Raw genomic sequence first — 56,440 nt, 5'->3', positions numbered from 1 at the left:
TGCCAAAATTTCCTTTCCGTCGAAATTTTGAAAAAACTTCGCGTACTTGTCCCACTCTAAAACAAATCCAATAATGACTGTACTAACCCCACCAAGAAACAACGTCGTAAAAAATAGTCGAACCCACTTGCGGCTATTCACAACACATCCCCCATTATCCTTATATTTCTAATTAAATTGTATCAATGACAATTTCAAAAAGCTAGCCATGTTCATGTATAAATTCCTTAAAGATATTTATATTAAAAAGAGAGAACTGTGCTGAAAGGAGTTCCAACTTATGAAACGGATGCTGCTCGTTTTGACTTCTTCTTTTCTATTTCTTGTACTTGTAGCATGTGCACAAGAAAAAGAAGCAAAGTCCGAACTTGATTATGATCAAACGAAGAAAATGATTGTTGATATTTTAAAAACCGATCAAGGTAAGAAAGCCATTCAAGATGTGTTAACTGATGAAAAAATGAAACAAGCACTCATACTAGATGAAACAGTAGTAAAGAAAACGATTGAAGATGCAATGGTATCCGATAAAGGGCAACAATTCTGGGAAAAGCTCTTTAAAGACCCTGAGTTCTCATCGAAATTCGCTAAAAGTATGGGAAAAGAACAAACAGCCTTAATGAAAACATTACTAAAAGACCCTGAATACCAAGCAGGCGTTATAGAAATTATGAAAAACCCTGAAGTAGAAAAAATGATGTTACAAACAATGAAGAGCAAAGAATACCGTCAATATTTACAACAAGTATTAACAGAAACTGCTGAAAGCCCACTCTTCCAAGCTAAGATGATTGATATTATTAGTAAAGGTGTCCAAAAAGCCGAAAAAAGTGGTTCTGATAAAAAGGAAGCCGGCGGTGAAGGTGGTTCCCAAGAAGGTAAAAAGGAACAGCAGTAAAAATAATAACGATAATAATGAGTGGACAATACATGTATCATCCACTCATTATTATTTTATTTTTGCGCAACAGTTGTTTTATCAATTACCGCTTCAGCTATTGTGCGATAAATAAGACCTGTCGTATGCGTATCTTCATATACTGACGGCGCAAAATCTTCTTTATTCCAATCAGGTTGTTGAAGCGGGATTCGGCCAAGTACTTCTGTTTGAAGTTCTGTAGCTAATTTATCTCCACCACCTCTTCCAAACACATATTCTTTTTCGCCAGTTGTTTTACTTTCAAAATAAGCCATATTTTCAACAACACCAAGAATGCTATGTTCTGTACGTAAAGCCATTGCTCCAGCACGTGCTGCTACAAATGCCGCTGTTGGATGCGGTGTTGTGACAATAATCTCTTTACAAGCCGGCAACATCGAATGTAAGTCTAGCGCAACATCACCTGTACCTGGTGGTAAATCTAAAACTAAATAATCTAAATCGCCCCATTCTACTTCTGTAAAGAAATGATTTAACATTTTCCCAAGCATAGGCCCTCTCCAAATAACCGGTGCATTATCTTCTACAAAGAATCCCATTGAGATTACCTTTACACCTAGACGCTCCACTGGAATGATTTTATCTCCTCTTACTACAGGGCGTTTTTCTATCCCCATCATATCAGGTACGCTAAAACCATAAATATCAGCATCAATGATACCAACTTTTTTCCCTAGACGAGCTAAAGCAATAGCAAGGTTAACAGAAACTGTTGATTTCCCTACTCCACCTTTTCCACTCGCCACTGCTAAAAATGTCGTTTTCGAATTTGGTGACAATAAAGATTCAGTTTGCTCTTCTTCTTGTTCTGGTGCAAACTGAGCTAATTCCTCTTCTGTAAATTCTGCAAAGCGAAGCCCTACTGTTGCTGCTCCTAGTTCTTTTACTAACTTTACAATTCCAGATTGCAATTGCATTTGTTCCGCGGTACCAGTTTTTACGATTGCAATTTTAACACTTACATGTTCCTTCTCAGGCTTGACTGTTACCTCTTTAATTGCCCCTGTTTCTTTTAACGTTTTATGTAAAAACGGATCTACAATCCCTTCTAACGCTTCCACTACTTGCTCTTTCGTTACCATAATTAGCCCAGCCCCCTGTATGAAAAATAACATAATGTTTTAATTAAATATATCTCTCTTTACTTTTGAAATAAATGCGTTTACATTTCCAGTATAACATATTTTCGGAAAACTTCGTTAACGAGAGAAACGCAAAAAAATCCTCCTTATTCTGGAGGATTTCCTTTTTCCGTGAAATAACGTAATATACCACGATATACTGCAGCTGCTACCTTTTGCTGATATTTCTCCGAATTTAACATATACCTTTCATTTACATTCGATAAAAAGCCAGCTTCAATTAAAGCACCTGGGGTTTTCGCATACTTTAATAAATACACATGAGAAATTGTTTTAGCAGAACGATTTGTATTCTCTAAACTCGTTCTCAACTCAGCTTGTATAAATTTCGCAGCACGTTCATTTTCAATTGAAGAACGGTAATAGAACGTTTGTGCGCCTTTCGATCCACTACTAGTTAAAGCATTTAAATGGATACTTGCAAAAAAATCTACATCGGGTTTATTAATAATCTCTACACGTTTTTTTAAATCTTCTGCTTTACGTCTACTATATGACTTTGTATCTTTCTGGGCTAAATCATAATCTCCCTCACGCGTTAAAATCACTAGTGCACCTTGCTCTTGTAAATAATCTTGCACCTTCTTTGTAATCTCAAGCGTAATATCTTTTTCTACAATATCCTTGCCACCAACAGCCCCTCCGTCTGGTCCACCATGCCCAGCATCTAATACAATTACTTTCCCTGATAAGGGTAAATTCCAAGCTCGCCACGATTTTGTAATTTGAAATTCTTGTTTGACTAAAAAAAACAAAATAACCGCAGCGAGTGCAAAAGAGATAATTCGAATTCTCTTCATACCTTTCCTCCTCCAGCTAGTCCCTCTAATTACTTATATGGGACAAGAGGAAAGTTTATGCTTGTCTTAATGAAGCTTTAATCGATATCTTCTTTCACCTTTTTCATATCCTTCCTGCCACCATAAGCCGATAAACTGCTGGCAAGATTCAAAAAGTAATTCCTCATCTTGTAACTTAATCTCCCGCATAGTCATGCTCGTTAAAAATTGAAATAGTGTTTCCGTTAATTGTTGCTCTTCTTCTAAGGCCCTATATTTCACATCAAAGAACGATTCGCCATAATAACCAAATTTGCTATATCTCGCTCCTAATAAATACGATTCTATCCCTAATTCAATGCAGTAATCTTCATACTGACGATGAAGTTCCTGCATCTGAAAGGCATCTCTAATATTTGAACGTAATGTTTTTAATGATAATTCCCGCAGCATCTTCCGCTCATATTTCAACTGCTTTTCTTTTTGTTTTTCTTGTAAGCTGACAATGACATTCATAGTACTTATAAACCTCCCTAATACGTATTAGTCTAAACTTCTAAAGAAGAAGCATACGCGAGAGGATAGCACTAAAATATTCCAAACTACAAAAATTTCAAAAGCGGAATGAAACATAAAAAACCCCAACCAAAATGGTTGGGGTTTGTAGTTCGCAAAAATTAACGTTTTGAGAACTGAGGTGCACGACGTGCGCCTTTAAGACCGTATTTTTTACGCTCTTTCATACGTGCGTCACGAGTTAATAGACCTGCACGTTTTAGTGTTAGACGGTATTCTGGATCAGCTTTTAATAAAGCGCGAGAAATACCGTGACGAATAGCACCAGCTTGACCAGTGTATCCACCACCATTTACGTTTACAAGTACATCGTAGTTACCTAAAGTTTCTGTTGCAACTAGAGGTTGTTTCACTACTTCACGTAATGCAGCAAATGGGATATAGTTTTCAAAATCACGACCGTTAATGATAACGCGTCCTTCGCCTGGAACTAGGCGTACGCGCGCTACTGAACTCTTACGACGTCCAGTGCCATAGTATTGAACCTGTGCCAAAGTAAGCCCTCCTTTAATTGATTATCCGCGAAGTTCGTAAACTTCTGGTTTTTGTGCTTGGTGTGGATGCTCTGCTCCAGCATACACGTTTAGTTTCTTAGAAACTTGACGGCCTAAGCGTCCTTTTGGAAGCATGCCTTTAATTGCAAGCTCTAACATTTGTACAGGGTAGTTTGTACGCATTTCAAGAGCTGTTCTTTGTTTAAGTCCACCTGGGTGGTTAGTGTGACGGTAGTAAATTTTATCGTTTAATTTATTACCTGTTAAATGAATTTTCTCAGCGTTAATAATAATTACATGATCACCCGTGTCAACGTGTGGTGTAAATGTAGGTTTGTTTTTACCACGTAAAATGGATGCTACTTCACTAGCAAGGCGACCTAAAGTTTGACCTTCAGCATCAACCACATACCATTTACGCTCAACTTCGTTAGCTTTTGCCATAAAAGTCGTACGCATGTGTTTCCCTCCTCGTTATCTTTTCCATAGAAAAAATCTATTGTTTATCTTAAACACGATTTCCTTCCGGGGCTAATCGTGGTTTTAGAAACAATACCATATGTTATGATATACTTTTGAGTTTCTAATGTCAAGCAAATGTTACACCAGGATTAGTTGTTATAGTTTACCTGCCATAAATAAAGCCCATGACCAGGAGCCATCTTTCCAGCAAACTGACGATTTTGTTTCGCTAAAATCTCTGGAATGCTATCCGGATCAAGCTTTCCTTGCCCTACGCTCAGTAACGTACCAACAATAATCCTGACCATATTATATAAAAATCCATTACCTACAAAACGAAAAATTAATTCGTCGTCCTGCTCAATTAGCTCGATTTCATAAATTGTTCTCACTTTATCTTTTTTGTCAGTTTTTGCCGAACAAAAAGAAGTGAAATCATGCGTTCCAATAAAATAAGGGATCGCTTTTCTTATAGCATTTATTTCGAGCGGATATGGATATTGATATACGTAATTTCTACGGAATACATCCGCAGTCTTTGATAATAATACACGATAACGATATTCTTTTCTCTCGACACCGTAACGTGCGTGAAATTCTTCTGTTTTTTTCTCTACCTGTGTGATAACAATATCATCTGGTAACATAGTGTTTAATGCATTGCTCCATTGCCACTCTTCAAGAGACAACGGTGTATCAAAGTGTATCACTTGTCCTTTAGCATGAACAGTAGAATCTGTTCTGCCCGATGCCTGAACACGAACAAGTTCCCCTTTATGCAATTTCTGTAAAGCTTTCTCTATTTCTTGTTGAACAGTACGATGCTGCGGTTGAATTTGATAACCACAAAAATGCATGCCATCATATGCAACCGTACATTTTATTCTATCCATTTCTTTATTCTCCATTACGATCGCACCCATGCCAAAATACAAGCTAAACAAAGTAAGCTTATAATCGTTACAGTATCGCTTGTTTTCCAGCGTAGTTGCCTAAATTTAGTACGTCCTTCGCCACTTTGATATCCACGGGCTTCCATAGCAATTGCTAAGTCTTCTGCACGCTTAAAAGCACTGATAAATAGAGGAACGAGTAGTGAAATGATAGCTTTCATCCTATCTTTTATCGGTCCCCCTGCAAAATCAATACCACGTGACGATTGTGCCTTCATTATTTTACTCGTTTCATCCATTAATGTCGGGATAAAACGAAGAGAAATTGACATCATTAATGCGATTTCATGAACAGGAACTTTTATACGCTTCAACGGCTTTAATAACGTCTCCAAACCATCTGTAATCTCAATGGGTGTCGTCGTTAACGTTAATAATGTCGTCATTAAAATAATAACGAAGAATCGTATAGAAATGTATATTCCTTGCTCTAATCCTTTTTCATGTATCGAAAACCAACCAAGCTGGAATAGTACTTCCCCTTCTTTATTTGTTAAAATATGCAGGAAAAATGTAAAAAGAAAAATCCATAGAATTGGTTTTAAGCCCGAAAGTACATAACGAATCGGCACTTTTGCAAAAAATAAAGCAATGAGTGCATATAAAAATAAAAATCCATATGAAATCGCATTATTTGCTAAGAAAACAACAAATACATATAAAAAGACAATCAGCAGCTTCGTACGTGGATCAAGTTGATGAATAAGAGAATTCCCTGGAATATATCTTCCAATAATCAACTGCTGCATGATTCATGACCACCTTTTCGTAACACCTGCACAACTTCATGAGTAAGATCCTCTAAAGATAAGGTAGCCTTTGGGATTGAAATGCCAAACTTCTCTTCAATTGCACGTTTATACTTTAAAGACATAGGAAGATCCACACCAATTTTCTCTAGTTCATCAGCATGTGAAAATACTTCCTCTGCACTTCCTTGCAAAAAGACCGTTCCTTTATGCATGACTACAATCTGCTCGGCATATTTAGCAGCATCCTCCATATTATGCGTTACAAGGATAACTGTAAGGCCTTTCTCCTTATGTAGCTTATAAAACATCTCCATAAGTTCATTTTGCCCTTTTGGATCTAGTCCTGCTGTAGGTTCATCTAATACAAGCACTTCGGGTTCCATCGCTAATACGCCTGCTATCGCAACACGCCTCATTTGCCCACCACTTAACTCAAATGGTGAACGCGCTAACAGGTCTGGTTCTAACCCTACAATTTCAATTGCTTCTCTTGCCTTTTGCTTCGCTTCTTCTTCCGATACCCCAAAATTAGTAGGGCCGAAACAAATATCTTTCTCCACAGTCTCTTCAAATAACTGATGTTCTGGGAATTGAAAGACAACCCCAACCTTTTTACGTAGCGGCTTTAGCTTTTTTTCTTTCTTTCCTGCCGAAATGAAATGTTCACCAATTTGAACTGTGCCATTTGTCGGCTGCAATAAACCATTTAAATGTTGAATCATCGTCGACTTACCTGAACCAGTATGACCGATAATGGCATAATAGCCCCCACTTGGAAACGACACGTCTACATCATAAAGTGCGCGTCTTTCAAATGGAGTTTTATATTGATAACGATGTTCTACTTTTTGGAATGTAATCTCCAAAGTTCGTTCACCAAGCTTTCCATTGTAAGATGCGTATTTTGCAAGAGAATTTCATTTCTTTTTAATAATTCTGCTATTTTCACTGAAAATGGTACATCTAATCCAATTTCTTGGAGCATATGAGAGGACTTGAAAATTTGTTCTGGAGTCCCTTCCTCTAATATCTCTCCCTTATTTAAAATAATGACACGGTCTGACTGTGCCGCTTCTTCTAAATCGTGCGTAATTGATAACACGGTAATACCTTTTTCATTAACAAGTTGTCTAACCGTTTCTACCACTTCACGTCTCCCTTGAGGGTCTAGCATTGACGTTGCTTCATCTAATATCAAAATAGACGGCTGAAGTGCTAAAACGCCCGCTATTGCTACTCGCTGCTTTTGCCCACCAGATAACGAATGTGGCTCATCATTAAGAAAATCTTCCATACGGACTAGTCGTAAGGCCTGATCTAATCTTTCTACCATTTGCTCTCTTGGCATTCCGATATTCTCTAAACCAAAGACAACGTCATCTTGCACTGTTGTTCCAACAAATTGATTATCTGGATTTTGAAATACCATCCCAATTTGTTTTCGAACATCCCATACCGTTTCCTCTGACAAAACCATTGTATCATTTACTGTAATTGTCCCTGCTTCCGGCAAAAACAAACCATTCAATAATTTTGCAAGTGTAGACTTCCCAGAACCGTTTTGTCCAATAACAGATACCCATTCTCCTTCATATAAGGAGAATGAAACATCTTTTAATGCATAAGTGGCTGCACCAGGATATTGAAATGATATATTTTCTGTCCGAAGTTTCTCTTTTTTCAATACAAGGCACCCTTTCCTTCGCCAAGTAAGCCTATTTTTATATTTAAAAAAAAGGGCCATGACCAGTTTCTTGAAAAGAACTGTCCTGCCCTTTTAATTATCATTATACTAACTCGATAATTACCATTGGTGCTGCGTCTCCGCGACGTGGACCAATTTTTGCAATACGAGTGTATCCGCCTTGGCGCTCAGCATAGCGTGGAGCTACATCAGCGAATAGTTTTTGAAGTGCATCTTGACCAGTCTCAGCGTTAGCTACTTCATTGCGAATGAAAGCTGCTGCTTGACGACGAGCATGAAGATCTCCGCGTTTACCTAAAGTGATCATTTTTTCCACTACAGAACGAAGTTCTTTTGCACGAGTTTCTGTCGTTTGGATGCGCTCGTTGATAATTAAATCAGTAGCTAAGTCACGTAACATAGCTTTACGTTGCGCACTTGTACGGCCTAATTTTCTGTATGCCATTCGTAGTTCCCTCCTTTGTTGATGGGTTTAAATCCTCAGTCGTCTTTACGTAAACCTAAACCTAATTCCTCAAGTTTATGTTTAACTTCTTCTAAGGATTTACGTCCTAAGTTACGAACTTTCATCATATCTTCTTCTGTTTTGTTCGCAAGCTCTTGTACAGTATTAATTCCTGCACGTTTTAGGCAATTATAAGAACGAACAGAAAGGTCTAGTTCTTCGATAGTCATCTCAAGAACTTTCTCTTTTTGATCTTCTTCCTTCTCGACCATAATCTCAGCATTTTGTGCTTCATCAGTTAAACCAACAAAGATATTTAAATGCTCAGTTAAGATTTTGGCACCTAAAGAGATAGCTTCTTTTGGCCCGATGCTTCCATCCGTCCATACATCAAGCGTAAGCTTATCATAATTAGCCACTTGTCCGACACGTGTCTTTTCCACTTGGTAAGTCACACGTGATACTGGAGTATAAATAGAATCAATAGGAATTACTCCTATTGGTTGATCTTCGCTTTTATTTGCATCAGCTGGCGTATACCCACGGCCACGCTTTGCAGTTAAACGCACGCGGAAATGCGCATCTTTTGCTAACGTTGCAATGTGTAAATCTGGATTTAAGATTTCTACATCACTATCGTGAGTAATATCAGCAGCTGTGACAATACCTTCGCCCTGCACATCAATTTCCAACGTCTTCTCTTCTTCAGAGTAGATTTTAAGAGCTAACTTTTTCAAGTTTAAGATGATCGTTGTAACGTCTTCTACTACGCCCTCAACTGTTGAAAATTCATGTAATACGCCATCGATTTGGATAGCAGTAACAGCGGCACCAGGGAGTGAAGATAAAAGAATACGACGTAAGGAGTTACCCAACGTAGTACCATATCCACGCTCAAGCGGTTCAATTACGAATTTACCATATTTAGCATCTTCGTTAAGTTCAACCGTTTCGATTTTCGGCTTTTCGATTTCAATCATTAACTAAACCCTCCTTCAAAACGTCGAAACCCCGGTTAAACAAAGGTATAACCTCTGTCTAACCGAAAGTCCCCCTTAGGCAGTTCCCGATTGTGCACAACAAGCGATGTTTCTGTACGAAATTTCTCGATAATGCATCATATCCATTATAGACAAAAGGGAAAATTCTATACAGAAAAATTACACACGACGACGTTTTGGTGGACGACATCCATTATGAGGAACTGGAGTAACATCTCTAATTGCTGTTACTTCTAGACCTGCAGCTTGAAGAGCACGAATTGCAGCTTCACGACCAGCACCAGGACCTTTAACAGTAACCTCTAAAGTTTTTAAACCGTGCTCCATTGCAGCTTTAGCAGCAGTTTCAGCAGCCATTTGCGCAGCGAATGGAGTAGATTTACGAGATCCACGGAAACCAAGTGCACCAGCACTAGACCAAGAAAGCGCGTTACCGTGAGTATCTGTAAGTGTTACGATTGTGTTGTTGAAAGTAGAACGAATATGAGCTACACCAGCTTCAATATTCTTTTTCACACGTTTTTTACGAGTGTTTGTTTTACGTGCCATTGTTAGTTCAACCTCCTTTACTTATTATTTCTTTTTATTTGCTACTGTACGACGTGGACCTTTACGTGTACGAGCATTGTTTTTAGAGTTTTGACCACGAACTGGTAAACCACGACGGTGACGAAGACCACGGTAAGAACCGATCTCCATTAGACGTTTGATGTTAAGAGATACTTCACGACGAAGGTCTCCCTCAACTTTAATACGATCGATGATATCACGGATACGTCCTAATTCGTCTTCCGTTAAATCACGAACTCGTGTTTCTTCAGAAACACCAGCTTCAGCAAGAATTTTTTCAGCAGTTGTGCGACCAATGCCGAATACGTAAGTTAAAGAAATAACAACGCGTTTGTCACGAGGAATATCTACACCTGCGATACGTGCCATTCTGAATGCACCTCCTTCTGATTAACCTTGTTTTTGTTTATGTTTAGGGTTTTCACAAATAACCATTACTTTTCCACGTCTACGAATAACTTTACATTTTTCGCAGATTGGTTTAACTGACGGTCTTACTTTCATGTCTCGAACCTCCTTAAAGATTACGGAGTGCTATATTATTTAAAACGGTACGTAATACGACCACGATTTAAATCGTACGGAGATAATTCTACCGTAACTTTGTCTCCTGGTAAAATACGAATGAAGTTCATACGGATTTTACCAGAAACGTGAGCCAATACGACATGCCCATTCTCTAATTCTACTTTGAACATAGCATTTGGCAACGTTTCAAGAACGGTACCTTCGACTTCAATTACATCATCTTTAGCCATTCAATAGTTCTCCCTTCTTCAAATCAGTAACATTTTACACTGCTCTGAAATCCCGGAGAGCCAGCTACTTATAAAGTGGTAAGGATTTCGTATCCTGCTTCTGTAAGAGCAATCGTGTGCTCAAAATGGGCACACCATTTACCATCTACCGTTACCACTGTCCAGTCATCAGATAGTGTTTTTACATATCGTCTTCCTTGATTCACCATCGGCTCAACACAGATGACCATTCCCGGCTTTAATCTAGGGCCTCTATTTGGTGGACCATAGTGCGGGATTTGAGGGTCCTCATGTAAGTCTTGCCCGATTCCGTGACCAACATACTCCCTAACGATCGAGAATCCATTCTCTTCAGCATGGGTTTGAACCGCATGTGAGATATTTGATAATCTCTCGCCTGGTTTTACTTGTTCTAGACCAAGATACAACGATTTTTCTGTGACATCAAGTAGCTTTTGAACAGATTCAGAAATGTTTCCAACTGGATACGTCCATGCAGAATCTCCATGGTACCCATTGTATTTCGCACCAATATCGATACTGATGATATCGCCCTCTTTGAGCTTGCGCTTCCCTGGAATTCCGTGTACAAGCTCTTCATTTACAGAAGCACATATGCTCCCCGGAAATCCGTTGTATCCTTTAAAAGATGGCGTAGCACCATATTTTTGAATCGTCTTTTCCGCTATTTGATCGAGCTCTTTCGTTGTAATTCCTGGAGTAATGTGCTGTTTTAACTCTTGATGAGTCAAAGCAACGATCCTGCCCGCTTCTCGCATGATTTCTATCTCGCGAGGAGTTTTGCAGATTATCATTACGCTAAGCCTCCGATGAGAACATCGATATCAGCAAATACTTTATTGATATCTTGCTCACCATTAATGCTTTGTAAGTAACCAAGCTCCTCGTAGAAATCAAGCAAAGGTTTAGTTTGCTTAATATTTACATCTAAGCGATTTGCTACAGTTTCTTCATTGTCATCAGAGCGTTGATATAACTCGCCACCACATTTATCGCACACGTCAGCTTTTGCTGGCGGATTGAATTCTAAGTGGTAAGTCGCACCGCACTCTTTACAAATGCGACGGCCTGTAAGGCGTTTTAATAACAATCCTGAATCCACATTAATGTTTAAAACATAGTCGATTTTTTTGCCAAGATCTTTCATAATCTCTTCAAGAGCTGATGCTTGTGCAACAGTTCGTGGGAAACCGTCTAATAAGAAGCCTCTTACGCAGTCTTCTTGACTTAAACGTTCACGAACGATTCCGATTGTAACTTCATCTGGAACAAGTGCCCCTTTATCAATAAAGGATTTTGCTTGTAAACCCATTTCAGTTTCAGCCTTCATAGCTGCACGGAACATATCTCCTGTTGAGATGTGAGGGATGTTATACTTGGCAACAATCTGTTCGGCTTGTGTACCTTTACCAGCACCAGGAAGCCCCATTAAAATTAAGTTCATCCTTGTTCCCCCTCAGAGTACATGAGCATGTAGGGAAGACAATACTTCCCACTTACTCACTGCTTGATAAACCCTTTGTAATGGCGTTTTACCAGTTGGCTTTCTAGTTGCTTCATTGTTTCTAAAGCAACGCCGACAACGATTAACATACTCGTTCCACCGATCTGTGCAGATGGAGGAAGATTTCCCAGCTTCGTAAAGATAACTGGTAAGATTGCAATCGCTGCTAGGAAAATTGATCCTACAAAGGTCAAACGATACAAGATTTTTGTTAGATATTGTTCTGTATTCTTACCCGGACGAATACCTGGAACATATCCACCTTGTTTGTTTAGATTCTCTGACATTTGCTCTGGATTAACCTGAACAAACGCATAGAAATATGTGAAGGCTACAATGAGCGCAACATATATGATCATTCCCACTGGGTGAGAATAGTTAAAGTTTGCAATAATCCACTGCGATACATCATGTTTCGGGAAGAACTGTGCAATAGTCGGAGGAGTAATTAAGAATGAAACAGCAAAAATTACTGGAATAACACCAGCACTATTTACCTTAAGCGGTAAATGTGTGTTTTGTGCTCCAGCATAACCACCATTTCCTCCTGTTACACGCTTCGCATATTGAATTGGGATCTTCCTAACAGCCTGTTGAATGAAAATAACACCCACAATAACTGCTAGCACAGCTAGTAAAATCAATGCAACTTTAACGATACTCATGAACAATTGATCTCCGATATTTTGAAACTGTTGCTGATACACTTGAGATATAACACTTGGGATCGCTGCGGCAATACCACCAAAGATAAGAATGGAAATACCATTACCTACACCTTTAGCTGTAATCTGTTCACCTAACCACATTAAAAATGCAGTACCAGCAGTCAGTACCGTAGCAATGTATAAATAAGTGCTCCAACCAGGATTCAAAATTAATTGTCCACCTACCATACCGTTAAAACCGATTGACATACCAAACCCCTGAATAAACGCAAGAACAATTGTAAAATAACGCGTGAATTGCGTTAGTTTACGACGGCCCATTTCACCTTGCTTCGCCCATTCCGAAAATTTAGGAACAACATCCATCTGCAATAATTGCACGATGATGGATGCTGTAATATACGGCATGATTCCCATCGCAAAGATGGAGAAGTTTTTCAAGGCTCCACCGCCAAATGTATTTAGAATACCTAAGGCATTTAATTGATCTTGTGCCTTCAGTACGTCTCCATTTGTAAATGGCACGGGGATAAACGTGCCAATCCTGAATACGATTAACATCGCTAAAGTGAATAATATTTTACGTCTTATCTCAGCAACGCGCATAAAGTTGGAGATTGTACGAAACATTAGATCACCTCAACTGATCCGCCAGCTGCTTCAATTGCTTCTTTAGCACTTGAAGAGAACTTGTGCGCTTTAACAGTTAGTTTTTTCTCTACTGCGCCGCTTGCAAGAATTTTAACACCGTCGTTTAATTTGCTGATAACGCCAGTTTCCAGCAATAATTCAGGTGTTACTTCTGTACCATCTTCAAAACGATTTAACGTTGATAAGTTTACAATAGCAAACTCTTTACGGTTAATGTTTGTGAAGCCGCGTTTTGGTAAACGACGGAATAATGGAGTTTGACCACCTTCGAAGCCAAGACGAACACCGCCGCCAGAACGTGCGTTTTGTCCTTTATGACCTTTACCAGCAGTTTTACCGTTACCAGAACCGATACCACGACCGACACGGTTACGTACTTTACGAGAACCTTCTGCAGGTTTTAATTCATGAAGTTTCATTCCCAGGCACCTCCTTATATTAATGAGTTATCCTTAAGCTTCTTTTACAGTTACAAGGTGAGAAACTTTGTTGATCATACCAAGAATAGCAGGAGTTTCTTCCTTAACTACAGTTGAATTCAACTTTTTAAGACCTAAAGCTTCTACCGTCGCACGTTGATCTTGTGGACGACCAATTACACTACGAGTGAGGGTAATTTCTAACTTTTTCGCCATTTGTTTTCCCTCCTTAACCTAGTAGCTCTTCTACAGATTTACCGCGTAATTTTGCAACATCTTCAGCGCGCTTAAGTTCGCTTAATCCGTTCACAGTAGCGCGAATCATGTTGATTGGTGTGTTAGAACCAAGAGATTTCGAAAGAATATCTTGTACACCTGCTAATTCAAGGACCGCACGAACAGGTCCACCAGCAATAACACCAGTACCCTCAGCAGCAGGCTTTAAGAATACTTCACCAGCTCCAAAATGACCGTTGATTGTGTGTGGAATTGTTGTACCAACTAATGGTACAGCGATTAAGTTTTTCTTAGCGTCTTCGATAGCTTTGCGGATTGCGTCTGGTACCTCTTGTGCTTTACCAGTACCGAATCCAACATGACCGTTTTTATCGCCAACTACAACTAGTGCAGCAAAGCGGAAACGACGACCACCCTTAACAACTTTCGCGACACGATTTATCGTAACTACACGTTCTTCAAGTTCTAATTTACTTGGGTCAATGCGATGCATCAATTTTCCCTCCTTTGACCATTAAAATTGTAATCCAGCCTCACGAGCAGCTTCAGCTAGAGCTTTAACACGGCCATGGTATAAGTAACCACCGCGATCAAATACTACTTCTTTAACGCCTTTCTCTACAGCACGCTTAGCAACTGATTCTCCAACTTTCGTAGCAGCTTCAATATTGCTAGTACCGTTAAGAGCAAGGTCTTTATCAAGAGTAGATGCACTTACTAACGTTACACCATTCACATCATCAATAACTTGAGCGTAAATATGTTGGTTAGAACGGAACACGTTTAAACGTGGACGCTCTGCAGTACCAGTAAGTTTAGCACGTACACGTGCATGTCTTTTCTTACGAGTCGCATTTTTATCAGCTTTAGTGATCATTCTTGTCACTCCTTTCTCTCACCTAACGGGTTTACTTAGCAGTTTTACCTTCTTTACGACGAACAACTTCGCCTTCGTAACGAATACCTTTACCTTTGTAAGGCTCAGGAGCACGTACAGCACGGATGTTAGCAGCAAATTCGCCAACACGTTGCTTGTCGATACCTTTGATTACGATCTTAGTTGGTGCAGGTACTTCAACTTCAAGACCTGCTTCCGGAGTCATTTCTACTGGATGAGAATAACCTACGCTTAATACAAGTTTATCACCTTGTTTTTGAGCACGGTAACCAACACCGACTAATTCAAGTCCGCGTGCGAAACCTTCAGTTACACCTTCAACCATGTTTCCGATTAAAGCACGAGTTGTACCGTGTAATGCACGGTGTTCCTTCTGTTCAGATGGACGCTCAACTGTTAATGTATTCTCTTCAATTTTGATAAGCATATCAGCATTGAAAGTACGAGTTAATTCACCTTTAGGGCCTTTTACTGTTACAGTATTGTCTTCTGCAACTGTAATAGTAACACCTGCAGGGATTTCAAGAATCTTTTTACCAATACGAGACATGTGGTCACACCTCCGTTCGTTTTAAATATATATTACCAAACGTATGCTACTACTTCTCCACCAGTTTGTAATTGACGAGCGTCTTTGTCTGTCATTACTCCCTTAGATGTAGAAACAAGAGCGATACCTAATCCGTTAAGTACACGTGGTACTTCGTCAGCTTTAGCGTAAACGCGTAAGCCAGGTTTACTGATACGTTTTAATCCAGTGATTACACGTTCATTGTTTGCACCATATTTCAGGAAAATACGAAGGATACCTTGTTTGTTATCCTCGATGTATTCTACATCACGAATGAAACCTTCACGTTTTAAAAGTTCAGCGATCTCTTTTTTGATTTTAGAAGCAGGAACCTCTAATTTCTCATGACGTACCATGTTCGCATTACGGATGCGAGTAAGCATGTCTGCAATTGGATCTGTCATCACCATGTGTTTTACCTCCTTCCCATTTGTGGGTTTTACCAACTAGCTTTTTTAACACCAGGAATTTGACCTTTATATGCAAGTTCACGGAAACAAATACGGCAAAGTTTAAATTTGCGGTATACAGAATGCGGACGACCGCAGCGTTCGCAACGTGTATACTCTTGTACTTTAAACTTAGGAGTACGCTTTTGTTTCGCTATCATAGATTTTTTAGCCACGTTTTCGCCTCCTCTACTTAGCGTTGGCTTCCATTATTTTTGGAATGGCATACCGAATTGTGTTAACAGTTCACGAGCTTCTTCATCAGTTTTCGCTGTAGTAACGATTACGATGTCCATACCGCGGACTTTGCTTACTTTATCATAATCAATCTCAGGGAAAATAAGTTGCTCTTTAACACCTAATGTGTAGTTTCCACGACCATCGAATGATTTCTTAGAAACACCACGGAAATCACGTACACGTGGTAAAGAAACTGATACTAATTTGTCGAAGAACTCATACATTTGCTCGCCGCGTAAAGTTACTTTCGCACCGATTGGCATACCTTCACGAAGACGGAAACCAGCGATTGATTTTTTAGCACGAGTTACAACAGGTTTTTGACCTGTGATTTGTGTTAATTCTTCTACTGCGTTGTCTAACGCTTTTGAGTTAGATACCGCGTCACCAACACCAGTGTTGATTACGATCTTTTCGATTTTTGGTACCTGCATTACAGATTTATAGTTAAACTTGCTCACTAGAGCAGGAGTAATTTCCTTTTGGAACTTCTCTTTAAGGCGATTCAATGAAGTGACCTCCTTTCTTAAGAAAATTATTTATCTAATAATTCACCAGATTTTTTTGCAATACGAACTTTTTTACCATCTTCTACTTTGAAGCCTACACGAGTAGGTTCACCTGTTTTCGGATCTAAAATCATAACGTTAGAAACGTGAATAGGTGCTTCTTTAGTAATAATTCCACCTTGTGGATTTAATTGAGATGGCTTAGAGTGCTTCTTAACGATATTGACACCCTCAACGATAACACGGTTTTGCTTTGGGAAAGCCACAAGGATAACGCCTTGTTTTCCTTTGTCTTTACCAGTGATTACCTGTACTTTATCACCTTTTTTTACATGCATCTTAATTCTGCACCTCCTTAGCAAGGCAATACCTTAAATTATAGAACTTCTGGAGCTAAAGAAACGATCTTCATGAAGTTGCTATCACGTAATTCACGAGCTACTGGTCCGAAGATACGAGTACCACGTGGGCTCTTATCGTCTTTAATGATAACCGCTGCGTTTTCATCAAATTTGATGTAAGAACCGTCCGGACGACGAGCTCCGCTCTTCGTACGTACTACTACTGCTTTAACAACGTCACCTTTTTTAACAACGCCACCTGGTGTTGCTTGTTTTACCGTAGCAACGATAATGTCACCAATGTTAGCATATTTACGACCAGAGCCGCCTAATACTTTAATTGTTAAAAGTTCACGTGCACCAGAGTTGTCAGCAACTTTCAAACGAGATTCTTGTTGGATCATGTTATGAAACCTCCCTTCGGACTAAAAATTCCGATTCGTCTATTTAGATAATAACCGCTTCTTCAACGATTTCAACTAAACGGAAACGCTTAGTAGCAGAAAGCGGGCGAGTTTCCATGATTTTAACGATATCGCCAAGTTTCGCTTGGTTTTGCTCATCATGGGCTTTGTACTTCTTAGAATACTTAACACGTTTTCCGTACAAGGAATGAGTTTTGTAAGTTTCAACTAAAACTGTAATCGTTTTGTCCATTTTGTCAGACACTACACGACCAGTATAAACTTTGCGTTGGTTACGTTCGCTCACTATGCAAACCTCCCCTCAATTTATCGATTAATTCCGATCTCTCTTTCACGAACTACAGTTTTCATACGAGCAATTGCTTTACGCACTTCACGAATGCGAGTTGGATTCTCTAATTGTCCTGTAGCAAGTTGGAAGCGAAGATTAAACAACTCTTCCTTTAAAGCTTTAACTTTTGTTTCGATTTCGGCAGTGGTTAATTCACGAATATCATTAGTTTTCATTAGATTCACCACCATTTTCTTCACGTTTTACGAATTTACATTTCACAGGTAACTTGTGAGCTGCAAGACGTAATGCTTCGCGTGCTACCTCTTCAGATACACCCGCGATTTCGAACATAATTTTCCCAGGTTTTACTACTGCTACCCAGCCTTCTGGTGCCCCTTTACCGGAACCCATACGTACTTCTAGAGGTTTTGCAGTGTAAGGTTTAGAAGGGAAAATTTTAATCCATACTTTACCGCCACGTTTCATGTAACGAGTCATTGCACGACGAGCAGCTTCGATTTGACGGTTTGTAATCCATGAAGCAGCTTGTGCTTGTAAACCGAATTCACCGAAAGCAATTTCAGTTCCACCTTTTGCACGACCACGCATTTTACCACGATGCTCTCTACGATATTTTACGCGTTTTGGCATTAACATATTATTTTCCTCCTTCCTCAGAAGCTTTCTTTTTTGTAGGAAGGACTTCTCCACGGTAGATCCATACTTTTACGCCTAATTTACCGTATGTTGTATCAGCTTCAACTGCTGCATAGTCAATATCAGCGCGAAGTGTATGAAGTGGAACAGTTCCTTCACTGTAAGATTCTGCACGAGCGATATCAGCTCCGCCAAGACGACCAGAAACCTGTGTTTTAATACCTTTAGCACCTGCACGCATAGCACGTTGAATAACTTGCTTTTGTGCACGACGGAATGATACACGGTTTTCTAATTGACGAGCAATGTTTTCGCCTACTAATTTAGCGTTAAGATCAGCTCTCTTAACTTCTAAAATGTTGATGTGTACACGCTTGCCTGTTAATTGGTTAAGAGCTTTACGAAGTGCTTCAACTTCAGTACCACCTTTACCAATTACCATACCAGGTTTTGCTGTGTGAATTGTAACATTTACACGATTTGCTGCACGTTCGATTTCTACTTTAGCAACAGCAGAATCTTTTAAGCGTACATTAATGTACTCACGGATTTTGATGTCTTCATGTAATAATGTAGCGTAATCTTTCTCAGCGAACCAACGAGATTCCCAGTCACGGATAACGCCGACACGAAGACCAATTGGATTAACCTTTTGACCCATCGATTATCCCTCCTTCTTTTCTGATACCACAACTGTGATGTGGCTTGTGCGTTTGTTAATTTGGCTTGCACGACCCATTGCACGTGGACGGAAACGTTTTAACGTTGGACCTTCGTCAACGAAAACTTTCTCAACAACTAGGCTGTTGATGTCCATTTCATAATTGTGCTCTGCATTTGCGATTGCAGATTTTAAAACTTTTTCTACAACTGGAGAAGCAGTTTTTGGTGTGTGGTTAAGGATAGCAATCGCTTCACCCACTTGCTTACCTCGGATTAAGTCTACAACTAAACGAACTTTACGAGGAGCAATACGAACTGTTCTCGCTACTGCTTTAGCTTGCATTGAAGTGCCTCCTCTCATTATCTTCTAGTTTTCTTATCGTCAGCATCATGACCTTTATACGTACGAGTTGGTGCGAATTCACCTAACTTGTGGCCTACCATGTCTTCAGTAACATATACAGGTACATGTTTACGACCGTCATATACAGCGATTGTGTGACCGATGAACTGAGGGAAGATCGTTGAACGACGAGACCAAGTTTTAACAACTTGCTTTTGCTCAGTTTCATTTAGCTTTGCAATTTTACTCATTAAATGATCATCGACAAATGGTCCTTTTTTCAAGCTACGAGCCATTTTGGTGCCTCCCTTCGTGATTGCCGTACGGTTCTCAAAGTGAACCGTACTACAATCCCATTATTTTTTACGACGACGAACGATGAATTTGTCAGACGCTTTGTTTTTCTTACGAGTTTTGAATCCAAGAGTTGGTTTACCCCATGGAGACATTGGAGACTTACGTCCGATTGGTGAACGTCCTTCACCACCACCGTGTGGGTGATCAACTGGGTTCATTACAGAACCACGAACAGTTGGGCGCTTACCTAACCAGCGAGAGCGACCAGCTTTACCGATCTTGATAAGTTCGTGTGACTCGTTACCAACTTGACCTACAGTTGCACGGCAAGCAGATAATACAAGACGCACTTCACCAGAAGTTAAACGTACAAGAACGTATTTACCTTCTTTACCAAGTACTTGTGCAGATGTACCAGCAGAACGAACTAATTGTCCACCACGACCTGGTTTAAGCTCGATGTTATGAACAACAGTACCTACTGGAATGTTGATTAATGGTAATGCGTTACCGATTTTAATGTCAGCTTCAGCGCCAGACATAATTTCCATACCTACTTCTAAGTTCTTAGGAGCAAGAATGTAACGTTTTTCACCGTCAACGTAGTTAATTAATGCGATATTCGCAGAGCGGTTTGGATCGTATTCGATCGTAGCAACGCGTCCTGGAATTCCATCTTTGTTACGTTTGAAGTCGATGATACGGTATTGACGCTTATGTCCGCCACCTTGATGACGTACAGTGATTTTACCTTGGTTATTACGACCAGCCTTTTTGCTTAAAGGAGCAAGTAAAGACTTTTCGGGTCTGTCAGTCGTGATTTCAGCGAAATCATTCGTAGTCATGTTACGACGACCGTTAGTAGTTGGATTATACTTTTTAATTCCCATCTCAATTTCCCTCCTTCTTTAGTAAGAATTAAACGCCTTGGAAGATTTCGATTTCTTTGCTGTCAGCAGTTAGCTTAACGATTGCTTTACGACGACGGCTAGTAAAACCAGCGTGACGACCAACGCGTTTTGCTTTCGGCTTGTAGTTCATGATGTTCACTTTTTCTACTTTAACACCAAAGATCGCTTCTAGAGCATCTTTAACTTCTGTTTTATTAGATTTAACGTCCACATCGAACGTGTATTTTTTTTCAGCCATCATTTCCATAGAACGTTCAGTGATAACTGGGCGCTTAATGATATCACGAGGATCTCTCATTATGCAAGCACCTCCTCTACTTTTTCCACTGCCGCTTTTGTCATGATTAGCTTATCATGATGAAGCACGTCTAAAACGTTTACGCCATCAGCAGTGATTACTGTTACTCCAGGGATATTGCGAGCAGATAACTCTACAGATTCGTTTGCATCAGCAGTTACGATAAGAGCTTTCTTCTCAACAGTTAATCCTTTAAGTACTGCTAGCATATCTTTTGTTTTTGGTGCATTTAACACTAGGTCTTCAAGAACTACAATGTTGTTCTCAACTACTTTAGTAGCTAATGCAGATTTGATTGCTAAACGACGAACTTTCTTAGGAAGTTTGTACGCATAGCTTCTTGGTGTAGGTCCGAATACCGTACCACCACCACGCCATTGAGGAGAGCGGATAGACCCTTGACGAGCACGTCCAGTTCCTTTTTGACGCCATGGTTTACGACCACCACCGCGAACTTCAGAGCGAGTTTTTACTTTGTGTGTACCTTGACGTAAAGATGCACGTTGCATCATTACAGCTTCGAAAAGTACAGCTTCATTTGGTTCGATACCGAAAATAGCTTCAGCTAATTCGATTTCACCAACCTGTGAACCAGTTTGGTTATATACAGTAACTTTTGGCATTGGAATTCCTCCTTCCTATTGTGAATTATTTGCTAACCTTCACAGCGCCTTGAACAACTACAAGAGATTTCTTAGCACCTGGAACGTTACCTTTTACTAGTAATAAGTTGCGCTCAGTGTCAACTTGAACGATTTCTAAGTTTTGGATAGTAACTTGGTCTCCACCCATACGTCCAGCAAGTTTTTTGCCTTTGAATACACGGTTCGGAGCAACTGGGCCCATTGAACCTGGACGACGGTGATAGCGAGAACCATGAGACATAGGTCCGCGAGATTGTCCGTGGCGTTTGATAACACCTTGGAAACCTTTACCTTTAGAAATTCCTGTTACATCAACGATTTCACCTGTAGCGAATACGTCAACTTTTACCTCTTGACCAACCTCTAATCCGTCCACGTCTGCATCGCGGATTTCGCGAATGAAGCGCTTAGGAGTTGTAGATGCTTTAGCAGTGTGGCCTTGTTCAGGTTTGTTAGTTAACTTTTCACGTTTATCTTCAAATCCTAACTGAATTGCGTTGTAGCCATCAGTTTCAGTTGTTTTCTTTTGAAGAACAACGTTTGGATTAGCAGCGATAACTGTTACTGGGATTAACTCACCGTTCTCAGCAAATACTTGAGTCATACCGATCTTTCTTCCTAAGATTCCTTTGGTCATGAGTTACACCTCCTACATTTTTAAGTTATATAAATTATAGTTTGATTTCGATATCTACACCAGATGGTAAGTCTAAACGCATTAATGAATCTACTGTTTGTGGAGTAGGACTCACGATGTCGATTAGACGTTTGTGCGTGCGCATTTCGAATTGCTCACGAGAATCTTTGTACTTATGAACAGCACGAAGAATTGTGTAAACAGTTTTTTCAGTTGGTAATGGGATCGGACCAGAAACTGTTGCCCCAGAACGCTTAGCTGTTTCTACAATTTTCTCAGCTGACTGATCAAGAATACGGTGATCGTAAGCTTTTAAACGGATACGAATTTTTTCTTTTGCCATTATTTTCCCTCCTTCGTTCGCCTATTTCTAAAATAGACCTTCTCCATGGAAATTTCCTCACACCATGCCATGGCAAAGCGGCCGGGTGTGTCAGCAACCTTCCACTTCATCGCAGTCAAAGACCAACATTGTCTATTATACAATGTTATTCGTCTAGATGCAAGCATCTTTTTGTTTGCATCTGCTTTTCTCTACTTTTGCTATTATACATGGCACTTTAAAGAATTTCAAGTTTTCATCTAGTAGAATTCATTTTACAGTTTCTGGATTTTGTTTATTACTTTTTATATACTATAGAAGAAACTCGTCAAAACATAAAAATATGATTTCATTTATTATATAAACACAAACAAAAACCCCAAGGGAAAATCCCTCGGGGTTTTTTATATCAGTTAAGATTACTCAACGATAGTAGCAACTACGCCGTAACCTACTGTACGTCCACCTTCACGAATAGAGAATTTAGTTCCCTCTTCGATAGCGATTGGAGCGATAAGTTCGATAGTCATTTCGATGTTGTCACCAGGCATTACCATTTCAGTACCTTCTGGTAATTGAATGATACCAGTTACGTCAGTTGTACGGAAGTAGAACTGAGGACGGTAGTTAGCGAAGAATGGAGTGTGACGTCCACCTTCTTCTTTAGATAATACGAAAACTTCAGCTTTGAATTTAGCGTGAGCTTTTACAGAACCGCTTTTTGCAAGTACTTGTCCACGTTGGATGTCTTCACGAGCAACCCCACGAAGTAAAGCACCGATGTTGTCTCCAGCTTGAGCTTGGTCAAGAAGTTTACGGAACATCTCTACACCAGTTACAGTTGTAGAAGCATTTTCTTCAGCAAGACCGATGATTTCTACTACGTCACCAACTTTAACGATACCGCGCTCAACACGACCAGTAGCAACTGTACCACGACCTGTGATAGAGAATACGTCCTCTACAGGCATTAAGAATGGTTTGTCAGTTTCACGTTCTGGAGTTGGGATGTAAGCATCAACTTCAGCCATTAATTCAATGATTTTTGCTTCCCAATCAGCTTCTCCTTGAAGAGCTTTAAGAGCAGAACCTTTGATTACAGGAATGTCGTCGCCTGGGAATCCGTATTCAGATAATAGGTCGCGAACTTCCATTTCTACTAATTCTAATAATTCTTCGTCGTCTACCATGTCGCATTTGTTTAAGAATACAACGATGTAAGGTACACCTACTTGACGAGAAAGAAGGATGTGCTCACGAGTTTGAGGCATTGGGCCATCAGCAGCAGATACTACTAAGATACCGCCGTCCATTTGAGCAGCACCAGTGATCATGTTTTTAACATAGTCAGCGTGACCTGGGCAGTCAACGTGTGCATAGTGACGAGTTTCAGTTTCGTACTCAACGTGTGCAGTTGAGATTGTGATACCGCGCTCTCTTTCTTCTGGAGCAGCATCGATTTGATCGTATCCGCGTGCTTCAGCACCACCAGCTTTTGCAAGTACTGTAGTGATCGCAGCAGTTAATGTAGTTTTACCATGGTCAACGTGGCCGATTGTACCGATGTTAACATGGGGTTTAGAACGTTCGAATTTAGCTTTAGCCATTCTAAATTCCTCCTTAGTTTATATAGGTTATTTTATATTTAGGCTAGAAAGCGAAACTTGCGTCCCACTTTCTAAGCTTACATAAGTAGTTATACGTGAAGAATCGATAAAAATCAATTATTCACCTTTATTTTTTTTGATAATTTCTTCAGAAACAGACTTTGGTACTTCTTCATAGTGGTCAAACACCATAGAGAATGTTCCGCGTCCTTGAGTGTTAGAACGTAATGACGTTGCATAACCGAACATTTCAGAAAGCGGAACCATAGCGCGAACAACTTGAGCGTTACCGCGAGCTTCCATACCTTCTACACGTCCACGACGAGATGTTACGTCACCCATAATGTCACCCATGTACTCTTCAGGAATTACAACTTCAACTTTCATCATTGGCTCAAGAATTACTGGGTTACATTTAGAAACCGCAGCTTTAAGTGCCATAGATGCAGCGATTTTGAACGCCATCTCAGATGAATCGACATCATGGTAAGATCCGTCAACTAATGCAGCTTTAATGTCTACTACTGGATATCCAGCAAGTACACCATTTTTAAGTGCATCTTCAAGACCTGCGCCTACAGCTGGGATGTATTCACGTGGAACAACACCACCGACGATCTTGTTTTCGAATTCGAATCCTTTACCTTCTTCATTAGGTTCAAACTCAATCCAAACGTGACCAAATTGTCCACGTCCACCAGATTGACGAGCGAACTTACCTTCAACTTTCGCAGCAGCGCGGAAAGTCTCACGGTATGCTACCTGAGGAGCACCAACGTTTGCTTCAACTTTGAATTCACGGCGCATACGGTCAACGATGATATCAAGGTGAAGTTCACCCATACCAGCGATGATTGTTTGGCCAGTTTCTTGGTCAGTGTGAGCACGGAATGTTGGATCTTCTTCAGAAAGCTTAGATAATGCTGTACCCATTTTATCTTGGTCAGCTTTTGATTTTGGTTCGATAGCTACAGAGATAACTGGCTCTGGGAATTCCATAGACTCAAGGATAACAAGGCTCTTCTCGTCACAAAGAGTATCACCAGTAGTAGTATCTTTTAAACCTACAGCAGCAGCGATATCACCAGCGTAAACTGTTGAGATCTCTTCACGGCTGTTAGCGTGCATTTGTAGGATACGACCTACACGCTCACGCTTACCTTTAGTTGAGTTTTTCACGTATGATCCAGAGTTTAACACACCAGAGTACACACGGAAGAATGTTAACTTACCAACATAAGGGTCAGTCATGATTTTGAATGCTAGAGCTGAGAAAGGCTCTTCATCGCTAGACTTACGTTCTACTTCTTCATCTGTATCCGGAAGAGTACCTTTGATTGCAGGTACATCTAATGGAGATGGTAGGTAGTCGATAACTGCGTCTAACAGAATTTGAACACCTTTGTTTTTGAATGCAGAACCACAGATTACTGGGAAGAATTCTACAGAAGTTGTAGCCTTACGGATACCAGCTTTAAGCTCTTCTACAGTGATTTCTTCACCTTCTAGGTACTTCATCATCATTTCTTCATCAAGCTCAGCTACCGCTTCAATAAGTTTTCCACGGTATTCTTCAGCTAGTTCTTTATGCTCTTCAGGAATTTCAACACGTTGAATGTCTGTTCCTAAATCGTTACCGTACATGTAAGCACATTCTTCAACAAGGTCAATGATACCATTGAACTCATCTTCAGCACCGATTGGTAACTGAATTGGGTGTGCGTTTGCTTGTAAACGATCGTGGATTGTTCCTACAGAGTATAAGAAATCTGCACCGATTTTATCCATTTTGTTAACGAATACGATACGAGGTACGCCGTAAGTAGTAGCCTGACGCCAAACAGTTTCTGTTTGTGGTTCTACACCAGATTGTGCATCAAGTACTGCTACTGCGCCATCAAGTACGCGTAAAGAACGTTCTACTTCTACTGTGAAATCTACGTGACCTGGAGTGTCAATGATGTTTACACGGTGACCTTTCCATTGTGCTGTAGTTGCAGCAGAAGTAATTGTGATACCACGCTCTTGCTCTTGCTCCATCCAGTCCATCTGAGATGCACCTTCGTGAGTTTCACCGATTTTGTGAATACGTCCTGTGTAATACAGAATACGCTCAGTAGCTGTTGTTTTACCAGCATCGATGTGAGCCATGATACCAATATTACGAGTGTTTTCTAAAGAGAACTCTCTTGCCATTTGGTGTCTTGCTCCTTCCATATATGGATTGGATTTTTTATTTTAAGTAGCAAAAAAGCCACTTTATATTGTTACACATGTCAGTATGTCCAGTACCCTCATTATGTAAAACGAGCGCCCAACGAAAGGGAGAGGCATTCTCCCTCTCCACACTTCCATAAGCGACAAATAAAGCGGTTTATGCTTACATTTATTTTACGTTGAATCCTACCAACGGTAATGAGCAAATGCTTTGTTAGCTTCTGCCATTTTATGAGTGTCTTCACGTTTCTTAACAGATGCACCAGCGTTGTTAGCTGCATCTAAGATTTCGTTAGCAAGACGCTCTTCCATAGTTTTTTCACCACGAAGACGAGCGTAGTTTACTAACCAACGAAGACCTAAAGTTGTACGGCGTTCTGGACGAACCTCAACTGGAACTTGGTAGTTAGCACCACCAACACGACGAGCGCGTACTTCAAGAACAGGCATAATGTTCTTAAGAGCTTGCTCGAATACTTCCATTGGCTCTTTACCAGTACGTTCGCTTACGATATCGAACGCATTATAAAGAATTGTTTGAGATTTACCTTTTTTACCGTCAACCATCATTTTGTTGATAAGGCGTGTTACTAGCTTCGAATTGTACATTGGATCTGGTAACACGTCACGTTTTGCAACAGGTCCTTTACGAGGCATATTGAGTTCCTCCTTTCATTAAAAAGTTATTATTTCTTAGCCGCTTTAGGCTTTTTAGTACCGTATTTAGAACGGCCTTGCATACGCTTGTCAACACCAGCTGTATCAAGCGCACCACGAACGATGTGGTAACGTACCCCTGGTAAGTCTTTTACACGACCACCGCGAATTAATACTACGCTGTGCTCTTGTAAGTTGTGACCGATACCTGGGATGTATGCTGTTACTTCAATACCATTTGTTAAACGAACACGAGCATATTTACGTAACGCTGAGTTAGGTTTCTTTGGAGTCATTGTACCAACACGAGTACATACACCACGTTTTTGAGGTGCAGAGATATCAGTTGATTTTTTCTTTAAAGAGTTAAAACCTTTGTTTAACGCAGGTGATTTAGATTTCCATACTTTATCAGTACGACCATTTCTCACTAATTGGTTAATAGTAGGCATTTGATTATCCTCCCTTCGCATGTTTGTATGACCACATATCCAGGTGGTTCATTATTAGTTGAAAACAAAGTTTTTGCAAGGGAGAGCAAATGCTCTCTCCTCACAAAAACAGTTTTAACTTATTATTCCTATTGCTGAAGCTCCCACTTGAATCCCCGCAACTTTTCCAAGTTTACGAACTGATTCAACTTTGGTTATGGGTATGTTATGTTGCAATGCAGTGCGAATGATAACATGGGTTAACCGCATATCAGCATCTTCCGCAATGACAACTTCTTTAACTATACCATTTTTGATTGCTTCCAATGTACGTTTATGACCAACGACTACATTTTCAGCATTTGACACTTTTTGATAAGACATATAAATATCCTCCAAAGCATCGTTCAGGAGCAACCTTGCTTATAGTAACATTTTGACTCATACAATGTCAACTAGGATTAACTGTTTTTATACAAAATTTACGACGGAAAATTTTACTGTTCCACATAAACTTCATCGTTTTCTACATTCATGTCATCTTGTGTAGTTTTAACAAGATCCACTTTGCGATAACGATTCATACCTGTTCCAGCAGGAACAAGTTTACCGATAATAACATTTTCTTTCAATCCTAGAAGCTCATCGCGTTTACCCTTAATCGCTGCATCAGTTAAGACACGAGTTGTTTCTTGGAACGATGCTGCAGATAAGAATGAATCTGTTTCGAGTGAAGCTTTTGTAATACCAAGTAGAACAGGTCTAGCTGTTGCTGGTTGTTTACCTTGCAGTAACACCTTCGCATTCGCATCAGTAAACTGATGGATATCTAGTAATGTTCCTGGTAATACATCTGTTTCACCTGCATCACTTACACGTACTTTACGTAACATTTGGCGTACCATTACTTCTACGTGTTTGTCACCAATTTCTACCCCTTGCATACGGTATACTTTTTGAACTTCACGTAATAAGTATTCTTGAACTGCCGTAATGTCCGTTACTTTTAGTAATTCTTTCGGATCAATAGAACCTTCTGTTAACTCTTTACCGTGGCTAATTTTCTGTCCTGGAATTACTTTCAGACGTGCACCGTAAGGAATAGCATACGTACGAGCTTCAACTTCACCCTGTACAACTACTTCTTGGCGATCTTTAACATCGTTGATCGCTGCGATAACACCGTCGATTTCACTGATAACAGCCTGACCTTTCGGATTACGAGCTTCGAAGATCTCTTGGATACGAGGTAAACCTTGAGTGATATCATCTCCGGCAACCCCACCTGTATGGAACGTACGCATCGTTAACTGTGTACCTGGCTCACCGATAGATTGAGCTGCGATAATACCTACCGCTTCCCCTACTTCTACGTCTGTTCCAGTTGCTAAGTTACGACCGTAACACTTCTTACATACACCGTGGCGAGTGTTACACGTAAACGCTGAACGAATGTTTACAGTTTCAACACCCGAGTTTTCAACGATATGAGCGATATCTTCAGTAATTAATTGATTTTCAGCAACTAATACTTCACCTGTTTCAGGATGTTTTACAGTTTTTCTTGCAAAACGTCCAACAAGACGATCATATAATGACTCAATAACTTCATTACCCTCTTTAATCGCACCAATTAATAAACCGCGATCTGTTCCACAATCATCTTCACGAACGATTACATCTTGTGCAACGTCAACAAGACGACGTGTTAAGTAACCAGAATCGGCAGTTTTCAGTGCTGTATCGGCAAGACCTTTACGCGCACCATGCGTAGAGATGAAGTACTCAAGTACTGTTAAACCTTCACGGAAACTTGATTTGATTGGAAGTTCGATGATACGACCAGATGGATTGGCCATCAGACCACGCATACCAGCAAGCTGAGTAAAGTTCGATGCGTTACCACGGGCACCAGAATCACTCATCATGAAGATTGGGTTGCGTTTATTCAAGGATTTCATCAGTTTTCCTTGGATAACATCTTTTGCATTACTCCAAATAGAGATAACGCGATCGTAACGTTCTTCTTCCGTGATTAAACCGCGACGGAATTGTTTAATTACATTATCTACTTTTGCTTGTGCTTCGTGGAGAATTTCATCTTTTTCACCTAATACAAGAATGTCAGATACCCCAACTGTAATACCAGCTTTTGTAGAGTATTTGAATCCTAAGTTTTTCATACGGTCAAGCATGCGAGACGTTTCTGTAATTTTGAAACGTTTAAACACTTCCGCAATGATGTTACCAAGGATTTTCTTACTGAATGGCGCCACTTCTTCGCGACTAGCAATAATCTCTTTAATGTTCGCACCTTTTTCAACGAAATATTTCGCTGGTGTTTCTTTTTCAAGGTTTGAATTTGTTGGTTCGTTAATATAAGGGAACGACTCTGGTAAGATTTCGTTAAATATTAATTTACCAACTGTTGTTAATAGAAGCATACTCTTTTGCTCTTCAGTAAATGTTGCGTTGTTTACTGCACTTGCAGCTACTGCAACACGCGTATGAAGATGTACATATCCATTTTGATATGCAAGTAATGCTTCGTTCGCATCTTTGAAGACCATACCTTCACCGATTGCACCTTCACGCTCAAGTGTTAAGTAGTAGTTACCTAATACCATATCCTGAGATGGAGTAACAACTGGTTTACCGTCTTTCGGGTTCAAGATGTTTTGTGCCGCTAACATAAGAAGACGAGCTTCTGCTTGCGCTTCTGATGATAAAGGTACGTGAACGGCCATTTGGTCACCGTCAAAGTCCGCGTTGTATGCAGTACATACAAGTGGGTGAAGACGGATTGCGCGACCTTCTACTAATGTAGGTTCAAACGCCTGAATACCAAGACGGTGAAGTGTTGGTGCGCGGTTTAGAAGTACTGGATGTTCTTTAATCACAGATTCTAAAACGTCCCAAACTTCAGGTTGTACACGCTCGATTTTACGTTTCGCACTCTTAATGTTGTGTGCTAATCCTTTTTCAACTAACTCTTTCATTACGAAAGGTTTGAACAGTTCAAGCGCCATCTCTTTCGGTAATCCACATTGATACATCTTTAAGTTCGGTCCTACAACGATTACAGAACGACCAGAGTAGTCAACACGTTTACCTAATAAGTTTTGACGGAAACGTCCTTGTTTACCTTTAAGCATGTGAGATAGAGATTTTAATGGACGGTTACCTGGTCCAGTAACTGGACGGCCACGACGACCATTATCGATTAATGCGTCTACAGCTTCTTGTAACATACGTTTTTCGTTCTGAACGATAATGCTTGGTGCACCTAAGTCCAATAGACGTTTTAAACGGTTATTACGGTTAATTACACGACGGTATAAGTCGTTTAAGTCAGAAGTAGCAAAACGTCCACCATCTAACTGTACCATTGGGCGTAGTTCTGGTGGGATTACTGGTAGAACATCTAAGATCATCCAAGATGGCTCATTTCCAGAGTTACGGAATGCTTCTAATACTTCTAGACGTTTAATAGCACGAGTACGGCGTTGTCCTTGTGCTGTTTTTAATTCTTCTTTTAAGAAGTCTACCTCTTTATCTAAATCGATGTCTTGTAATAGCTTTTTAATCGCTTCTGCACCCATAGCAGCTTGGAATGTGCTACCATATCGATCACGATATGCACGGTATTCTTTTTCAGAAAGTAATTGCTTCTTATCAAGTGGTGTATCTCCACTTTCTGTTACAACATAAGAAGCGAAATAAATTACTTCTTCAAGCGCGCGAGGGGACATGTCTAAGACAAGTCCCATGCGGCTCGGGATACCTTTGAAATACCAAATATGAGATACAGGAGCAGCTAATTCGATATGACCCATACGTTCACGACGCACTTTCGCACGCGTTACTTCAACACCACATCGATCACAAACTACACCTTTATAACGTACACGTTTGTATTTTCCGCAATGACATTCCCAGTCCTTTTGTGGTCCGAAAATACGCTCACAGAACAAGCCATCTTTTTCAGGCTTTAACGTACGATAGTTAATTGTTTCTGGTTTCTTAACTTCACCGTATGACCAAGAACGAATCTTGTCAGGTGAAGCAAGTCCAATCTTCATATATTCAAAGTTATTTACATCTATCAAGGGGCCTACCTCCCTTTTAGTCTACAGGTTATCCCAATTATTCCTTAGTTGTCTCAACTTCGACATTCAATTTGTCTGCTGATTGATGATCATCGTCATCTTCCGTATCACGCATTTCAATTTCTGTATCGTCGCTAGACATCATTTTAACGTCCATACCTAAACTTTGCAGCTCTTTAATCAATACTTTGAATGATTCAGGAACGCCTGGTTCTGGAACATTTTCGCCTTTAACAATTGCTTCATACGTCTTAACACGTCCAACAACATCATCAGACTTCACTGTTAAGATTTCTTGAAGAGTATAAGCAGCACCATAAGCTTCAAGTGCCCAAACCTCCATCTCACCGAAACGCTGTCCACCGAACTGAGCTTTACCTCCAAGAGGCTGCTGCGTTACAAGTGAGTATGGTCCAGTAGAACGAGCATGAAGTTTATCGTCAACCATGTGCGCAAGTTTGATCATATACATGACACCAACAGATACACGGTTATCGAATGGTTCACCAGTACGTCCGTCATACAGGATTGTTTTCGCGTCATTTGCCATACCAGCTTCTTCAATTGTGCCCCAAACATCTTCCTCACGAGCACCATCGAATACTGGTGTTGCAATGTGAATGCCAAGGTATCTTGCTGCCATACCAAGATGAAGCTCTAATACCTGACCGATATTCATACGAGATGGTACCCCTAATGGGTTTAACATGATATCGATTGGCGTACCGTCTGGTAAGTAAGGCATATCTTCTTCTGGTAAAATACGAGAGATAACACCTTTGTTACCGTGACGTCCGGCCATCTTGTCACCTTCAGAAATTTTACGTTTTTGAACGATATATGCACGCACAAGTTGATTCACGCCTGGTGGCAATTCGTCGCCATCTTCACGGTTGAATACTTTTACGTCTAAGATAATACCGCCACCACCGTGTGGTACACGTAGTGATGTATCACGTACTTCACGCGCTTTTTCTCCAAAGATAGCATGTAATAGACGTTCTTCAGCTGTTAATTCTGTTACACCTTTAGGTGTTACTTTACCAACAAGTAAATCTCCATCTTTTACTTCCGCACCAACGCGAATGATACCGCGCTCGTCAAGGTTGCGTAATGCATCTTCCCCAACGTTTGGAATATCACGTGTGATTTCTTCTGGTCCAAGCTTCGTATCACGAGCTTCTGACTCATATTCTTCAATATGAATAGAAGTATACACATCATCTTTTACAAGGCGCTCACTCATAATGATCGCATCCTCGTAGTTATAACCGTCCCAAGTCATGAAGCCAACAAGCACGTTACGTCCAAGTGCTAGTTCACCTAATTCCATAGAAGGACCATCCGCAAGGATTTCACCTTTTACAACTTCATTTCCAACACTTACGATTGGACGTTGGTTGTAGCAAGTTCCTTGGTTAGAACGAATGAATTTTTGCATTTTGTAGCGATCTAAGTCGCCTTTTACTGTTTGACCGTCAACTTCTACATAGCGACGTACCCAAACTTCACGTGCTTCTACGCGTTCAACAACACCAGGGTGTTTACAGATTACTGCAGCACCTGAGTCTTTTGCTGATACGTACTCCATACCTGTACCTACAATCGGAGATTCCGGATTCATTAACGGAACCGCCTGACGTTGCATGTTCGCTCCCATAAGTGCGCGGTTAGAGTCATCGTTTTCTAAGAACGGAATACAAGCTGTCGCTGCCGACACTACTTGTTTTGGTGATACATCCATGTAGTCGATGCGTTCTTTATTTGTGACAATGTTTTCACCACGGAAACGAGCTACGATATCTTCATCAAGGAATTCTCCTTCTTCAGATAATTTCATATTCGCTTGGGCTACAACATAATTATCTTCTTCATCTGCTGTTAAATAATCAACATGCCCTGTTACAAGACCAGTTTCTGGGTCAACACGACGGTATGGTGTTTCAATGAAACCAAACTCATTTACTTTCGCGAATGAAGATAATGAGTTAATCAAACCGATGTTTGGTCCCTCTGGTGTTTCAATCGGACACATACGACCATAGTGTGAGTAGTGAACGTCACGTACTTCAAAGCCTGCGCGCTCACGCGTTAAACCACCAGGTCCTAATGCAGATAGTCTTCGTTTGTGAGTTAACTCTGCTAATGGGTTTGTTTGGTCCATGAACTGAGATAACTGAGAACTTCCGAAGAACTCTTTAATAGATGCAATAACAGGACGAATATTAATTAATGCCTGTGGTGTAATTGCATTTGTATCTTGGATCGACATTCTCTCACGAACAACACGTTCCATACGAGAAAGACCGATACGGAATTGATTTTGTAATAGTTCTCCAACAGAACGCAGACGACGGTTTCCTAAGTGGTCGATATCATCTGTATCCCCTACTTTGTATAGTAGGTTGAAGAAGTAACTGATAGAAGCAAGGATATCACCTGGTGTGATGTGTTTTACATCACGAGTAATGTTTGCATTACCAATTACATTAATTACACGTTCGCCTTCTGACTCAGGAGCATAAATCTTAATAGATTGCAGCTCAACATCGCCTTCTACCACTCCACCCATTGGTTTCGCTGTTTTGAATCCAATGTTTTTCTCTAAGTAAGGTAAAATGCGATCAAGTGTACGACGATCTAAGATTGTTCCTTCTGTCGCTAAAATTTCACCAGTTTCTGGATCCACTAATGTTTCAGCTAAACGTTGATTAAACAATCTGTTTTTAATGTGTAACTTCTTGTTGATCTTGTAGCGACCTACATTTGCTAAATCGTAGCGCTTTGGATCGAAGAAACGAGACACAAGTAAGCTCTTAGCATTTTCTACTGTTGGTGGTTCACCAGGGCGTAGACGCTCATAAATTTCAAGCAATGCTTTTTCTGTGCTATCTGTGTTGTCTTTTTCTAATGTGTTGCTTAAGTATTCGTTATCACCTAAAAGCTCGGTGATTTCTTGATCAGAGCCAAACCCTAATGCGCGTAACAAAACAGTTACAGGAAGTTTACGCGTACGGTCAATACGCACATATACAACATCCTTAGCATCTGTCTCATACTCTAACCAAGCTCCGCGGTTTGGAATTACAGTAGCAGTAAAACCACGTTTTCCGTTTTTATCCACTTTGCCACTATAGTATACGCTTGGAGAGCGAACTAACTGGGAAACGATAACACGTTCTGCACCGTTAATTACGAATGTTCCAGTCTCTGTCATGAGTGGGAAATCTCCCATGAACACATCTTGTTCTTTTACTTCACCAGTTTCCTTGTTGATTAGACGCACTTTTACACGAAGTGGTGCTGCATACGTCACATCACGCTCTTTGCATTCGTCTACAGAGTATTTAGGTTCACCTAAGCTGTAGTCGATAAATTCAAGCGATAGATTTCCCGTAAAGTCTTCAATCGGAGAAATGTCTTGGAACATTTCTCGCAAACCCTCATCAAGAAACCACTGATAAGAAGAGGTTTGAATTTCGATAAGATTTGGTAACTCTAATACTTCACTAATACGGGCATAACTTCTTCGTTGGCGGTGGCGTCCGTATTGAACTAGTTGACCTGTCAACTGCTTCACCCCTCAAATCATGAGTATTATAAATGCACAAAAAAATTTGTGCAAAATCACAAATAAATACAACTACTGCTATTTAGCGTAGTCTTTTTTCTCTTAAAGATAAATACGTTGAGTCTTTCTACCTGCTCAAAAAAGAAAAATGGCTTCTATAAGAAAACCATCATTCTGTTTCATAATCTGCTGATTTTACTATCTTTTCCAAGAGAAACAAAAATATACATCTTTCTCAACGCAGAAAATCATATATTGGCATTGTATAATGTTAACATAGCCAAAAATAACCGTCAACGTTTTTTTGATTTTATGATATAATATCCTTTTTTCTTTTCTACAACTTCGACTTCAGAAAACACTTCTTCTAGTTTCTTCAGTGCAGATGGCGCGCCTTGCTTCTTTTGAATAACAATCCACAACTCTCCACCCGGAACTAAATGCTCTACAGCTTTTTCTAAAATCTCATGCACGACATCTTTACCTGCACGAATTGGAGGATTAGATAGAATAGCAGCATACATACCATCTACGTTTTCATAGACGCTACTTTGAAAAATGTGCACATTTCCAATTTTATTATTAGCGGCATTTTCTTTCGCAAGCTCAAGCGCCCTTTCATTCACATCCACCATGTGAACTTTACGGTCTTGAAACTCTTTCGCTAACGATAAACCAATTGGCCCATATCCACAACCTACGTCTAATATATCACCTTTAATACCTGGCACTTGAAACGCTTCAATTAAAAGACGAGAACCAAAGTCCACTTCGTTTTTCGAGAACACCCCACGGTCAGATAAGAAAGTAAATTGAGATCCACGAAGGGTAAATTCCCACCGCTTACGGTCACTTTTACTAGAAGGGTCGTTAGAAAAATAATGGTCTGCCATATGGCCACCTCTTTTCTTTACAGTTAAAAAAAAAGCTCGCATGAGAGCGAGCTTTTTTTAAAGCATCAAAAGTTAATTACTTAACTTCTACAGCAGCGCCAACTTCTTCAAGTTTAGCTTTGATTTCTTCAGCTTCTTCTTTAGCAGCAGCTTCTTTGATTACTTTTGGAGTGTTGTCAACTAATTCTTTAGCTTCTTTTAAGCCAAGACCAGTGATTTCACGAACAACTTTGATAACTTTGATTTTTTGTGCACCAGCGCTAGTTAGTTCCACATCAAATTCAGTTTTCTCAGCAGCAGCTTCTCCAGCGCCACCAGCAACAGCTACAGGAGCAGCAGCAGTTACGCCGAATTCTTCCTCGATAGCTTTTACTAAGTCGTTAAGTTCTAATACAGTCATAGATTTAACTGCTTCAATGATTTGTTCTTTAGTCATTGTAAATATCCTCCCTTAAATAGGTTTGTATTGTTTTATCGATAATACGTAATTATCTTTTAAAAAATTAAGCGCCTTGCTCTTCCTTTTGATCTGCAACTGCTTTAGTAGCAAGTGCAAGGTTACGGATTGGAGCTTGAAGAACGCTAAGAAGCATAGAAAGTAAGCCTTCACGTGATGGAAGAGTAGCGATAGCTTTAACCTCATCAAGTGTTACAAGTTTACCTTCGATTACGCCCGCTTTAATTTCTAAAGCTTCATGATCTTTAGCGAAGTCGTTTAATACTTTCGCAGGAGCAACTACATCCTCGTTACTGAACGCGATTGCGTTTGGTCCTGTTAAGAATTCATTTAACTCAGCCATTTCAGCAGATTCTGCAGCACGACGAGTTAGAGAGTTTTTGTAAACTTTGAACTCAACGCCAGCTTCACGTAATTGCTTACGTAATTCTGTTGCTTCAGAAACTGTTAAACCACGGTAGTCAACAACGATTGTAGATTTACTAGCGCGAAGTTTGTCCGCGATTTCAGTTACAACTTGTTGTTTAGTTTCGATTACTTTGCTCATGTTATTACACCTCCTGTAGATTATATAGAAGATGTACCGAAAGTGCACTAAAAACCTCCATGCCCAACTTGTAGACATGGAGGCATATAGTCACAGAAAAAAATTCCGCTTCGTATATTAACACCTAGGTAGGAAATTAAGTCTATTGACACCTACTGTCTACGGTACACTAATTAAATTCACAACATAAATGATTATATTAAAACTTCTTTATGAAGTCAACTTCCAAAATTTACGCTAATGTAGAAACGTCTACACGTACGCCAGGTCCCATTGTAGAAGCAACTGTTACGTTCTTCATGTAAGTACCTTTTGCAGCAGCTGGCTTAACTTTTTGTAAAGTGTCAGCAATTGTTCTGAAGTTTTCTACTAATTTAGCATCTTCGAAAGATACTTTACCGATTGGAACGTGGATGTTACCAGCTTTATCAACGCGGTATTCAACTTTACCAGCTTTGATTTCGTTAACAGCTTTAGTTACATCGAAAGTAACTGTTCCAGTTTTAGGGTTTGGCATTAAACCTTTAGGTCCTAATACGCGACCAAGTTTACCAACTTCACCCATCATGTCAGGAGTTGCTACTACTACATCGAAATCGAACCAACCTTGTTGGATTTTACCGATGTAATCAGCATCGCCTACGAAGTCAGCTCCAGCAGCTTCAGCTTCTTTAGCTTTTTCACCTTTAGCGAATACTAATACACGTTGTACTTTACCAGTACCGTGTGGAAGAACAACTGCACCACGGATTTGTTGGTCAGCTTTCTTAGGGTCAACACCTAAACGGAATGCAGCTTCTACAGTTGCATCAAATTTAGCTGTGTTTGTTTTCTTTACTAATTCTACTGCTTCTGTTGCAGAGTAAGCAGCTGCACGATCAACAAGCTTTGCAGCTTCTACGTACTTTTTACCTCTTTTAGCCATTTTTATTTCCTCCTCGAATGTGGTTTTAGCGGAATAACCTCCCACGTTTACGCTTATTTTCAGGTATAACCTGAGGATGCGCGCCATCCATTTATTTAAAAACGATAATCATTTACGATAATAAAGGTTGCGAATTGGAATTCCAGACCCGCAACCTTTTTTAAAAAACAAATCGAATTAGTCTTCGATAACGATGCCCATACTGCGTGCAGTACCTTCAACCATACGCATTGCAGCTTCTACGCTAGCAGCGTTTAGGTCAGGCATTTTAGTTTCAGCGATTTCGCGTACTTTATCACGCTTAACAGTTGCCACTTTATTACGGTTTGGTTCACCAGAACCAGACTCAATACCAGCTACTTTCTTAAGAAGAACAGCAGCAGGAGGAGTTTTAGTAATGAAAGTGAATGAACGGTCCTCAAATACCGTAATTTCAACAGGGATGATAAGACCAGCTTGATCTGCTGTACGAGCGTTAAACTCTTTACAGAAGCCCATGATGTTAACACCTGCTTGTCCTAATGCTGGACCAACTGGTGGAGCTGGGTTAGCTTTACCTGCAGGAATTTGAAGTTTTACCATTTTAATTACCTTTTTAGCCACGAGACACACCTCCTTAAGTCCGTGATGTGGTCAATTGGACAGTGATTTGCCCTCCCACGTCATATTTTATCTGTAAGGATAAAATCTTTCAAAAAACGTCTCCGATAACGAAGACGTACTGACTTAAAAGATATTATCACTTTTTACAATTCATTTCAAGTTTCATTTTATAATTTTTCAATTTGATGGAAGTCAAGTTCAACTGGAGTCTCGCGACCAAACATGTCCACAAGTACGCTAACCTTCTTCTTCTCCACATCAATTTCTTCGATAGCACCTGTATAATCTGCGAATGGTCCCTCATTTACACGTACTGTCTCATGAAGTTCAAAGTCGAAATCAACCACTTCGTTGTCCATTCCCATATGTTTCATAATGGTAACAACTTCCTCTTCTAATAGAGGTGATGGTTTAGATCCAGAACCAGAAGAGCCAACGAACCCAGTTACACCCGGCGTGTTACGTACAACATACCAAGAGTCATCAGTCATGATTAATTCTACTAATACATAACCTGGGAACACTTTTCTTTTCATTAATTTTTCTTTACCGTTTTTCATTTCTACTTCTACTTCTTCCGGGACAACAACACGGAAAATTTTATCTTGCATACCCATTGATTCTACACGTTTCTCTAGGTTTGCTTTTACTTTATTTTCATATCCAGAATAAGTATGGACAACATACCAACTTTTTTCCATTCATTTAGGACGAGCGTCCTTCCCTCCCTGACGTACATTTTTTTGCGCAAATGAAAAAACCCGTTCACCGGGCTTTTACACAGTTCTTATAAATAACATTATATCATGGATAAGTGCTTCTTATTCAAGAATTAACCAAGAATTAACCGAATTAAAGAAGAAATGCCCATATCAACTACTGCGAAGAAAATCGCAAAGAAGACAACTGTAGCGATAACAGTCGCTGTTGAACGGAGTAATTCATCTTTTTTAGGCCAACTTACTTTTTTCATTTCGCGACCTACATCGCCGAAAAAGTTCGTTAAACGCATCTACGGGACCTCCAGTGTATTATTTCAATTATTTATTTTGTTTCCTTGTGAACTGTATGCTGATTGCATGTTTTACAAAATTTCTTTATTTCAAGTCGCTCTACTGAGCTCGTATCTTTCATCGTAGAGTAGTTTCGATTTTTACACTCTTCACATGAGAGTACAACTTTTTTCCTCATTAGTTACACCAACCTTGTAACATTATGTCCCTAAAAATGTATCATACAATAAAAGACAATGTCAATGACATGCCTTTTGTACTCTCTACAAAAAGAAAACAGGTGATTTTTTTACACCTGTAGCTCTTGTTATTAATTTGAAGTGGTACTCTCTCTCATTTCCATATATCGTTCCAATTTCCGCTTCACTCTCTGTAAAGCGTTATCAATAGATTTCACATGTCTATTTAACTGTTCCGAAATCTCTTGATAAGAACGACCGTCTAGATATAAAGAAAGCACTTTTCTTTCTAAATCGCTTAATAATTCAGATATTTTAGATTCTATGTCGGTATATTCTTCCTGACTTATAATCATTTCTTCAGGATCAGTTACCTTCGCTTCCGAAATAACATCTAATAATGTCCGATCAGATTCCTCGTCATAAATCGGTTTATCTAAAGACACATACGAATTTAACGGAATATGCTTTTGCCTGGTTGCTGTTTTAATAGCGGTAATAATTTGTCGAGTGATACACAGTTCAGCAAATGCTTTGAATGAAGACAGCTTGTCCTCTTTATAATCACGAATCGCTTTAAACAATCCAATCATACCTTCTTGAACAATATCTTCTCGATCGGCACCCACTAAGAAATAAGATCTCGATTTCGCGCGAACAAAGTTCTTATATTTGTGAATCAAATATTCTAGAGCGTCAGTATTACCTTTTCGAACTAACTCAACGATTGCCTCATCTTCTAAATCACGAAATGTAACGTCGCCTACACTTACGAAGCCTGCTTCCACCTTGATCCCTCCGACCGCTATTTATTTAGCAATATTATACAGTAAAAAGACAAAGAGCGTCAATGCTTCAACGCTCTCCTCTTCTTAATTTTTCTAACTTTTCTGTAATATCCTTACTAAATATCTTTCGCATAGCAGGTTGCTTTTCTTTTGTGTCTTGTGTACGCCTTCTTACTTGTTGCTCCATCGCTTGTACTTCCAGCTCTAATTCCCGTGCAGATTTCCGGAGCGCACCTTGAGCAAATATAACCCATTGTTCCGTATAATCAGAAGTCGCAACATATATTTGCGTATTTATATTTCTAAGCTCAATTGCAAGTTGCTCTATCTTTTCATCTGCAGTTTGATTCTTCCTCGTGAATATAACTTCCACACGCGATTGTTTCATCTTTTTTTCAATACCGTGGACTGTATAAGCATCAAAAACGATCATTACCTTTGTACCTGTGTAACCTTGGTAATCCGCCATCTTATCAATCAGTGCATCTCTTGATGATTGCAAATCTACATCCCGTAGTTTTTTCAAGTCTCCCCAAGCTCCAATAATGTTGTAACCGTCAACGATTAAAATATCGTTCATTTTTTATTTACCAATTTCGTTACGTTTACGATATACCTCATACATTAACAAACTTGCGGCCACTGAAGCATTTAAGGATGTAACTTTACCAACCATCGGTAAAGTAATTAAGAAATCACATTTTTCACCAATAATACGGCTCATACCTTTTCCTTCACTTCCAATTACTAATCCAATTGGCATTTTACCATCTAAATTACGATAATCCGTTTTCCCTTTTGCATCTGTACCAGCAATCCAAAGTCCACGTTCTTTTAATTCATCGATTGTACGAGATAAATTCGTTACACGTGCAACAGGAATATATTCAATTGCCCCGGTAGATGCTTTCGCAACTGAAGCTGTAAGTCCCACAGCTCTTCTTTTCGGAATAATAATTCCATGAGCTCCTGTTGCATCCGCAGTACGCATAATAGAACCGAGGTTATGCGGGTCTTCAATTTCATCTAAAATTAAGAAGAACGGATCTTCATTGCGCTTCTCTGCTACTTTGAATAGATCTTCTAGCTCAGCATATTGATATGCGGCCACTTGAGCAATTACACCTTGATGGTTCCCCTCAACTAATTGATCTAATTTCTTTTTTGGTGCATGTTGTAAAATAATCTTATTTTCTTTCGCTAGCGCTAGTACAATTTGTACTTGTCCTTTGGCAGCACCTTCTGCGATCCAAATTTTATTAATATCTCTCCCTGATCGTAACGCTTCAATTACAGGGTTACGTCCAATAATATATTCACTACTCATGATGATGTGCCCCCTTCCTTTTCTTCTAAAACAGCAATTGCCTTATATACAATTTCGTCTAATCTTTCACGATTATTTAATAAGTGATGATAGCCAATCAGCGCTTCAAAGGCTGTACTATGTCGGTATGTTTGTACATCCGTATTTTTCGGAACAGTACCTGAATTTGCATTACGCCCTCTTCTCAGTACTGCCTCTTCTTCCTCAGTTAAAAATGCTGTCTCTAATAAATGATAAACAACTTTCGCCTGTGCTTTTGCCGAAACAAAGCTTGTCCCTAATCGATGCAACTGATTAGGACGAACCTTTCCTTTTTGAAGTAGGTGATAGCGGATATATTGTTCATATACCGCATCACCCATATATGCTAACGCTAAGCTGTTTAATTGCTTTGCATCAATCATTCTTATCCTCTTTTCCATCTTGTACCTTGAGCGGTATCTTCTAAAATAATGTTGCGGTCTTTTAAATCATCGCGAATTTGATCTGATAATGCAAAATCACGATTTTTACGAGCTTCAATACGTTTTTGAATAAGCGCCTCAATTTCTTCATCTAGTAACTCTTCTTGTGCTAATTCTAACCCTAAAATATCAAATAATGTTTCAAGTTGTTTTACGTATGCTTCAATTACCACTGTAGACGTATGTTCTTCCAGTAAATATTGATTTGCATGATTTGCTACATTATATAACTCAGTGATTGCATTAGCAGTATTGAAATCATCATTCATCGCTTCTTCAAATGCAGTTTGGAATTTTTCCAGATCAGCTAACCATTTCTCATTATGATCTGTTAAATCCGTACTACTTTCCATACGGTGTTTCAAATTACCGTAAGCTGTTTTAATTCTTTCCAGTCCGTTATTTGTGCTTCGTAATAACTCTTCACTGAAATTAATTGGGTGACGATAATGTACTGATAGCATAAAGAATCTAATTAACTGCGGATCATATTGCTTAATGATATCGTGAACTAAAATGAAGTTCCCAAGTGACTTAGACATTTTTTCATTATTAATATTAATATATCCATTGTGCATCCAATAACGTGCAAATGTTTTTCCTGTTAGCGCCTCAGACTGTGCGATTTCATTCTCATGATGAGGAAATGCCAAGTCTTGACCACCGGCGTGAATATCAATTGTATCCCCTAAGTATTTACGCGCCATTGCCGAGCATTCGATATGCCAGCCTGGACGACCTTGACCCCAAGGGCTCTCCCAGAAGATTTCTCCTTCTTTCGCAGCTTTCCATAGTGCAAAATCAAGAGGGTCTTGTTTCTTTTCTCCTACTTCAATACGCGCACCGTGACGTAAGTCCGCGATCGGTTGATGCGATAACTTACCGTACCCTTCGAATTCCTTCGTTCTAAAGTACACATCCCCTTCTGATTCATATGCATATCCTTTATTCACAAGTTCTTGAATAAATTCAATAATAATATCCATATTTTCTGTTACACGCGGATGAACTGTTGCATGTTTGCAACCTAGTGCCGTTACATCTTCAAAATACGCTTCCACGAAACGGTCCGCAATTGTCGGCACATCTTCGCCTAACTCATTTGCCGCTTTAATTAATTTATCATCTACGTCAGTAAAGTTAGATACATACTGCACATCGTATCCTTTATATTCTAAATAACGGCGCACTGTATCAAATACCATAGGTGGTCTTGCGTTCCCGATGTGAATATAGTTATAAACTGTAGGTCCGCATACATACATCTTTACCTTATTTTCTTCTAATGGAATAAACTCTTCCTTTTGACGTGTTAACGTATTATAAATGTGAATAGTCATTTTTATCCTTCCTTTCTACCTTTACTTCAAGTTGTTTTTTCAATTTATCAAGTTCTACTTCCATGACCTTTAATTTATCAAAAATTGGGTCTGGAAGGTCGGAATGATTCAATTCTTGACCAATCTTTACGCCATTTTGAATAACGACTCGGCCAGGTATACCTACAACTGTAGAATGTGCAGGGACTTCTTTTAATACGACAGAACCTGCTCCAATTTTAGAATTCTCTCCAACTGTAATAGAACCTAGTACTTTAGCACCCGTTGCAATTAATACATTATCTTGAATTGTAGGGTGCCTCTTTCCCTTTTCTTTACCTGTACCACCTAATGTAACTCCTTGGTAGATCGTTACATTATCACCAATTTCGCACGTTTCTCCAATTACAACCCCCATTCCATGGTCAATGAAAAAACGACGACCAATTGTTGCTCCTGGATGAATCTCAATGCCAGTAAAGAAACGACTAACTTGTGAGATCCAACGTGCAATAAAGAAGAAATTCTTTTTATAAAAAGCATGTGCAATTCGATGGGCCCAAACTGCATGTAATCCAGAGTAAGTCAAAATGACTTCGAAATAACTTCTTGCCGCTGGATCCTGTTCAAAAACGACTTCAATATCTTCCCGAAGCCTCTTAAACATCGACGTTCCCTCCCCTTTATGGGCTGCTTTTTCGAGTGAACTAACTCCCTACTTATCCCCCTAAATCTTTATACACGTGGATAAGACTTATACTCATACCAATTTTACGGTATAAAAAAAGACGCCTCTGTCATATTGACAGAGACGCCTTATAAGCGCGGTTCCACTCTGTTTAGGCTAAAAAAGCCTCAAACTCATCTCTGATAACGGTGTACACCGCTTCTGCTTACTTTACGCCCTAAGACGTTTTGCAAAGCAATTTGCTGTTCAGCAGAAGACTCGAAGGGGCATTTCAAAAATCCGCTTATAAACCACTTCCAGCCTAAAGGTGGTTCTCTCTGTAAAAAGCCTGATTTTCTACTTCTCCTTCTCGTCGCTTTTCCTTATTAGGTTTTAAGTATACTTATTATATTTCTAAACCTAGAAAATGTTAACCAATTACTTTTTGAAGACGATTTAAAACTTTTTCTTTTCCAAGAAGTGCAATAGCATTAGGAAGCTCTGGGCCATGTGTTTGACCAGTAGTTGCAACACGGATTGGCATAAATAAGTTTTTACCTTTATGACCTGTTTCCTTTTGAACTGCTTTAATAGCCGCCTTAATTGCTGCCGGTTCCATAGCTTCTAGTGCTTCTACTTGACCAGCAAATGCACGAAGTACTTCTGGTACTTGTTCACCTTTTAATACTTCTTGTCCTTCTTCTTCATAATCAACGTGATCTTTGAAGAACATTTCAGAAAGCTCTACAATTTCAGCTCCAAAGCTCATTTGTTCATGATATAACGCAATTACATCACGAATCCAAGCTTGTTCTTGTTCACTTAAAGTTTCACCTATACGTCCAGCCTTCACTAAATGCGGTAAGCTTAATTCTACCACCGTATCTAAATCTTGCTTTTTCATATATTGGTTGTTCATCCATTTTAGTTTTTGAGAATCAAATAATGCAGGTGATTTTGATAAACGAGCTGCATCAAACATTTTGATAAACTCTTCTTGAGAGAAGATTTCTTCTTCCCCTACTGGCGACCAACCTAGTAGTGCAATAAAGTTAAAGATTGCTTCTGGAAGATATCCAAGCTCTTTATATTGCTCAATAAATTGAATAATAGATTCATCACGCTTACTTAATTTTTTACGGCTTTCATTTACAATTAAAGTCATATGACCGAATTGCGGAATATCCCAACCGAAAGCTTCATAAATCATCATTTGTTTTGGCGTGTTTGAAATATGGTCATCACCACGAAGTACGTGTGTAATTTCCATTAAGTGATCATCTACTGCTACTGCAAAGTTATAAGTTGGAATCCCATCTTTTTTCACGATAACGAAATCACCGAAATCATTTGAATGGAATGCAACTTCATCTTTTACAATATCTTTAAATGTGTAATCACGGTCAGCTGGTACGCGGAAACGAATACTTGGAATACGTCCCTCAGCTTCAAATTCTTTCACTTGCGCTTCAGTTAAATCACGGTGGTTACCTGCGTAACGAGGTGTTTCACCACGAGCAATTTGCCCTTCGCGTTCTGCTTCTAGCTCTTCTTCTGTCATATAACATTTGTAAGCTAAACCACGCTCTAATAAATCTTCATATAACTTTTTATAAATATCTAAACGCTCTGTTTGACGATATGGTCCAAATTCACCACCAACATCAACACCTTCATCCCAGTCCATACCGAGCCATTTTAAGTATTTTAATTGGCTTTCTTCTCCACCAGCAACATTACGTTTTACATCAGTATCTTCAATACGAATAATAAACTTACCATCTTGATGACGAGCAAATAAATAATTAAATAATGCCGTACGCGCATTTCCGATATGTAAGTGTCCTGTTGGACTTGGCGCATAGCGCACTCTCACTTGCTTTTCCATAATTGGTACACCTTCCATTCTTAATGTCAACACATTCTATAATTGTACACCAAAAAAATGTGATTATCCATCTTACGAATTAAAAACCATTATTTTTTCTGTAATAAAACAACTGCTTGAGAAGCAATTCCTTCTTCTCTACCTGTAAATCCTAGTTTTTCTGTTGTTGTTGCCTTTACATTGATATTATCAATAGACGTTTCTAATAGTTCACTAATGCGTTTACGCATACTTTCAATATGTGGTGCCATTTTTGGCTTTTGAGCAATAATTGTACAATCTAAATTCCCTAATTCATAACCTTGTTCACGCACAAATCCCCAAACCTTTTGCAATAATACAGCTGAATCAGCATCTTTAAAGGCAGGGTCTGTATCAGGAAAATGCTTCCCAATATCTCCTGCTGCAATTGCACCTAAACACGCATCCGCGATTGTATGTAACAATACATCTGCATCAGAGTGACCGATTAATCCTTTCTCATGTGGAATTGTAATTCCGCCAATAATTAACGGTCTACCTTCCGCGAATTCATGCACATCAAAACCTTGTCCAATTCGAAACATTTTTTACATCCTCCTCGAGCTAAACTACTGAGCTTTATGACTCTATATTATATCGCTATCCTTATAAAGAAAAGCCCGGCCTTTGCCGAGCTTCTCTTCGCTATAATCATTGCTATCATTTCTTTTGAACGTGAAGAAAACTTTCAGCAATTAGTAAATCCTCTGGAGTCGTCACTTTAATATTATAGTAACTCCCCTCTACTACACCTACTTGCTTCCCAATACGTTCTACGAGACTTGCATCATCTGTACCAAGGAAACAACTCTGCTTCGCACTTCTATGAGCTTCTAACAAAAGAGAAACAGAGAACCCTTGCGGTGTTTGTACAGCTGTCAGCTGAGATCTTTCTACTGTTTCTACAACAACACCCTGCTCTACTTTCTTAACAGTATCTTTCACTGGCACCGCACAAATGGAAGCTCCATATTTTTCTGCTGCAGTTAATACATCTTGGATCACTTTATTCGTTACGAATGGGCGCGCACCGTCATGTACAAGAACATACTCAACATCACTCGTATGCTGAATCGCATTATATACACTATCTTGTCTTTCAGCTCCACCTTGAATAAATTGTACTGGCTTTGCAACCGGATACTTCTGCATTAACTCTTCAAAATACGGACGCTCTTCTTCGTTAATTGCCATAATAATATTTTTACATGCTTTATCCTGTTCGAAAGCACGTAACGTATGCACAATAATCGGTACTTCATTAATAAGTAAGAACAACTTATTTTTGCCAGCACCCATCCGCTTTCCTTGACCAGCTGCTGGAATAATTAATGTATACATATTAATAATCCTCTACTTATAATGCTTTTTCTAATAATTTACGTTTGGCAAAAATCATGCGCCCAGCCGACGTTTGTAACACACTCGTAACGAGTACATCGAGTTGTGAGCCTACATATTCTCTACCATCTTCTACTACAATCATCGTGCCGTCATCTAAATATGCTACACCTTGATTTTGTTCTTTTCCATCTTTTACAACATAAACACTTAGTTCTTCACCTGGGAGTACAACAGGTTTAATTGCATTAGCTAAATCGTTAATGTTTAACACCGTTACCCCTTGTAATTCAGAGACTTTGTTTAAGTTGAAGTCATTCGTTACTACCGTTCCACCAGTGATTTTCGCTAACTTTACAAGTTTGCTATCCACTTCTTGAATATCGTCGAAATCACCTTCATAAATTTCTACCGGAATCGGCATCTCTTTTTGAATACGATTTAAAATATCTAATCCTCTACGGCCACGATTACGTTTTAAAGCATCAGAAGAATCGGCAATGTGCTGAAGTTCTTCTAACACGAATTGTGGAATGACAATTGTTCCTTCTAAAAACTTTGTTTGGCAAATATCAGCAATACGTCCATCGATAATTACACTTGTATCGAGAATTTTCCAATGCGCTAAAGATTCTTCTACCTCATTTTCTGGTTCTTCATTCTCACTATTATTATTTTTCTTCTTCCCACGTTGTGGTAATGTAAATAATCCTAGCAATTCATTCCTCTTTTTAAACCCTACTTGGAATCCTAAATATCCTAGTAAAAGAGTAAAGAACACTTGCAACACTGTACTAATAACTGGAATTGTAAATTCACGAATTGGTATTAAAATTAAATACGCAACAATAAGCCCAGAGATTAAACCTAATGTACCAAACAAAACATCTGCTACAGGCGCTTTTACAAGAGCCTCTTCAATATGCTTAATAAGTTGAACAATATAATCTACAAGCCAAAATGTTGTTAAAAATAAAATAATTGCACCAATAATTGCACGAACATACGATCCTTCCAATAATGGAACAGCACCGATGTCTAATACATTAATAACTTTTGGGATTAAGTAAATCCCTAACGCCCCCCCGATTACTAAAAAGAAGAGCTGTACAATCCGTTTTAACATCCAACCACCTCCTACTCATTATTAACCATTGTTTCGCTAATCAAAACGCCGAATGCAAAAGCGGACGTGTTTTTTTATAAATAGTTTTATTTACCAATATATCATATCATATACCAAAAATGTTCTAGTGTCGTTATATTATAGAATCAATGTAATATTCTTAATTGTGTCTACTCATATAGAGATGCTCTTGAATTCTTTTTAGACCTTCTCGTATTTTCTTCGCCCTGACTTCTCCAATTCCTTCCACATCATCTAATTCATTAATAGTTGCACGACAAACACCTTGCAAAGTTTTAAATCGATTAATTAAATTTTCAATGATAAGTGGTGGAACACGCGAAATTTTGCTTGTGATTCGGTATCCTCTCGGCGTCACACTTTCTTCTAAACTCGTTTGTCCTGGGTATCCAAGCAATTTAACTAAATCACTGTCCTCTAGAAGTTGTGTATTCGCAAGTTCTTGTAACTTTTTCAAAATTTGATGATGGTCTTGTGTTTTTTCTTGATAGTAATCTTTAATTAATAGCGCTGCCTCTGCTTCTAAGTCGGCTAATAGTTCCGTAAGTTGTAAACGAATTAACCTACCTTCTGTTCCCAATTCATGAATATAGCTCAATATTTCATTTTTAATACGTAGTACCATTTCAACACTATGTAAAACATGGACTACCTCGGACATTGTAACAACCTCTTCAAATTCTAGAATGCCCAAATTCGTAATCCCATCATTCCATACAGCCTTATATTTTTCTAACGTTTGGATAGCTTGATTCGCCTTTGTTAAAATAACGCCTATATCTTTTAGTGTATAACGTAAATTCCCTTGATATAGCGTAATTACGTTACGTCTTTGTGAAATAGCCACAACAAGGCTGCCTGTCTGCTTTGCTACACGCTCCGCCGTTCGGTGGCGCATACCTGTCTCAATAGAGTCAATAGATGACTCTGGAACTAACTGTGCGTTCGAAATCAAAATTTTACTTCCCGTTTCATTTAAAATAAGTGCCCCATCCATTTTTGCTAATTCATATAAACTAGCTGGAGAGAATGCACAATTAATATGAAAACCTCCATCAACAATACTTTTAATCTGTTCATTATATCCAAGAACAATTAATCCCCCTGTTTGTGCGCGAAGTACATTATCTATCCCTTCGCGCAGTGGTGTTCCCGGGGCCACAAGTTGTAAAATATTAATCATACTTTTGACACGTTGCTTGTTTTCTTCCATAGCCTAGCCTCCTAATGTCAAACGAAGTGCTTCTCCTAAATTAGATACACCAACTACCTCAATCCCATCTGGAATTGTCCATCCTCCCAAATTTTTTCTAGGAATAATAGCGCGTTGAAATCCTAATTTAGCTGCTTCTTGTACACGTTGTTCAATTCTTGATACTCTTCTTATTTCTCCAGTTAATCCTACTTCTCCTATTACTGCATCGGTTGGTGCCGTAGATTTATCTCTAAAACTTGAAGCTATACTTAAAGCGACAGCTAAATCAATTGCTGGTTCATCTAACTTCAAACCACCTGCTACTTTTAAATATGCATCCTGATTTTGCAATAATAAGCCTGTTCTTTTTTCTAGCACTGCCATAATAAGCGATACACGGTTATGATCAATTCCCGTTGCCATTCTTCGAGGGTTTCCAAAACTAGTAGGGGAAATTAATGCTTGTATTTCTACTAAAACTGGTCTTGTTCCTTCCATTGAGGCAACCACTGTTGATCCTGCAACCCCAACTGGTCTTTCCTCAAGAAAAATTTCAGAAGGGTTTAATACTTCTGCAAGGCCAAGCTCTTTCATTTCAAAAATACCCATTTCATTCGTAGAACCAAAACGATTCTTTACTGCTCGCAAAATGCGGTATGTATGATGACGGTCTCCTTCAAAGTAAAGAACTGCATCGACCATATGTTCTAACATACGAGGTCCTGCAATCGCTCCCTCTTTTGTCACATGTCCAACGATAAAAATAGGGATTCCTTTCGTTTTTGCAAGTTTCATTAATTCTGCTGTACATTCACGAACTTGTGCCACACTTCCCGGTGCTGATGTTACTTCAGGTAGATGTATTGTTTGAATAGAATCAATAACAACAAAGGCTGGGTTCACCTCTTCAATATGTGTTGCAATTCGCTGTAAGTCCGTCTCTGATACAACAAATAGATTACTACCATTTACATGTAAACGATCCGCACGCAGTTTAATCTGTTTTGCTGATTCTTCACCCGATATATATAGGACATCATAGGAAGAATCCGCTAATTGTGATGATATTTGTAATAGTAACGTTGATTTTCCAATCCCGGGGTCCCCACCAATCAGTACTAAGGATCCATCTACAATCCCGCCACCAAGTACACGGTTAAATTCTTGAAATTTTGTTTCAATACGCGCCTCAGACTTTGTTTCCACTTCTGTTAGACGTCTTGGTTTTGTTACTTCTGTTTGAATTGCATTCGCATAATTAAGGCGCCTTGATGATACAACCGGTTCCATCTCTTCAACAAGCGTATTCCATTGACCACATCCAGGGCATTTCCCCATATATTTTGGTGACTGATACCCACACTCTTGACATGTGAATTTTGTTTTCTTTTTAGCCATATCGTTTTATATCTCACTTCACTTTCATCTATAAACAATTTATCCTTATCGTACAAGAAAGAGGGCTATCTCGTAGCCCTCTTAGTTTGTCTATACTTATTTTACCTTTTCAGCACTATGAATGACAAATGATTCTCCTTCAACATCAAAGATAACTTTTTGTCCTTTCTCAATAGCACCTTTTAAAAGTTCTTCCGATAGTCTATCTTCTACATGTTTCTGAATTGCTCTACGAAGCGGACGAGCACCGTACTCTCGGTCAAACCCTTTATCAGCAATAGCCGAAATCGCTCCTTCTGTTAAATGCAATTCAATTTCTTGCTCTTTTAAGCGATTTACTAACTGATTTACCATAAGTGTTACAATCTCTTGAATATGTTTTTTCTCAAGCATATGGAACACGATAATTTCATCAATACGGTTTAAGAATTCTGGACGGAATGCCTTTTTCAGTTCATCCATTACTTTACCTTTCATATCTGAATAATCGCGGCTCTCATCTTGTACGTTAAATCCAAGATGTTTATTACGTTTTAACGCTTCTGCACCAACGTTAGATGTCATAATAACAATTGTATTACGGAAATCAACTGTACGCCCTTTAGAATCTGTTAAGCGACCATCTTCTAATACTTGTAGTAAAATGTTAAACACATCAGGATGAGCTTTCTCTACTTCATCTAATAAGACAACTGAATATGGCTTACGGCGAACCTTTTCTGTTAATTGTCCACCTTCTTCATACCCAACATATCCTGGAGGAGATCCAACTAAACGAGAAGTAGAATGCTTCTCCATGTACTCAGACATATCGATGCGAATCATTGCATCCTCATCACCGAACATAGATTCTGCCAACGCTCTTGCTAGCTCCGTTTTACCTACACCTGTTGGTCCTAAGAAAATAAATGAACCAATCGGACGTTTCGGATCTTTCAAACCTGCTCTAGCACGACGAACAGCTTTCGCTACAGCTACTACCGCTTCATCTTGACCAATAACACGATCGTGAAGAATCGATTCTAAGTTTAATAATTTATCAGTCTCTGTTTGTGCAAGCTTAGAAACCGGGATACGAGTCCACGTAGAAACAACATTTGCAATATCTTCTACTGTCACTTCTGAGTTTTCTTTTCCTTGTTGCTCTTTCCATTGACGCTTCGTATCTTCTAACTTCTCACGTAAACGTTGTTCCATATCACGTAAGGAAGCAGCTTTTTCAAACTCTTGACTTTGTACAGCTGCATCTTTTTCTTTTCTAATTTCCTCAAGCTTCACTTCAAGCTCTTTTAGATTTGGTGGTGTTGTATAAGAGCGTAAGCGAACCTTTGAAGCAGCTTCATCAATTAAATCAATTGCTTTATCTGGTAAGAAACGATCTGTAATATAACGATCTGAAAGCTTTACAGCTGCATCAATTGCATCATCTGTAATAGATACGCGGTGATGTGCCTCATAACGATCGCGTAAACCTTTCAAAATTTGAGTTGATTCATCTAAACTTGGCTCATCAACGTGAATTGGTTGGAAACGTCTCTCTAAAGCTGCGTCTTTTTCAATATATTTGCGATATTCATCTAACGTTGTCGCTCCAATACATTGTAACTCTCCACGAGCTAAAGATGGTTTTAAAATATTCGATGCGTCAATAGCACCTTCTGCGCCACCTGCACCAATTAATGTATGAAGTTCATCAATAAATAGAATGATATTTCCTGCTTGGCGGATTTCATCCATTACTTTCTTCAAACGGTCTTCAAATTCACCACGGTATTTCGTTCCGGCTACCACTGTACCCATATCTAGTGTCATAACACGCTTATCTCTTAAAGTTTCAGGAACTTCATTATTTACGATTTGTTGTGCTAATCCTTCTGCAATTGCCGTTTTACCTACACCAGGCTCCCCAATTAATACAGGATTGTTTTTTGTTCTACGGCTTAAAACTTCAATTACACGTTGAATTTCTTTACCACGTCCAATAACAGGGTCTAAACGATTTTCACGTGCAACAACTGTTAAATCACGTGCTAAGCTATCAAGTGTTGGTGTATTTGCATTTGTTGAAGAACCACCTTGATGACCTGAACTTGCTTCATTACTTCCAAGAAGTTGCAATACTTGTTGTCTTGCCTTATTTAAGCTAACACCTAAGTTATTTAAAACACGTGCTGCTACCCCTTCACCCTCGCGGATTAAACCAAGTAAAATATGTTCTGTTCCAACGTAAGAATGACCTAATTTACGAGCTTCATCCATAGACAGCTCAATAACCTTTTTAGCACGCGGTGTATAATGTACAGTTTGAGAAGCTTCTGTTCCGCGTCCGATTAACGCTTCTACTTCTTTTTGAACTTTCTCCGGGCTTAATCCAAGAGCAATCAACGCTTTTGCTGCAATTCCTTCACCTTCGCGTACAAGCCCAAGTAAAATATGTTCTGTTCCAATATTGTTATGCCCAATACGAATCGCTTCCTCTTGAGATAAAGCTAATACTTTCTGTGCTCTTTCTGTAAATCTTCCAAACATCATAGAAATCGCCTCCTACTTGCGCTTAGTTTTTTTCAATACGTAATCGCTCACGGATTAAGGTTGCTCTTCGATAATCTCTTTCTTCTGGCCCTAAAGGTCCTCCTGCATATTGTTGTAAAATGCCTGGTTGTGTAAGAACCATTAGCTCAGTCAAAATATTTCTCGATATACCTTTTATATATCCTAAATCAATACCAAGTCGTAAATCTGATAAGCAATTGGCTGCTTCCGCAGATTGAATTAAACGACTGTTGGCTAGTATGCCATAAGAGCGATAAACTTTATCTTCAAGCTCAATACTTGAATTTTGTACAATTAATTCTCTAGCCATTTTTTCTTGCTGTATGATTTGTTGAATGACACTCTTTAAATCTGCAATAATATCTTCTTCAGATTTTCCTAGCGTCATTTGGTTTGACACTTGAAATATATTACCTAACGCTTCGCTACCTTCACCGTATATTCCTCTTACTACTAACCCTAATTTTTGAATTACTTGTATAATACGGCTAATTCTTTTCGTTAAAACGAGCCCTGGTAAATGGATCATTACGGAAGCCCTAAGTCCTGTACCAACGTTAGTAGGGCAGCTCGTAATATATCCAAGTGATTCATCAAAAGCATATTCAACCTCTTTCTCAATCCAATTATCTATTTGATTGGCACTTTGAAGGGCCTCTGATAACTGCAATCCTGAAAATAAGCACTGAATCCGAATATGGTCTTCTTCATTCAGCATAACACTAATATGTTCGTTTTCTGACAATAAACACGCTCCATATTCTGTTCCTGCAAGGTTGGGACTAATTAAATGCTTTTCAACTAATACTCTCCTTTGAAGAGGCGTTAATTCATTCATTTTTAATAGTTCAAACTCTCCAAAAGGTTCTACTGTTTTATTTATAAATTCCTTTTTAAATAATTCTTGAATCTGTTTAGCTTCTTCTTCGTTTTGCATAGTAGAGAATTGATATTTTTTAAAATTACGAGCCAAACGAATTCGACTACTTAAAACAATATCAGAATCAGGGCCATCTCCCTTCATCCATGGACTAATCGCTTCATTCATAATTTTGTCCAGTGACATAGAACTATTCCCCCTCTCTATGCTCACTAAGCTGAGTTTCAAGATTTCTAATTTTATCCCTTACTTCAGCAGCTTTCTCAAATTCCTCTTTCTGTACGTATTGTTTCAGAATGAGTTTTAGTTCATCTAATTCTTTCTTTAAGTGAATATTTCCTTCTATACGCTTCGGAATTTTTCCACAATGATCTGTATGCCCGCCGTGAAGACGTTTTAATAACGGCTTTAAATGTTCCTTAAATGTATCGTAACAAGAAGCACATCCAAAGCGTCCTACCTTTGTAAGTTGCTCATATGTCATTTTACAATTTGGACATCTTAATATATTTGTGTTCGAAAATCCGCTTTTTTCTTCTTCAAACATTGTTGATTCACCGTGTAATAACCCAGCAAATAAATCATGGAATGAAAAGTTAGACTGCGATGATTGAAAGAAAGACGTATAGCCACTTTGTTCTGCACATTGCTCACAAAGATGAACTTCCGCCTTCTTTTCGTTAATTACTTTTGTATAATGTAAAGTTGCTGGTCTTATATTACAGTTTTGACAAGTCATCACTATCCCCACCTTTACAACAGGAACGATCTATCTCATAGTACTTTTCATACATTACTAGACTGTTCACTTTCCTTTATTCGTTTACAAAAGTGCGTGTTCTTTTTTCAAAACTTCTACAATATTTAACTGCCTTATCTTTTAGTTATTATTCTTTTACAAAAGCTGTATTTATTTATATTTCAGTGTTCTTAACATTGCGCATAATATTCGAGCCCTAAGTTCATCTCGAGAAGGAACATCCATTGATAATACAGAACGATCTAGTACGCTTAACATAAGTTTAGCTTCACGATTCGTTATGATTCCCTCTTCTATTAAACGTATAATCATACTCTCTGCATTTCCTTGCGCAACGCTATGATCAATCATATGAAGCATTTGATCAATAATGTCTATATCGTCATGCAGTTTGACTTTTATAATGCGAATGTAACCTCCTCCACCACGTTTACTTTCTACTACAAATCCTCTTTCTAACGTAAAACGGGTATTGATTACATAATTGATTTGAGATGGTACGCACTCGAATCGATCCGCAATCTCATTTCTCTTGATTTCAATCACATTATTATTACTTAAGTCAATAACTTGCTTTAGATATTGCTCAATGATATCAGATATATTTCTCATTTATCCGCCACCTTTATTGACTTTGACTATCTTTGACTTTAATTATATACGTATTAATAAAATTTGCAACTCTTTTGCTTATTTACTATCCTAGCCACATTCCCCTGTATTTAATCAAAATAATTATTATTTAAATACATTTTTTATTACTATGGATTATAAAAGAAAACACGAAAAAACACGAGTCATTTGACTCGTGTTTAGTTGCTTGGCGACGTCCTACTCTCACAGGGACAAGGTCCCAACTACCATCGGCGCTAGAGAGCTTAACTTCCGTGTTCGGTATGGGAACGGGTGTGACCTCTCTGCCATCAT

At 39.1% G+C, this 56,440-nt stretch carries 72 protein-coding genes, 1 rRNA gene and 2 other annotated features (1 of these 75 cut by a window edge); of the genes, 1 reads left to right on the top strand and 72 read right to left on the bottom strand.

Annotation, left to right across the window (positions count from 1 at the left end):
- Window positions 1-141, bottom strand: partial view of a KinB signaling pathway activation protein KbaA gene (gene kbaA / locus MR147_RS25705; protein ID WP_070805071.1) — the 5' portion only. It extends 471 nt beyond the left edge of the window; only the first 141 of its 612 coding nucleotides appear in the window; the start codon lies at window positions 139-141; the stop codon falls past the left edge of the window.
- A 139-nt stretch (window positions 142-280) separates the two neighbouring features.
- Here kbaA and gerD point away from each other — a divergent pair, with 139 nt between their 5' ends.
- Entirely contained in the window at window positions 281-898 is a 618-nt protein-coding gene (gerD, locus tag MR147_RS25700) for a spore germination protein GerD (RefSeq protein WP_000827519.1), read from the top strand.
- Window positions 899-954: 56 nt separating this feature from the next.
- On the opposite strand, the gene MR147_RS25695 is transcribed toward gerD, so the two are convergent.
- The 71 genes from MR147_RS25695 to rrf form a co-directional block, all read right to left on the bottom strand.
- A complete protein-coding gene (locus tag MR147_RS25695) occupies window positions 955-2,022 on the bottom strand; it encodes an Mrp/NBP35 family ATP-binding protein (protein ID WP_000256607.1) in 1,068 nt (355 codons plus the stop codon).
- Window positions 2,023-2,168: 146 nt separating this feature from the next.
- A complete protein-coding gene (gene cwlD / locus MR147_RS25690; RefSeq protein WP_000822436.1) occupies window positions 2,169-2,882 on the bottom strand; it encodes an N-acetylmuramoyl-L-alanine amidase CwlD in 714 nt (237 codons plus the stop codon).
- A gap of 66 nt (window positions 2,883-2,948) precedes the next feature.
- Window positions 2,949-3,377: a YbaK family protein gene (locus MR147_RS25685; RefSeq protein WP_001101006.1), complete on the bottom strand. Its 429-nt coding sequence runs from the start codon at window positions 3,375-3,377 to the stop codon at window positions 2,949-2,951.
- 161 nt (window positions 3,378-3,538) lie between these two features.
- Window positions 3,539-3,931, bottom strand: coding sequence for a 30S ribosomal protein S9 (rpsI, locus tag MR147_RS25680; RefSeq protein ID WP_000079986.1), 393 nt, complete (start codon window positions 3,929-3,931; stop codon window positions 3,539-3,541).
- 21 nt (window positions 3,932-3,952) lie between these two features.
- Window positions 3,953-4,390, bottom strand: a complete 438-nt coding sequence (gene rplM, locus MR147_RS25675) for a 50S ribosomal protein L13 (protein WP_001260793.1) — start codon at window positions 4,388-4,390, stop codon at window positions 3,953-3,955.
- 152 nt (window positions 4,391-4,542) lie between these two features.
- Window positions 4,543-5,286, bottom strand: a complete 744-nt coding sequence (gene truA / locus MR147_RS25670; protein ID WP_002163776.1) for a tRNA pseudouridine(38-40) synthase TruA — start codon at window positions 5,284-5,286, stop codon at window positions 4,543-4,545.
- Window positions 5,287-5,300: 14 nt separating this feature from the next.
- Window positions 5,301-6,095 carry an energy-coupling factor transporter transmembrane component T family protein gene (locus MR147_RS25665; protein WP_001186536.1) on the bottom strand — a complete coding sequence of 265 codons (795 nt, stop codon included), beginning with the start codon at window positions 6,093-6,095 and terminating at the stop codon, window positions 5,301-5,303.
- Window positions 6,083-6,964, bottom strand: coding sequence for an energy-coupling factor ABC transporter ATP-binding protein (locus tag MR147_RS25660; RefSeq protein ID WP_074610581.1), 882 nt, complete (start codon window positions 6,962-6,964; stop codon window positions 6,083-6,085). Before MR147_RS25660 ends, MR147_RS25665 begins: the two co-directional genes overlap by 13 nt.
- On the bottom strand, window positions 6,940-7,782 hold the full coding sequence (locus MR147_RS25655) for an energy-coupling factor ABC transporter ATP-binding protein (RefSeq protein ID WP_000711783.1): 843 nt from the start codon (window positions 7,780-7,782) through the stop codon (window positions 6,940-6,942). Before MR147_RS25655 ends, MR147_RS25660 begins: the two co-directional genes overlap by 25 nt.
- 103 nt (window positions 7,783-7,885) lie before the next feature.
- Complete coding sequence (gene rplQ / locus MR147_RS25650) at window positions 7,886-8,248, bottom strand: 50S ribosomal protein L17 (protein ID WP_000331490.1); 363 nt, start codon at window positions 8,246-8,248, stop codon at window positions 7,886-7,888.
- A gap of 35 nt (window positions 8,249-8,283) precedes the next feature.
- Window positions 8,284-9,228: a DNA-directed RNA polymerase subunit alpha gene (locus MR147_RS25645; RefSeq protein WP_000569643.1), complete on the bottom strand. Its 945-nt coding sequence runs from the start codon at window positions 9,226-9,228 to the stop codon at window positions 8,284-8,286.
- A 180-nt stretch (window positions 9,229-9,408) separates the two neighbouring features.
- Entirely contained in the window at window positions 9,409-9,798 is a 390-nt protein-coding gene (gene rpsK / locus MR147_RS25640; RefSeq protein ID WP_000101799.1) for a 30S ribosomal protein S11, read from the bottom strand.
- A 24-nt stretch (window positions 9,799-9,822) separates the two neighbouring features.
- The gene (rpsM, locus tag MR147_RS25635) at window positions 9,823-10,188 is read right to left on the bottom strand and encodes a 30S ribosomal protein S13 (protein ID WP_000090789.1); all 366 of its coding nucleotides are present in this window, start codon (window positions 10,186-10,188) and stop codon (window positions 9,823-9,825) included.
- 21 nt (window positions 10,189-10,209) lie between these two features.
- Window positions 10,210-10,323 carry a 50S ribosomal protein L36 gene (gene rpmJ, locus MR147_RS25630; RefSeq protein ID WP_000868344.1) on the bottom strand — a complete coding sequence of 38 codons (114 nt, stop codon included), beginning with the start codon at window positions 10,321-10,323 and terminating at the stop codon, window positions 10,210-10,212.
- Window positions 10,324-10,358: 35 nt separating this feature from the next.
- Window positions 10,359-10,577 carry a translation initiation factor IF-1 gene (gene infA / locus MR147_RS25625; protein WP_001029884.1) on the bottom strand — a complete coding sequence of 73 codons (219 nt, stop codon included), beginning with the start codon at window positions 10,575-10,577 and terminating at the stop codon, window positions 10,359-10,361.
- Window positions 10,578-10,645: 68 nt separating this feature from the next.
- Window positions 10,646-11,392, bottom strand: coding sequence for a type I methionyl aminopeptidase (gene map, locus MR147_RS25620; protein ID WP_000582539.1), 747 nt, complete (start codon window positions 11,390-11,392; stop codon window positions 10,646-10,648).
- On the bottom strand, window positions 11,392-12,042 hold the full coding sequence (locus MR147_RS25615; protein WP_001048996.1) for an adenylate kinase: 651 nt from the start codon (window positions 12,040-12,042) through the stop codon (window positions 11,392-11,394). Before MR147_RS25615 ends, map begins: the two co-directional genes overlap by 1 nt.
- A 56-nt stretch (window positions 12,043-12,098) precedes the next feature.
- Complete coding sequence (gene secY / locus MR147_RS25610) at window positions 12,099-13,400, bottom strand: preprotein translocase subunit SecY (RefSeq protein ID WP_000490114.1); 1,302 nt, start codon at window positions 13,398-13,400, stop codon at window positions 12,099-12,101.
- Window positions 13,400-13,840, bottom strand: a complete 441-nt coding sequence (gene rplO, locus MR147_RS25605; RefSeq protein ID WP_000766080.1) for a 50S ribosomal protein L15 — start codon at window positions 13,838-13,840, stop codon at window positions 13,400-13,402. The genes secY and rplO overlap by 1 nt, the downstream gene beginning before the upstream one ends.
- A gap of 33 nt (window positions 13,841-13,873) precedes the next feature.
- Complete coding sequence (rpmD, locus tag MR147_RS25600) at window positions 13,874-14,056, bottom strand: 50S ribosomal protein L30 (RefSeq protein ID WP_001085234.1); 183 nt, start codon at window positions 14,054-14,056, stop codon at window positions 13,874-13,876.
- Between the two features lie 13 nt (window positions 14,057-14,069).
- The gene (gene rpsE / locus MR147_RS25595; protein ID WP_000554646.1) at window positions 14,070-14,570 is read right to left on the bottom strand and encodes a 30S ribosomal protein S5; all 501 of its coding nucleotides are present in this window, start codon (window positions 14,568-14,570) and stop codon (window positions 14,070-14,072) included.
- Window positions 14,571-14,591: 21 nt separating this feature from the next.
- Window positions 14,592-14,954, bottom strand: coding sequence for a 50S ribosomal protein L18 (gene rplR / locus MR147_RS25590; protein WP_000628816.1), 363 nt, complete (start codon window positions 14,952-14,954; stop codon window positions 14,592-14,594).
- Between the two features lie 31 nt (window positions 14,955-14,985).
- Window positions 14,986-15,525 (bottom strand): 50S ribosomal protein L6, encoded by a 540-nt coding sequence (gene rplF / locus MR147_RS25585; protein WP_000086558.1) that lies wholly within the window; start codon window positions 15,523-15,525, stop codon window positions 14,986-14,988.
- A gap of 32 nt (window positions 15,526-15,557) precedes the next feature.
- Window positions 15,558-15,956 carry a 30S ribosomal protein S8 gene (gene rpsH, locus MR147_RS25580; protein WP_000245511.1) on the bottom strand — a complete coding sequence of 133 codons (399 nt, stop codon included), beginning with the start codon at window positions 15,954-15,956 and terminating at the stop codon, window positions 15,558-15,560.
- 29 nt (window positions 15,957-15,985) lie between these two features.
- Window positions 15,986-16,171 (bottom strand): 30S ribosomal protein S14, encoded by a 186-nt coding sequence (rpsN, locus tag MR147_RS25575; RefSeq protein WP_001085700.1) that lies wholly within the window; start codon window positions 16,169-16,171, stop codon window positions 15,986-15,988.
- A 33-nt stretch (window positions 16,172-16,204) separates the two neighbouring features.
- The gene (gene rplE / locus MR147_RS25570) at window positions 16,205-16,744 is read right to left on the bottom strand and encodes a 50S ribosomal protein L5 (RefSeq protein WP_001080831.1); all 540 of its coding nucleotides are present in this window, start codon (window positions 16,742-16,744) and stop codon (window positions 16,205-16,207) included.
- 26 nt (window positions 16,745-16,770) lie between these two features.
- Window positions 16,771-17,082, bottom strand: coding sequence for a 50S ribosomal protein L24 (rplX, locus tag MR147_RS25565; protein WP_000558200.1), 312 nt, complete (start codon window positions 17,080-17,082; stop codon window positions 16,771-16,773).
- 38 nt (window positions 17,083-17,120) lie between these two features.
- Window positions 17,121-17,489, bottom strand: a complete 369-nt coding sequence (rplN, locus tag MR147_RS25560) for a 50S ribosomal protein L14 (RefSeq protein ID WP_000615912.1) — start codon at window positions 17,487-17,489, stop codon at window positions 17,121-17,123.
- 43 nt (window positions 17,490-17,532) lie between these two features.
- Window positions 17,533-17,796, bottom strand: a complete 264-nt coding sequence (gene rpsQ, locus MR147_RS25555; RefSeq protein WP_000004106.1) for a 30S ribosomal protein S17 — start codon at window positions 17,794-17,796, stop codon at window positions 17,533-17,535.
- A gap of 20 nt (window positions 17,797-17,816) precedes the next feature.
- Window positions 17,817-18,017 (bottom strand): 50S ribosomal protein L29, encoded by a 201-nt coding sequence (gene rpmC / locus MR147_RS25550; protein WP_000855718.1) that lies wholly within the window; start codon window positions 18,015-18,017, stop codon window positions 17,817-17,819.
- On the bottom strand, window positions 18,007-18,441 hold the full coding sequence (rplP, locus tag MR147_RS25545) for a 50S ribosomal protein L16 (protein WP_000928969.1): 435 nt from the start codon (window positions 18,439-18,441) through the stop codon (window positions 18,007-18,009). The genes rpmC and rplP overlap by 11 nt, the downstream gene beginning before the upstream one ends.
- 1 nt (window position 18,442) lies before the next feature.
- Entirely contained in the window at window positions 18,443-19,102 is a 660-nt protein-coding gene (rpsC, locus tag MR147_RS25540; protein ID WP_000529956.1) for a 30S ribosomal protein S3, read from the bottom strand.
- A 3-nt stretch (window positions 19,103-19,105) separates the two neighbouring features.
- Window positions 19,106-19,447 (bottom strand): 50S ribosomal protein L22, encoded by a 342-nt coding sequence (rplV, locus tag MR147_RS25535; RefSeq protein WP_001148025.1) that lies wholly within the window; start codon window positions 19,445-19,447, stop codon window positions 19,106-19,108.
- Window positions 19,448-19,464: 17 nt separating this feature from the next.
- Window positions 19,465-19,743, bottom strand: a complete 279-nt coding sequence (gene rpsS / locus MR147_RS25530) for a 30S ribosomal protein S19 (RefSeq protein WP_000124453.1) — start codon at window positions 19,741-19,743, stop codon at window positions 19,465-19,467.
- 60 nt (window positions 19,744-19,803) lie between these two features.
- Window positions 19,804-20,634, bottom strand: a complete 831-nt coding sequence (gene rplB / locus MR147_RS25525; protein WP_000511580.1) for a 50S ribosomal protein L2 — start codon at window positions 20,632-20,634, stop codon at window positions 19,804-19,806.
- Window positions 20,635-20,662: 28 nt separating this feature from the next.
- Entirely contained in the window at window positions 20,663-20,953 is a 291-nt protein-coding gene (gene rplW, locus MR147_RS25520) for a 50S ribosomal protein L23 (RefSeq protein ID WP_001205558.1), read from the bottom strand.
- Window positions 20,953-21,576: a 50S ribosomal protein L4 gene (rplD, locus tag MR147_RS25515; protein WP_001127258.1), complete on the bottom strand. Its 624-nt coding sequence runs from the start codon at window positions 21,574-21,576 to the stop codon at window positions 20,953-20,955. The genes rplW and rplD overlap by 1 nt, the downstream gene beginning before the upstream one ends.
- Window positions 21,577-21,601: 25 nt before the next feature.
- Window positions 21,602-22,234, bottom strand: coding sequence for a 50S ribosomal protein L3 (gene rplC / locus MR147_RS25510; protein WP_000160207.1), 633 nt, complete (start codon window positions 22,232-22,234; stop codon window positions 21,602-21,604).
- A gap of 34 nt (window positions 22,235-22,268) precedes the next feature.
- Complete coding sequence (rpsJ, locus tag MR147_RS25505) at window positions 22,269-22,577, bottom strand: 30S ribosomal protein S10 (protein WP_001040596.1); 309 nt, start codon at window positions 22,575-22,577, stop codon at window positions 22,269-22,271.
- Window positions 22,578-22,975: 398 nt separating this feature from the next.
- Window positions 22,976-24,163, bottom strand: coding sequence for an elongation factor Tu (gene tuf, locus MR147_RS25500; protein WP_001029614.1), 1,188 nt, complete (start codon window positions 24,161-24,163; stop codon window positions 22,976-22,978).
- A gap of 117 nt (window positions 24,164-24,280) precedes the next feature.
- Complete coding sequence (gene fusA / locus MR147_RS25495) at window positions 24,281-26,359, bottom strand: elongation factor G (RefSeq protein WP_000090372.1); 2,079 nt, start codon at window positions 26,357-26,359, stop codon at window positions 24,281-24,283.
- A 207-nt stretch (window positions 26,360-26,566) separates the two neighbouring features.
- Complete coding sequence (gene rpsG / locus MR147_RS25490) at window positions 26,567-27,037, bottom strand: 30S ribosomal protein S7 (RefSeq protein WP_001137493.1); 471 nt, start codon at window positions 27,035-27,037, stop codon at window positions 26,567-26,569.
- 29 nt (window positions 27,038-27,066) lie between these two features.
- Window positions 27,067-27,489: a 30S ribosomal protein S12 gene (rpsL, locus tag MR147_RS25485; protein WP_001142340.1), complete on the bottom strand. Its 423-nt coding sequence runs from the start codon at window positions 27,487-27,489 to the stop codon at window positions 27,067-27,069.
- Between the two features lie 114 nt (window positions 27,490-27,603).
- Window positions 27,604-27,852, bottom strand: coding sequence for a 50S ribosomal protein L7ae-like protein (locus tag MR147_RS25480; protein WP_000121830.1), 249 nt, complete (start codon window positions 27,850-27,852; stop codon window positions 27,604-27,606).
- 113 nt (window positions 27,853-27,965) lie between these two features.
- A complete protein-coding gene (gene rpoC, locus MR147_RS25475) occupies window positions 27,966-31,577 on the bottom strand; it encodes a DNA-directed RNA polymerase subunit beta' (protein WP_000567937.1) in 3,612 nt (1,203 codons plus the stop codon).
- A gap of 37 nt (window positions 31,578-31,614) precedes the next feature.
- Entirely contained in the window at window positions 31,615-35,148 is a 3,534-nt protein-coding gene (rpoB, locus tag MR147_RS25470) for a DNA-directed RNA polymerase subunit beta (RefSeq protein WP_074610579.1), read from the bottom strand.
- 293 nt (window positions 35,149-35,441) lie between these two features.
- Window positions 35,442-36,041, bottom strand: a complete 600-nt coding sequence (locus MR147_RS25465) for a class I SAM-dependent methyltransferase (protein ID WP_242304848.1) — start codon at window positions 36,039-36,041, stop codon at window positions 35,442-35,444.
- A 76-nt stretch (window positions 36,042-36,117) separates the two neighbouring features.
- A complete protein-coding gene (gene rplL / locus MR147_RS25460) occupies window positions 36,118-36,477 on the bottom strand; it encodes a 50S ribosomal protein L7/L12 (protein ID WP_000159736.1) in 360 nt (119 codons plus the stop codon).
- Window positions 36,478-36,544: 67 nt separating this feature from the next.
- The gene (rplJ, locus tag MR147_RS25455) at window positions 36,545-37,045 is read right to left on the bottom strand and encodes a 50S ribosomal protein L10 (protein WP_000048716.1); all 501 of its coding nucleotides are present in this window, start codon (window positions 37,043-37,045) and stop codon (window positions 36,545-36,547) included.
- A 39-nt stretch (window positions 37,046-37,084) separates the two neighbouring features.
- Window positions 37,085-37,228 (bottom strand) — a sequence feature (ribosomal protein L10 leader region).
- Window positions 37,229-37,277: 49 nt separating this feature from the next.
- Window positions 37,278-37,970 carry a 50S ribosomal protein L1 gene (gene rplA, locus MR147_RS25450; RefSeq protein ID WP_002020168.1) on the bottom strand — a complete coding sequence of 231 codons (693 nt, stop codon included), beginning with the start codon at window positions 37,968-37,970 and terminating at the stop codon, window positions 37,278-37,280.
- A gap of 177 nt (window positions 37,971-38,147) precedes the next feature.
- A complete protein-coding gene (rplK, locus tag MR147_RS25445; protein ID WP_001085872.1) occupies window positions 38,148-38,573 on the bottom strand; it encodes a 50S ribosomal protein L11 in 426 nt (141 codons plus the stop codon).
- Between the two features lie 167 nt (window positions 38,574-38,740).
- On the bottom strand, window positions 38,741-39,274 hold the full coding sequence (nusG, locus tag MR147_RS25440) for a transcription termination/antitermination protein NusG (protein WP_000415794.1): 534 nt from the start codon (window positions 39,272-39,274) through the stop codon (window positions 38,741-38,743).
- Between the two features lie 131 nt (window positions 39,275-39,405).
- Window positions 39,406-39,585, bottom strand: a complete 180-nt coding sequence (gene secE, locus MR147_RS25435; RefSeq protein WP_001241321.1) for a preprotein translocase subunit SecE — start codon at window positions 39,583-39,585, stop codon at window positions 39,406-39,408.
- Between the two features lie 32 nt (window positions 39,586-39,617).
- Window positions 39,618-39,764 (bottom strand): 50S ribosomal protein L33, encoded by a 147-nt coding sequence (rpmG, locus tag MR147_RS25430; protein ID WP_002070160.1) that lies wholly within the window; start codon window positions 39,762-39,764, stop codon window positions 39,618-39,620.
- A 132-nt stretch (window positions 39,765-39,896) separates the two neighbouring features.
- Window positions 39,897-40,553 carry an RNA polymerase factor sigma-70 gene (locus tag MR147_RS25425; protein WP_000387199.1) on the bottom strand — a complete coding sequence of 219 codons (657 nt, stop codon included), beginning with the start codon at window positions 40,551-40,553 and terminating at the stop codon, window positions 39,897-39,899.
- 67 nt (window positions 40,554-40,620) lie between these two features.
- Complete coding sequence (locus MR147_RS25420) at window positions 40,621-41,133, bottom strand: NYN domain-containing protein (protein ID WP_000997883.1); 513 nt, start codon at window positions 41,131-41,133, stop codon at window positions 40,621-40,623.
- 3 nt (window positions 41,134-41,136) lie between these two features.
- Window positions 41,137-41,880: a 23S rRNA (guanosine(2251)-2'-O)-methyltransferase RlmB gene (gene rlmB, locus MR147_RS25415; protein WP_000093759.1), complete on the bottom strand. Its 744-nt coding sequence runs from the start codon at window positions 41,878-41,880 to the stop codon at window positions 41,137-41,139.
- Window positions 41,877-42,284 (bottom strand): Mini-ribonuclease 3, encoded by a 408-nt coding sequence (locus tag MR147_RS25410; protein WP_000564261.1) that lies wholly within the window; start codon window positions 42,282-42,284, stop codon window positions 41,877-41,879. Before MR147_RS25410 ends, rlmB begins: the two co-directional genes overlap by 4 nt.
- A gap of 2 nt (window positions 42,285-42,286) precedes the next feature.
- Window positions 42,287-43,684: a cysteine--tRNA ligase gene (cysS, locus tag MR147_RS25405; RefSeq protein ID WP_074610575.1), complete on the bottom strand. Its 1,398-nt coding sequence runs from the start codon at window positions 43,682-43,684 to the stop codon at window positions 42,287-42,289.
- Window positions 43,665-44,330, bottom strand: a complete 666-nt coding sequence (gene cysE / locus MR147_RS25400) for a serine O-acetyltransferase (RefSeq protein WP_000476500.1) — start codon at window positions 44,328-44,330, stop codon at window positions 43,665-43,667. Before cysE ends, cysS begins: the two co-directional genes overlap by 20 nt.
- 137 nt (window positions 44,331-44,467) lie before the next feature.
- Window positions 44,468-44,713 (bottom strand) — a binding site (T-box leader).
- A 47-nt stretch (window positions 44,714-44,760) separates the two neighbouring features.
- Complete coding sequence (gltX, locus tag MR147_RS25395; RefSeq protein ID WP_000415154.1) at window positions 44,761-46,218, bottom strand: glutamate--tRNA ligase; 1,458 nt, start codon at window positions 46,216-46,218, stop codon at window positions 44,761-44,763.
- A gap of 89 nt (window positions 46,219-46,307) precedes the next feature.
- On the bottom strand, window positions 46,308-46,784 hold the full coding sequence (gene ispF, locus MR147_RS25390; RefSeq protein WP_000488392.1) for a 2-C-methyl-D-erythritol 2,4-cyclodiphosphate synthase: 477 nt from the start codon (window positions 46,782-46,784) through the stop codon (window positions 46,308-46,310).
- Between the two features lie 115 nt (window positions 46,785-46,899).
- Window positions 46,900-47,580 (bottom strand): 2-C-methyl-D-erythritol 4-phosphate cytidylyltransferase, encoded by a 681-nt coding sequence (gene ispD / locus MR147_RS25385; RefSeq protein ID WP_000288305.1) that lies wholly within the window; start codon window positions 47,578-47,580, stop codon window positions 46,900-46,902.
- Window positions 47,581-47,596: 16 nt separating this feature from the next.
- Window positions 47,597-48,706, bottom strand: coding sequence for a PIN/TRAM domain-containing protein (locus tag MR147_RS25380; RefSeq protein WP_000919684.1), 1,110 nt, complete (start codon window positions 48,704-48,706; stop codon window positions 47,597-47,599).
- A gap of 160 nt (window positions 48,707-48,866) precedes the next feature.
- Window positions 48,867-49,940, bottom strand: coding sequence for a DNA integrity scanning diadenylate cyclase DisA (gene disA, locus MR147_RS25375; RefSeq protein WP_000392171.1), 1,074 nt, complete (start codon window positions 49,938-49,940; stop codon window positions 48,867-48,869).
- 3 nt (window positions 49,941-49,943) lie between these two features.
- Window positions 49,944-51,320 carry a DNA repair protein RadA gene (gene radA / locus MR147_RS25370; RefSeq protein WP_001085212.1) on the bottom strand — a complete coding sequence of 459 codons (1,377 nt, stop codon included), beginning with the start codon at window positions 51,318-51,320 and terminating at the stop codon, window positions 49,944-49,946.
- Between the two features lie 96 nt (window positions 51,321-51,416).
- Entirely contained in the window at window positions 51,417-53,852 is a 2,436-nt protein-coding gene (clpC, locus tag MR147_RS25365) for an ATP-dependent protease ATP-binding subunit ClpC (protein WP_000971179.1), read from the bottom strand.
- Window positions 53,853-53,874: 22 nt separating this feature from the next.
- Window positions 53,875-54,939: a protein-arginine kinase McsB gene (locus tag MR147_RS25360; RefSeq protein WP_000050825.1), complete on the bottom strand. Its 1,065-nt coding sequence runs from the start codon at window positions 54,937-54,939 to the stop codon at window positions 53,875-53,877.
- 4 nt (window positions 54,940-54,943) lie between these two features.
- Entirely contained in the window at window positions 54,944-55,492 is a 549-nt protein-coding gene (locus tag MR147_RS25355; protein ID WP_074610571.1) for a protein-arginine kinase activator protein McsA, read from the bottom strand.
- 171 nt (window positions 55,493-55,663) lie between these two features.
- Window positions 55,664-56,125, bottom strand: coding sequence for a transcriptional regulator CtsR (gene ctsR, locus MR147_RS25350; protein WP_001244563.1), 462 nt, complete (start codon window positions 56,123-56,125; stop codon window positions 55,664-55,666).
- 206 nt (window positions 56,126-56,331) lie between these two features.
- Window positions 56,332-56,440: ribosomal RNA gene (rrf, locus tag MR147_RS25345) — 5S ribosomal RNA — on the bottom strand; the annotation flags it as partial.

This window comes from Bacillus cereus group sp. BfR-BA-01350 (assembly GCF_022663775.1).
GTDB classification, from domain to species: Bacteria; Bacillota; Bacilli; order Bacillales; family Bacillaceae_G; genus Bacillus_A; species Bacillus_A paranthracis.
Note: the sequence above shows the minus strand (reverse complement) of the source record. Positions and strands in the feature narration are given on the sequence as shown.

Excerpts from the sequence above, each read along its gene's own strand:
- MR147_RS25685 (WP_001101006.1), bottom strand. The coding sequence starts at position 3,377 with ATGAATGTCATTGTCAGCTTACAAGAAAAACAAAAAGAAAAGCAGTTG.
- rpmC (WP_000855718.1), bottom strand. The coding sequence starts at position 18,017 with ATGAAAACTAATGATATTCGTGAATTAACCACTGCCGAAATCGAAACA.
- cysS (WP_074610575.1), bottom strand. The coding sequence starts at position 43,684 with ATGACTATTCACATTTATAATACGTTAACACGTCAAAAGGAAGAGTTT.
- radA (WP_001085212.1), bottom strand. The coding sequence starts at position 51,320 with ATGGCTAAAAAGAAAACAAAATTCACATGTCAAGAGTGTGGGTATCAG.
- MR147_RS25380 (WP_000919684.1), bottom strand. The coding sequence starts at position 48,706 with ATGTTAAAACGGATTGTACAGCTCTTCTTTTTAGTAATCGGGGGGGCG.
- rplX (WP_000558200.1), bottom strand. The coding sequence starts at position 17,082 with ATGCATGTAAAAAAAGGTGATAAAGTACAGGTAATCACTGGTAAAGAC.
- rplV (WP_001148025.1), bottom strand. The coding sequence starts at position 19,447 with ATGCAAGCTAAAGCAGTAGCGAGAACAGTTCGTATTGCTCCTCGTAAA.
- rpsJ (WP_001040596.1), bottom strand. The coding sequence starts at position 22,577 with ATGGCAAAAGAAAAAATTCGTATCCGTTTAAAAGCTTACGATCACCGT.
- truA (WP_002163776.1), bottom strand. The coding sequence starts at position 5,286 with ATGGATAGAATAAAATGTACGGTTGCATATGATGGCATGCATTTTTGT.
- gerD (WP_000827519.1), top strand. The coding sequence starts at position 281 with ATGAAACGGATGCTGCTCGTTTTGACTTCTTCTTTTCTATTTCTTGTA.
- ctsR (WP_001244563.1), bottom strand. The coding sequence starts at position 56,125 with ATGAGAAATATATCTGATATCATTGAGCAATATCTAAAGCAAGTTATT.
- secY (WP_000490114.1), bottom strand. The coding sequence starts at position 13,400 with ATGTTTCGTACAATCTCCAACTTTATGCGCGTTGCTGAGATAAGACGT.
- rpsK (WP_000101799.1), bottom strand. The coding sequence starts at position 9,798 with ATGGCACGTAAAACAAACACTCGTAAAAAACGTGTGAAAAAGAATATT.
- rpsM (WP_000090789.1), bottom strand. The coding sequence starts at position 10,188 with ATGGCACGTATCGCAGGTGTAGATATTCCTCGTGACAAACGCGTTGTT.
- rplW (WP_001205558.1), bottom strand. The coding sequence starts at position 20,953 with ATGAGAGATCCTCGTGATATCATTAAGCGCCCAGTTATCACTGAACGT.
- map (WP_000582539.1), bottom strand. The coding sequence starts at position 11,392 with ATGATAATCTGCAAAACTCCTCGCGAGATAGAAATCATGCGAGAAGCG.
- rpmD (WP_001085234.1), bottom strand. The coding sequence starts at position 14,056 with ATGGCGAAAAAGTTAGAAATTACCCTCACTCGTAGTGTAATTGGTCGT.
- tuf (WP_001029614.1), bottom strand. The coding sequence starts at position 24,163 with ATGGCTAAAGCTAAATTCGAACGTTCTAAACCCCATGTTAACATCGGT.
- MR147_RS25665 (WP_001186536.1), bottom strand. The coding sequence starts at position 6,095 with ATGCAGCAGTTGATTATTGGAAGATATATTCCAGGGAATTCTCTTATT.
- rlmB (WP_000093759.1), bottom strand. The coding sequence starts at position 41,880 with ATGAGTAGTGAATATATTATTGGACGTAACCCTGTAATTGAAGCGTTA.
- MR147_RS25465 (WP_242304848.1), bottom strand. The coding sequence starts at position 36,041 with ATGGCAGACCATTATTTTTCTAACGACCCTTCTAGTAAAAGTGACCGT.
- MR147_RS25420 (WP_000997883.1), bottom strand. The coding sequence starts at position 41,133 with ATGAACGATATTTTAATCGTTGACGGTTACAACATTATTGGAGCTTGG.
- secE (WP_001241321.1), bottom strand. The coding sequence starts at position 39,585 with ATGCGTTTAACGAACTTTTTCGGCGATGTAGGTCGCGAAATGAAAAAA.
- rplB (WP_000511580.1), bottom strand. The coding sequence starts at position 20,634 with ATGGGAATTAAAAAGTATAATCCAACTACTAACGGTCGTCGTAACATG.
- rplF (WP_000086558.1), bottom strand. The coding sequence starts at position 15,525 with ATGTCTCGTATTGGTAAAAAGATTCTTGAAATCCCTGCAGGTGTTACT.
- rpmJ (WP_000868344.1), bottom strand. The coding sequence starts at position 10,323 with ATGAAAGTAAGACCGTCAGTTAAACCAATCTGCGAAAAATGTAAAGTT.
- rplJ (WP_000048716.1), bottom strand. The coding sequence starts at position 37,045 with ATGAGCAAAGTAATCGAAACTAAACAACAAGTTGTAACTGAAATCGCG.
- clpC (WP_000971179.1), bottom strand. The coding sequence starts at position 53,852 with ATGATGTTTGGAAGATTTACAGAAAGAGCACAGAAAGTATTAGCTTTA.
- rplM (WP_001260793.1), bottom strand. The coding sequence starts at position 4,390 with ATGCGTACGACTTTTATGGCAAAAGCTAACGAAGTTGAGCGTAAATGG.
- nusG (WP_000415794.1), bottom strand. The coding sequence starts at position 39,274 with ATGGAAAAAAGTTGGTATGTTGTCCATACTTATTCTGGATATGAAAAT.
- rpsE (WP_000554646.1), bottom strand. The coding sequence starts at position 14,570 with ATGCATCGCATTGACCCAAGTAAATTAGAACTTGAAGAACGTGTAGTT.
- rplD (WP_001127258.1), bottom strand. The coding sequence starts at position 21,576 with ATGCCAAAAGTTACTGTATATAACCAAACTGGTTCACAGGTTGGTGAA.
- rplQ (WP_000331490.1), bottom strand. The coding sequence starts at position 8,248 with ATGGCATACAGAAAATTAGGCCGTACAAGTGCGCAACGTAAAGCTATG.
- rplN (WP_000615912.1), bottom strand. The coding sequence starts at position 17,489 with ATGATCCAACAAGAATCTCGTTTGAAAGTTGCTGACAACTCTGGTGCA.
- rpsC (WP_000529956.1), bottom strand. The coding sequence starts at position 19,102 with ATGGGTCAAAAGGTTAATCCAATTGGTCTTCGTGTCGGCGTTATCCGT.
- rplA (WP_002020168.1), bottom strand. The coding sequence starts at position 37,970 with ATGGCTAAAAGAGGTAAAAAGTACGTAGAAGCTGCAAAGCTTGTTGAT.
- MR147_RS25645 (WP_000569643.1), bottom strand. The coding sequence starts at position 9,228 with ATGATTGAAATCGAAAAGCCGAAAATCGAAACGGTTGAACTTAACGAA.
- gltX (WP_000415154.1), bottom strand. The coding sequence starts at position 46,218 with ATGGAAAAGCAAGTGAGAGTGCGCTATGCGCCAAGTCCAACAGGACAC.
- MR147_RS25695 (WP_000256607.1), bottom strand. The coding sequence starts at position 2,022 with ATGGTAACGAAAGAGCAAGTAGTGGAAGCGTTAGAAGGGATTGTAGAT.
- MR147_RS25355 (WP_074610571.1), bottom strand. The coding sequence starts at position 55,492 with ATGACTTGTCAAAACTGTAATATAAGACCAGCAACTTTACATTATACA.
- infA (WP_001029884.1), bottom strand. The coding sequence starts at position 10,577 with ATGGCTAAAGATGATGTAATTGAAGTCGAAGGTACCGTTCTTGAAACG.
- disA (WP_000392171.1), bottom strand. The coding sequence starts at position 49,940 with ATGGAAGAAAACAAGCAACGTGTCAAAAGTATGATTAATATTTTACAA.
- cysE (WP_000476500.1), bottom strand. The coding sequence starts at position 44,330 with ATGTTTAAGAGGCTTCGGGAAGATATTGAAGTCGTTTTTGAACAGGAT.
- rplO (WP_000766080.1), bottom strand. The coding sequence starts at position 13,840 with ATGAAACTTCATGAATTAAAACCTGCAGAAGGTTCTCGTAAAGTACGT.
- ispD (WP_000288305.1), bottom strand. The coding sequence starts at position 47,580 with ATGTATACATTAATTATTCCAGCAGCTGGTCAAGGAAAGCGGATGGGT.
- MR147_RS25480 (WP_000121830.1), bottom strand. The coding sequence starts at position 27,852 with ATGTCTTATCAAAAAGTGTCAAATGCTGAAAATGTAGTCGTTGGTCAT.
- ispF (WP_000488392.1), bottom strand. The coding sequence starts at position 46,784 with ATGTTTCGAATTGGACAAGGTTTTGATGTGCATGAATTCGCGGAAGGT.
- rpsL (WP_001142340.1), bottom strand. The coding sequence starts at position 27,489 with ATGCCTACTATTAACCAATTAGTGAGAAATGGTCGTACTGATAAAGTA.
- cwlD (WP_000822436.1), bottom strand. The coding sequence starts at position 2,882 with ATGAAGAGAATTCGAATTATCTCTTTTGCACTCGCTGCGGTTATTTTG.
- rplR (WP_000628816.1), bottom strand. The coding sequence starts at position 14,954 with ATGATCACTAAAGCTGATAAAAATGCGACTCGTAAGAAAAGACATGCA.
- MR147_RS25410 (WP_000564261.1), bottom strand. The coding sequence starts at position 42,284 with ATGATTGATGCAAAGCAATTAAACAGCTTAGCGTTAGCATATATGGGT.
- rpsH (WP_000245511.1), bottom strand. The coding sequence starts at position 15,956 with ATGGTGATGACAGATCCAATTGCAGACATGCTTACTCGCATCCGTAAT.
- rplC (WP_000160207.1), bottom strand. The coding sequence starts at position 22,234 with ATGACCAAAGGAATCTTAGGAAGAAAGATCGGTATGACTCAAGTATTT.
- rpsG (WP_001137493.1), bottom strand. The coding sequence starts at position 27,037 with ATGCCTCGTAAAGGACCTGTTGCAAAACGTGACGTGTTACCAGATCCA.
- rpsS (WP_000124453.1), bottom strand. The coding sequence starts at position 19,743 with ATGGCTCGTAGCTTGAAAAAAGGACCATTTGTCGATGATCATTTAATG.
- MR147_RS25360 (WP_000050825.1), bottom strand. The coding sequence starts at position 54,939 with ATGTCACTGGACAAAATTATGAATGAAGCGATTAGTCCATGGATGAAG.
- MR147_RS25615 (WP_001048996.1), bottom strand. The coding sequence starts at position 12,042 with ATGAACTTAATTTTAATGGGGCTTCCTGGTGCTGGTAAAGGTACACAA.
- rplP (WP_000928969.1), bottom strand. The coding sequence starts at position 18,441 with ATGTTAATGCCAAAACGCGTAAAATATCGTAGAGAGCATCGTGGTAAA.
- fusA (WP_000090372.1), bottom strand. The coding sequence starts at position 26,359 with ATGGCAAGAGAGTTCTCTTTAGAAAACACTCGTAATATTGGTATCATG.
- rplL (WP_000159736.1), bottom strand. The coding sequence starts at position 36,477 with ATGACTAAAGAACAAATCATTGAAGCAGTTAAATCTATGACTGTATTA.
- rpmG (WP_002070160.1), bottom strand. The coding sequence starts at position 39,764 with ATGAGGAAAAAAGTTGTACTCTCATGTGAAGAGTGTAAAAATCGAAAC.